Source organism: Streptomyces sp. BBFR2 (genome assembly GCF_044497305.1).
GTDB lineage: Bacteria > Actinomycetota > Actinomycetes > Streptomycetales > Streptomycetaceae > Streptomyces.
On the sequence record NZ_CP172415.1, the window covers coordinates 6,387,501 to 6,445,171 of the forward strand.

Consider the following 57,671-nt stretch of genomic DNA (forward strand, 5'->3'; position numbering starts at 1 on the left):
GGCCATTGCTGGTGATCGGATTTTCTCCGTGAGCTGGTGGTGGCCGCAGAGACCAGCGAGAAGCGACTGTTTACTAAAAACACAGGTCCGTGCGAAGCCGTAAGGCGATGTATACGGACTGACGCCTGCCCGGTGCTGGAACGTTAAGGGGACCGGTTAGTCATGATTCGTCATGGCGAAGCTGAGAACTTAAGCGCCAGTAAACGGCGGTGGTAACTATAACCATCCTAAGGTAGCGAAATTCCTTGTCGGGTAAGTTCCGACCTGCACGAATGGCGTAACGACTTCTCGACTGTCTCAACCATAGGCCCGGTGAAATTGCACTACGAGTAAAGATGCTCGTTTCGCGCAGCAGGACGGAAAGACCCCGGGACCTTTACTATAGCTTGATATTGGTGTTCGGTTCGGCTTGTGTAGGATAGGTGGGAGACTGTGAAGCGGCCACGCCAGTGGTTGTGGAGTCGTTGTTGAAATACCACTCTGGTCGTGCTGGATGTCTAACCTGGGTCCGTGATCCGGATCAGGGACAGTGTCTGGTGGGTAGTTTAACTGGGGCGGTTGCCTCCTAAAGGGTAACGGAGGCGCCCAAAGGTTCCCTCAGCCTGGTTGGCAATCAGGTGTTGAGTGTAAGTGCACAAGGGAGCTTGACTGTGAGACTGACGGGTCGAGCAGGTACGAAAGTAGGGACTAGTGATCCGGCGGTGGCTTGTGGAAGCGCCGTCGCTCAACGGATAAAAGGTACCCCGGGGATAACAGGCTGATCTTCCCCAAGAGTCCATATCGACGGGATGGTTTGGCACCTCGATGTCGGCTCGTCGCATCCTGGGGCTGGAGTCGGTCCCAAGGGTTGGGCTGTTCGCCCATTAAAGCGGTACGCGAGCTGGGTTTAGAACGTCGTGAGACAGTTCGGTCCCTATCCGCTGTGCGCGTAGGAGTCTTGAGAAGGGCTGTCCCTAGTACGAGAGGACCGGGACGGACGAACCTCTGGTGTGCCAGTTGTTCTGCCAAGGGCATGGCTGGTTGGCTACGTTCGGAAAGGATAACCGCTGAAAGCATCTAAGCGGGAAGCCTGCTTCGAGATGAGGGCTCCCTCCCACTTGATGGGGTAAGGCTCCCAGTAGACGACTGGGTTGATAGGCCAGATATGGAAGACCGGTAACGGTTGGAGTTGACTGGTACTAATAGGCCGAGGGCTTGTCCTCAGTTGCTCGCGTCCACTGTGTAGGTTCTGAAGTAACGACCTGTGTTGTGCCGGGTTGGTTAACTTCATAGTGTTTCGGTGGTCATTGCGTTAGGGAAACGCCCGGTTACATTCCGAACCCGGAAGCTAAGCCTTTCAGCGCCGATGGTACTGCAGAGGGGACTCTGTGGGAGAGTAGGACGCCGCCGAACAATTTTTAGCTCCGGTCTCCGCAACCAGTACAGGTTGCGGAGACCGGAGCATTTTTGCGTTTCGGGGGAGATGCGGAGCCCCAGGGCACGGCGCGCTCGGGCCGGCAGGTAGGGTCAGGGGGCATTGTCCGCACATTTCCCACAGGAGGCCCCCGCGTGGAGGTCCAGGAGACGCGGGTCCAGACGGATCGCGTCCTCACCATCCCCAATATTCTGAGCATGGCGCGCCTGGTCGGCGTGCCGGTGTTCCTGTGGTTGATTCTGTGGCCGGAATTCGGCGGGCCCAAGGCCGATGGCTGGGCACTGCTCGTCCTGGCCCTGAGCGGAGTCAGCGACTATCTCGACGGCAAACTCGCCCGTCGCTGGAACCAGATCAGCAGCCTGGGGCGCATCCTCGATCCGGCCGCGGACCGTTTGTACATCCTTTCCACTCTCGTGGGACTGACGTGGCGGGAGATCCTGCCGCTGTGGCTCACCGTGGCGTTGGTGGCGCGGGAACTCATGCTGCTGATCGCCGTCGGATTCCTGGGCCGGCACGGATACGGTCCGCCCCAGGTGAACTTCCTCGGCAAGGCGGCGACGTTCAACCTCATGTACGCCTTCCCGCTGCTCCTTCTCAGTGACGGGCACGGCTGGCTCCATACCCTCGCTGCTGTTTTCGGATGGGCTTTCGCCGGATGGGGTACGGCGCTCTACTGGTGGGCAGGAATCCTCTACGTGGTTCAGGTCCGCAGGATCATCAGGGCGGACGCCACAGCCGACTGAGCTCGCCGAACAGGTAATACCAGTGCCACCTGGCGCCCGTACGTGAGAACAGTGGGCGATCCAGACGGGTGAAGTCGGCAAGACCGTCGTCTCTTAGAGGAGGACGCTTCCGACATGAAGGCCGTTGTGATGGCCGGCGGCGAAGGCACACGCCTTCGCCCCATGACGTCCAGCATGCCCAAACCCCTGCTCCCCGTGGCCAATAGGCCGATCATGGAGCATGTACTGCGGCTGCTGAAACGGCACGGTCTCACCGAGACCGTGGTAACCGTGCAATTCCTCGCCTCACTCGTCCGGAACTACTTCGGCGACGGCGAAGAGCTCGGCATGGAACTCACCTATGCCAATGAGGAAAAACCCCTCGGCACCGCGGGCAGCGTGAAGAACGCGGAAGAAGCCCTGCGGGACGACGCCTTCCTCGTGATTTCCGGTGACGCCCTCACCGACTTCGACCTCACCGACCTCATCCGCTTTCACAAGGAGAAGGGTGCCCTCGTCACCGTCTGTCTGACGAGGGTTCCCAACCCCCTCGAGTTCGGCATCACCATCGTCGATGAGGCCGGCAAGGTCGAACGGTTCCTGGAAAAGCCCACCTGGGGCCAGGTCTTCTCGGACACCGTCAACACGGGCATCTACGTCATGGAGCCCGAGGTCTTCGACTACGTCCAGTCCGATGTCTCCGTCGACTGGTCGGGTGACGTCTTCCCTCAACTGATGAAGGAAGGCAAGCCGATCTACGGCTATGTCGCGGAGGGCTACTGGGAGGACGTCGGCACCCACGAAAGCTATGTGAAGGCCCAGGCCGATGTCCTGGACGGCAAGGTCGATGTCGAGATCGACGGCTTCGAGATCTCGCCAGGTGTCTGGGTGGCCGAAGGCGCCGATGTCCATCCCGACGCCGTACTGCGCGGTCCGCTGTACATCGGGGACTACGCCAAGGTCGAGGCGGATGTGGAGATCCGCGAGCACACGGTCATCGGCTCCAACGTCGTGGTGAAGAGCGGTGCGTTCCTCCATAAGGCGGTCGTGCACGACAACGTCTTCATCGGCCCCCGGACCAATCTCCGGGGCTGTGTGGTCGGGAAGAACACCGACATCATGAGCGCCGCCCGGATCGAGGACGGCGCGGTCATCGGCGATGAATGTCTGGTCGGTGAGGAATCGATCGTCCAGGGCAATGTGCGGGTCTACCCGTTCAAGACGGTCGAGGCCGGCGCCTTCGTCAACACGTCGGTGATCTGGGAGTCGAAGGGGCAGGCACATCTTTTCGGCGCCCGCGGGGTCTCCGGAATCCTCAACGTCGAAATCACGCCGGAACTGGCCGTGCGGCTCGCCGGCGCGTATGCGACCACCCTCAAGAAAGGCGCCACGGTCACCACGGCACGCGACCATTCCCGGGGCGCCCGCGCGCTCAAACGCGCTGTGATCTCCGCGCTCCAGGCCAGCGCCATAGACGTACGGGACCTGGAGAATGTGCCGCTGCCGGTTGCCCGGCAGCAGACCGCGCGGGGCAGCGCCGGCGGCATCATGGTCCGCACCACGCCGGGCGTTCCCGACTCCGTCGACATCATGTTCTTCGACGCGCGCGGAGCCGACCTCTCCCAGGCCGGGCAGCGCAAACTCGACCGTGTCTACGCCCGCCAGGAATACCGCCGTGCCTTTCCCGGGGAAATCGGTGATCTGCGTTTCCCGTCCAGCGTCTTCGATTCGTACACCGGGTCCTTGCTGCGGGCCGTGGACACCGAAGGGCTCGCGGAATCCGGGCTGAAGGTCGTCGTCGACGCGTCCAACGGCAGTGCCGGACTGGTCCTGCCGAGCCTGCTGGGCCGCCTCGGTGTGGACGCCCTCACCGTCAATCCCGGCCTGAACGAAGCGCGGCCGACCGAGACGGGCGATGCCCGGCGCAAGGGACTCGTCCGCCTCGGCGAGATCGTCGCGTCGTCGCGGGCGGCGTTCGGTGTGCGCTTCGACCCGGTCGGCGAGCGGTTGTCGCTGGTGGACGAGCGGGGCCGGATCATCGAGGACGACCGTGCGCTGCTGGTGATGCTGGATCTGATCGCCGCGGAGCGCCGCAGCGGGCGGGTGGCGCTGCCGGTGACGACGACCCGTATCGCCGAACAGGTCGCGGCGTACCACGGCACGCAGGTCGAGTGGACGACGACGTCACCGGATGATCTGACGCGGGTCGGGCGGGAGGACGGCACGGTCTTCGGTGGTGACGGGCGCGGCGGCTTCATCATCCCGGAGTTCAGCAGCGTCTTCGACGGCTCCGCCGCGTTCGTACGGCTGCTCGGGCTGATCGCGCGGTCGCAGATCACGCTCAGCCAGATCGACGCACGGATCCCTCGGGCCCATGTGCGGCGCCGGGACGTCGCGACGCCGTGGGCGGTCAAGGGCCTGGTCATGCGGAACGTCGTCGAGGCCGCCGGGGACCGGTCCGTGGACACCACCGATGGCGTCCGGGTGGTGGAGGCGGACGGGCGGTGGGTGCTCGTGCTCCCCGACCCCGCGGAGGCGGTCACGCACCTGTGGGCGGAAGGCCCCGACGAGGCGTCCGCGGACCGACTGCTGGACGAGTGGTCAACGGTGGTTGACGGCGCGGGCCGCTGACCTGGTGCCCACCGGCGCGCCGCGATTCGGCGCGCCGGTGGGGCCATTGGGAGACCGCGCGGGCGACGTGCGACGATGTGCGGCATGTCGCAGCAGCGCCCCGATCGGAGCAGCCCCCGGAGACCGGCCGCGCGCCCCGACGCGTCCATGTCGCTGCTGACCAACGTGATGGATCACAGCCTCGACGACGGCTACGCGGAGGCCGCCGAACGGAAGGCCGCCGCGGGCGTCGGCGGAGGGCTGCCGCGGACGCTGCGTGCGAAGTTGGGGCTCGCCGCCGGTCTGGTGCTCGCCGCGGTGGTGGTGACGGTGGGCGCCGCGCAGGCGCGGATATCCGCACCGACGCTGGCGAAAGAGCGCGAAGAGCTGATCAACCGCATCCAGAAGGGCACCGACCAGGCCGACGCGCGGCAGCACCGGGTCGACGCCCTGCGCGACTCCGTGGACGCCATGCAGCGCGAAGCCCTGCGGCGCCACGGCGGGGACAAGGCCGAGCTGCTGGCGCTGCTGGCCGGTTCGACGCAGGTCACCGGCCCCGGCGTGAAGCTCGTCGTCGATGACGCCAAGGACGCGGCGTCCGGGAACGGGGGTGGCCCCAGGGAGAGCAACGGTTTCTCCGACACCGGACGGGTACGCGACCGGGACATGCAGCGTGTGGTCAACGGCCTGTGGCAGGCGGGAGCGGAGGCGATCTCCGTCAACGGGCAGCGGCTGACGTCCCTCTCGGCGATCAGGGCGGCGGGAGACGCCATACTGGTCGACAACAAACCGCTGGTGCCGCCGTACACGGTGCTGGCGGTGGGGGACGGGCAGCGGCTCAGCACCGCGTTCCAGGACAGCGTCGACGGCCGGTATCTGCACGTGCTGCAGGAGAACTACGGCGTGCGCACCCGGATTTCCGCGGAGGGTGAGGTCACCCTGCCGCCCGCGCCCAGTTTGATCGTACGCACCGCAAAGCCGCAGACGGGCGCCGCGAAGGCGGACGGCGCCGACATAGGGAAGGGCACATCGTGATCGCCGTATTGGGGCTCATCGTGGGGGTCGTGGTCGGGCTCGTGGTCCGGCCCGTGGTGCCGACGGTGGTCGAGCCCTACCTCCCCATCGCTGTGGTCGCCGCGCTGGACGCCGTGTTCGGCGGTCTGCGCGCGATGCTGGACGGCATCTTCGACGACAAGGTCTTCGTCGTGTCGTTCCTGTCGAACGTGGTGGTCGCCGCCCTGATCGTGTTCCTCGGGGACAAGCTCGGCGTCGGCGCCCAGCTCTCCACGGGCGTGGTCGTGGTGCTCGGCATCCGGATCTTCTCCAACGCCGCCGCGATCCGCCGGCACATCTTCAGGGCGTGAGGCCGATGGCGAACGACGAGACACCCGAGCCGGAACGCACGGCGGGTGACACCTCCGCCGACGGGGCGCGGCGTTCGGAGGAGGACACGTTCACGGAGGGCGCACCGGCACCGGAGCGGAAGCGGGGCGGAGAGATCGCACGCCGTCCGCGGCCCGAGGCTCCGGTGCGCCGCCCGGAGGCGGAGCTCCCGGCGCGCCGCCCGCAGGCCGAGGCTCCGGCACGCCGTGAGCTTCCCGACGCCGACGAGGTTTCCGTACGTCGCGAGCTTCCGGAGGCCGACGAGGCTCCCGTACGTCGCGAGCTTCCGGAGGCCGAGGGCGAGGACCGGGCGGCCGGGCGGTCGGCGGCGGACCGGCGGCCGATGCCGCCCGAGAACCGGGCGCGGCCGGATGCCGGAGCGGGACGCGCAGGTCGGGACGGTGAGACCGGCACCCACGATCCGGCTGACGGAAGTACCGCGTCCGGGGGCTCCTCGGGCGGCGGTGACGGTGCCGGTGGGCGGCCGGACGGAGCCGCGACGGGCGGCGACGGCGGGGGCTCGCCGCTGACCGGGCGCCAGCGGCTGCGCGCCGCCCTGTGGCCGCCGCAGCTGACCCGCGCTCAACTGATCGTCGCGGTCCTGCTGTTCATTCTCGGCCTCGGCCTGGCGATTCAGGTACGTTCCACCAGTGACAGCAGCGCGCTACGGGGCGCGCGCCAGGAGGACCTGGTGCGCATCCTGGACGAACTGGACAACCGCTCGCAGCGGTTGACGGACGAACAGCGGCGCCTGGAGGGGCAGAAGACCGAGCTGGAGAACAGCTCGGACCAGGCCGAGGAGGCGCGTAAGCAGACCGTGGAGAAGGAACAGCAGCTAGGTGTGCTGGCCGGGACCGTCGCGGCCCAGGGGCCCGGCATCAACCTGACCATCGACGACCCGACGCACTCCGTGGAGGCGGACAAGCTGCTCGACACGATCCAGGAACTGCGCGCCGCGGGAGCCGAGGCGATCCAGGTGAACGACGTCCGTATCGTTGCGAACAGTTACCTCTCGGACGTCCGCGGCGGGGTGGAGATCGACGGCAGGAGGGTCGTGCAGCCGTACCGTTTCAAGGTCATCGGGAAGCCGCAGGATCTGGAGCCGGCGCTCAACATCCCCGGTGGCGTGGTGCAGACTCTGGAAAAGGAGCAGGCCACGGTGGGTGTCACGGATGAGCAGAAGATCATTGTGGACGCCTTGCGAGAGGCGAAGCGGCCTGACTACGCTCGGTCGTCATCGCAGTGAGAGAGACGCGTATGGGGATGGCCCGGGAAGGGCATGAGGTAGCGGGGGGTCGACGCACCGTGTATGGGGCGTGTGAGGGAAACTGTCTGAAGGCCGCGGACGTTCACAGGATGTCCGGATCGGCCGGTGTGTGCATCGAGGGTTCGTCCTGCCCCACGGGCGGGTCTGTTTCGTACAAGGGGAATCGCCCGTGAAGTTGTTTGGAAAGCTGTTCGGCAAGAGTGCACGTCAGGAGGACGGCAGCGGCACGGCGCGGCACCGCGCCCCGAGCCGGCCCGAGGAGAGCGACGCCGACCGTCCGCTCTTCCGCGACGAGGTCGCGGGTGCTCCCGGGGCGGGTGCCGGTGATCCGTCCGGTGCCGGTCGCATAGGCGCCCAGGGCGCGGCGGCCTTGGCCTGTCCGCGGTGCGGCCACCGGAACGCCGAGGCGGGCAAGTTCTGTTCGCAGTGCGGAGCGCCGCTGCGTGGCGGACAGCCCGAGCGTCCGTCCGAGACGACGTCGACGATCTCGATCTCGGGTATCGAGGCGTACGACGGGGAGACCACGGGGCAGAACCTCAGCCCCGCCCTGTCGCCCGAGGCGCAGGCGGCGGTCGACGCCCTGCCGCTGGGCTCCGCGCTGCTGATCGTCCGCCGGGGGCCCAACTCCGGCAGCCGCTTCCTGCTGGACGGGGAGCTGACGACGGCCGGCCGTCATCCGCAGAGCGACATCTTCCTCGACGATGTGACGGTCTCCCGCAGCCATGTGGAGTTCCGCCGAGGTCAGGACGGTGTCTTCACGGTCGCCGACGTCGGCAGCCTCAACGGCACCTACGTCAACCGCGAGCGGATCGACTCCGTCGCCCTCGCCGGTGGCGACGAGGTGCAGATCGGTAAGTACCGCCTGGTCTTCTACCCGAGCCAGCGGGGCGCGGGGATCTGACCGGCCAGGGAAGGCATATGCGTCATACACCGACAGGTGGTGCCGGTACGTCCGGCACCACCTCCTCGGACGGCAAGCCGGTGAGCATCGGTGCGGTGCTCGGCCTGCTGCGCGAGGAATTCCCCGAGGTCACGATCTCCAAGATCCGCTTCTTGGAGGCCGAGGGACTCGTCGAGCCGACGCGTACGCCTTCCGGGTACCGCAAATTCACCACCGCCGACGTCCAGCGGCTCGCGAGCGTGCTCCGGATGCAGCGGGACCACTACCTTCCGTTGAAGGTCATCCGCGAGCACCTCGACGCCCAGGAGCGCGGCGAGGAGCCGCCGCTGCCCGTCCCGGCGCCCTCCCGTGACCTGCTGGAGGGCGCCCCCGAGCTGGACGAGGAGCGGCCCGCTACGGCCCGCATCGGCCGCGCCGAGCTGCTCGCCGCCGCCGAGGTGGACGAGGCGGAGCTGGCCGAGTGGGAGTCGTACGGCCTGCTCACGCCCGATGCGGACGGCGGCTACGGTGGCGACGCCGTCGGGATCGCCCGGCTCGTCGCGGAGCTCGGCCGTTTCGGGCTCGAACCGCGCCATCTGCGCGCCGTGAAGGCGGCCGCGGAGCGCGAGGCCGGCCTGGTGGAACAGGTCGTGGCGCCGCTGCGGCGGCACCGTAATCCGCAGACCAGGGCGCATGCGGAGGCCACGGCCAGGGAGCTGGCCACGCTTTCCGTGCGGTTGCACGCCGCGCTCGTTCAGAGCGCGCTGCGGACCCCTCTCCCATGAGCAAATATCTGCCCGACTACCCAAACCTGCCGGGCACGTCCTAGGGTTGCTGTGTGAACGAGCTCGACGTCGTGGGTGTCCGGGTGGAAATGCCTTCCAGCCAACCGATCGTGCTCCTGCGGGAGGTGGGAGGCGATCGTTACCTGCCCATTTGGATCGGGCCGGGGGAGGCCACCGCCATCGCCTTCGCCCAGCAGGGCATGGTCCCTGCCAGGCCGCTGACGCACGACCTTTTCAAGGACGTGCTGGAAGCGGTGGGCCAGGAGCTGACGCAGGTCCGCATCACGGACCTGCGCGAGGGGGTGTTCTACGCCGAATTGGTCTTCGCCAGCGGGGTGGAGGTCAGCGCACGGCCGTCCGACGCCATAGCGCTGGCGCTGCGCACCGGTACGCCGATCTTCGGCACCGACGGTGTGCTGGACGATGCAGGTATCGCCATCCCGGACGAGCAGGAGGACGAGGTGGAGAAGTTCCGCGAGTTCCTCGATCAGATCTCGCCCGAGGACTTCGGCACCAACAGTCAGTGACAGCGGCCGGTGGCGGTGGCTCGCGGCGTTCCGCGAGAACCGGCCACCGGCTGACGCTTTTCGGTCAACCAGCCAGGTCTTCCCCGTCCAAGGTCGCGGGAAACCACTCGTGGGGTGATTATCACTCGGCGTGGCGAGCGCGGCGATCGTTGACGCACCCCGAGTGACTGCATACCGTCGATATGGCAGGTCCCGTCCGGGACGTGGAGGACGGAGGGCGGCGTGGCAATCACCGGCGACGGTACGGCGGAAGGGGCGCTGCCGCTCCCCTCGAACGTGACGGCGGACCGCACCCCGGTACAGGCCACCGCGGTCCCGGCGGAGCGGGGAACGGCGACCGTCGGCTACCGCGGTCCGACCGCGTGCGCGGCCGCGGGCATCACCTATCGGCAGCTCGACTACTGGGCCCGTACGGGGCTGGTCGAGCCGAGCGTCCGCCCGGCGTACGGCTCGGGCACCCAGCGGCTCTACAGCTTCCGGGATGTCGTCGTCCTGAAGATCGTCAAGCGGCTGCTGGACACCGGCGTGTCGCTCCAGAACATCCGCACCGCGGTGCAGCACCTGCGTTCCCGGCAGCCGGCCGATCTGACGCGTATGACGCTGATGAGCGACGGCGCGACGGTCTACGAGTGCACCTCTCCGGATCAGGTGGTCGATCTGCTGCAGGGCGGGCAGGGCGTCTTCGGCATCGCCATCGGTGTGGTGTGGCGGGACGTGGAGAGCGCGCTGTCCCAGTTGCACGGTGAGCGGGTGGACACGGGGGAGACCCTGGCGGGGCAGAACCCGCACGACGAGCTGGCCCGGCGGCGCAACCGCGCGGGCTGAGCCCCGGCCGTTCCCGGCGGTCCTTCGCCGGACGCTCCGGCCCTGCTCGGGGCCGATTGTCAGTGGTATGCGGCAGCATCGGTCGTGTGAGACGTGCGCCGACGATTCTGCATCTCGACATGGATGCGTTCTTCGCGGCCGCCGAGCAGGCGGCCAAGCCCAGCCTGCGCGGTAAGCCGGTGGTCGTGGGCGGGATCGGGCCGCGCGGCGTCGTCTCGACCGCGTCGTACGAGGCGCGGGTCTTCGGGGTGCGATCGGCGATGCCGACGGCCCAGGCCCGCCGGCTGTGCCCCAACGCGGCGTATCTCAGTCCGCGCTTCTCCGTCTACCGCCGGGTCAGCGACAGTGTGATGGAGCTGCTGCACGCGCTGTCGCCGCTGGTCGAGCCGTTGAGTCTGGACGAGGCGTTCGTCGATCTGGAGGCGGGCGGTGTCGCGGACGACTCCGGGTCGGCCCGCGCGGTCGGTGAGCGGCTGCGGCGCGACATCCGGGAGGTCACGGGGCTGACGGGTTCGGTGGGGCTGGCCGGGGCCAAGATGCTGGCCAAGATCGCGTCGGAGGCGGCCAAGCCTGACGGCTTGCGGATCATCGAGCCGGGTACCGAACGGGAGCTGCTGGGGCCGATGACCGTCCGTACCCTGCCGGGCGTCGGACCGGCGACGGCCGAGGCGTTGCGCCGGGCGGGGATCACGACCGTCGCGGAGACCGCCGAGGCGGGGGAGGCGGAGCTGGTGCGGCTGCTGGGCAGGGCGCACGGGACGGGGCTGTACGCGATGGCGCTGGGCCGGGACGACCGGCCGGTCGTCGCGGAGCGGGACGCGAAGTCGGTGTCGGTGGAGGACACCTTCGAGGTCGATCTCACCGACCGCACCCGGGTGCGCAACGAACTGGTGCGGCTGGCGGAGCGGTGTGTGGAGCGGTTGCGGGCCGCCGGCCGTTCCGGTCGTACGGTCGTGATCAAGGTGCGGAACTACGACTTCTCGACCCTGACGCGGTCGGAGACGCTGCGCGGGCCCACCGATGACCCCGCGGTGGTGCGGGAGGCGGCCGTCCGCCTGCTGGACCTGGTCGACACCACGGGCGGGGTGCGGCTGCTGGGCGTGGGCGTGAGCGGGCTGGCCGACTTCACCCAGGAGGATCTCTTCGCCCAGCTCGCCACGGAGCGGGAGGCCGTCGAAGCGGCGCAGCAGGCCCTGGAAGCGGCGGAGAGCGGGGCGGCGAGGGGCGAGGCGGAACCGCAGGAGGAGCGGCCGCGCCGCTGGCATCCCGGGCTGGACGTCGTCCATGACGACTACGGCGCGGGGTGGGTGCAAGGCAGCGGGGTGGGGCGGGTGACGGTGCGGTTCGAGCAGCCGTGGTCGGCGCCGGGGCGGGTGAAGACCTTCGCCGTGGACGATCCGGCGCTACGGCCCGGGGAGCCGCTGCCGCTGGTGGGCGGCGCGCCGACGCCGGACCCGGGGCGGGGCGGGACGGGCGCGGGAGCGGTGCCGGTCAGGAGCGGAGGAGGCGGGCCGGAGGGAATGTCCGGCCGCTCGATATCCGGTCGGCCGGTGCTAGGGCCGGAGCCGGAGCTAGTGTCCGAGCCCGAGCCGAAGCTAGTGCCGGAGCCAGCGGCAGAGCCGAAGCCCGAGCTGGAGCTGGAGCCAGCACCAGCGGCAGAGGCGGAGGCGGAGTCGGAGTGGGCGGCAGAGCCGGAGCCGGAGTCGGCGCCAGGGTCTGCACCAGCGCCCGGGGATCGAGGCTCGGATCGTCGGTGAGCGGGCCGGTCGTCCGCTCCCGTGGGTCAGTCGTCCGCTCCCGCGATGTTGCCGAAGTTCTTGTCGGCGGGGGGCCGCTCGATGTCCGCGGGGGAGGTGATGTCCAGTCGGTAGTGGTGGTAAAGCTGGAGTTCCTGCTCGGGGGAGAGGTGGCGGCCGACGCCGAAGTCCGGGGCGCCCTTGATCAGCTTGCGGTCGTAAGGGATGTGCAGGGCGTCGTCGACCAGGCGGCTCGGCTCCAGGGGGACGAAGGCGTCGCGGCTGAAAAGTCCGGTGCGCACTGCCGCCCATTCGGGTTCGCCGGTGGCGTCGTCGAGGTAGACCTCGTCCACGGTGCCGATCTTGGCGCCTTGGCGGTCGTATGCCTTGCGGCCGATCAGGCTCCGCGGGTCGATATCGGTTTGCACGGCCCCTCCAACTGGTCGCAACTGCCTGGTCACACCTACCAAACGGCACATTTCCCATGTCGGCCACTCGAAGGATCCCCCGGATGACGCGCTGGTAGGCTGGCAAATGGCCGCTGACCCCGTGCGGGAGAGTCCACGTCGTTCGCGGCGCGGACGCCGAAGGAGCAAATCCTCCCCGGAAACTCTCAGGCACACGTACCGCTCGGACGAGGTCACTCTGGAAAGCAGGGCGGGCCACGGACGACGCAGCGCCGGAACCCCTCCTCACCGACGGTGAAAGCCGGGCCGCGGTCGCGGGCCGGTGAAGCTCTCAGGTTGAGATGACAGAGGGGGAGGCCGTCCGGGCACCAGCGCCGTGGTGCCCCTCGTAGGTCGTTGAGACCAGGAGGCCCCCGCAGATGACCACCAATCGCATCCCCCTGACCGAGCTGGAGCGCGGTACGCCCTTCGAGCACCGGCATATCGGTCCGGACCACGAGGCGCAGGCGAAGATGCTCGCGCAGGTCGGATTCGGTTCGCTGGACGAGCTGACCGCCACCGCGGTGCCCGACGTGATCAAGAGCGCTGAGGCGCTGGGGCTGCCGCAGGGCCGTTCGGAGGCGGAGGTCCTCGCCGAGCTGCGCGGACTCGCCCAGCGCAACCAGGTCCTGTCCTCGATGATCGGCCTCGGCTACCACGGCACGTTCACCCCGCCGGTGATCCTGCGCAACGTCATGGAGAACCCCGCCTGGTACACGGCGTACACCCCCTACCAGCCGGAGATCTCGCAGGGGCGGCTGGAGGCGCTGCTGAACTTCCAGACGATGGTCGCCGACCTCACCGGCCTGCCGACCTCCGGCGCGTCGCTCCTGGACGAGGGCACCGCCGCCGCCGAGGCCATGGCGCTCTCCCGGCGGGTCGGCAAGGTCAAGCAGGGCGTCTTCCTCGTCGACGCCGACTGCCTGCCGCAGACCGTCGCCGTCATCCGGACGCGCGCCGAACCCACCGGCGTCGAGGTCGTCGTCGCCGACCTGAGTGACGGCATCCCCGCCGAGATCGCCGAGCGGGGCGTCTTCGGTGTGCTGCTGCAGTACCCGGGGGCGTCCGGCGCGGTCCGCGACCCCCGTGCCGTCATCGCGCAGGCCCAGGAGCTGGGCGCGGTCGTCACCGTCGCCGCCGACCTGCTGGCCCTGACCCTCCTCACCTCTCCGGGCGAGCTGGGCGCCGACATCGCGGTGGGCACCACCCAGCGTTTCGGTGTGCCGATGGGCTTCGGCGGTCCGCACGCCGGCTTCATGGCCGTACGGGAGAAGTTCGCCCGGAGCCTGCCCGGCCGCCTGGTGGGCGTCTCCGTCGACGCCGACGGGACCAAGGCGTACCGCCTCGCCCTGCAGACCCGTGAGCAGCACATCCGCCGTGAGAAGGCGACCAGCAACATCTGTACCGCGCAGGTGCTGCTCGCCGTCATGGCCGGGATGTACGCGGTCTACCACGGCCCGGACGGGCTGGCCGCCATCGCCCGCCGCACCCACCGCTACGCCACGGTCCTCGCCGAGGGGCTGAAGGCCGGTGGCGTGGAGCTGGTGCACGGCGCGTACTTCGACACCCTCACCGCCCGGGTGCCGGGACGGGCCGCCGACGTCGTCGCGGCTGCCCGGGAGGCCGGTGTCAACCTCCGCCTGACCGACGCGGACCACGTCGGCATCGCCTGTGACGAGACCACCGGCCGGACGCAGCTCGCCGCCGTCTGGCGCGCTTTCGGCGTCTGCGGTGACGTCGAGCAACTGGACGCGGCGGCCGCCGACGCGCTGCCCGAGAGCCTGCTGCGTACCGACGGCTACCTCACCCATCCCGTCTTCCACCAGCACCGTTCCGAGACCGCGATGCTGCGCTACCTGCGCCGGCTGTCCGACAAGGACTACGCGCTCGACCGCGGCATGATCCCGCTCGGCTCCTGCACGATGAAGCTGAACGCGACGACGGAGATGGAGCCGGTCACCTGGCCGGAGTTCGGGCAACTGCACCCCTTCGCCCCCGCCGAGCAGGCGCAGGGCTACCTCACCCTCATCCAGGAGCTGGAGGAGCGGCTGGCCGCCGTCACCGGCTACGACAAGGTCTCCATCCAGCCGAACGCCGGCTCCCAGGGTGAGCTGGCCGGTCTGCTGGCGGTGCGCGCGTACCACCGCGCCAACGGTGACGAGCAGCGCACCGTCTGCCTCATCCCGTCCTCGGCGCACGGCACCAACGCCGCGAGCGCCGTGATGGCCGGGATGAAGGTCGTCGTCGTCAAGACCGGTGAGGACGGCGAGGTCGACACCGACGACCTCCGCGCCAAGATCGACAAGCACCGCGACGAGCTGGCCGTCCTGATGGTCACCTACCCGTCGACGCACGGCGTCTTCGAGGAGCACATCACCGAGATCTGCGCCGCGGTGCACGACGCGGGCGGCCAGGTCTACGTGGACGGTGCCAACCTGAACGCGCTGGTCGGGCTCGCCGAGCCGGGGAAGTTCGGCGGCGACGTCTCGCACCTGAACCTCCACAAGACCTTCTGCATCCCGCACGGCGGCGGTGGCCCCGGCGTCGGCCCGGTCGGCGTCCGCGCGCACCTCGCGCCGTACCTCCCCAACCACCCGCTCCAGCCCACCGCGGGCCCGGAGACCGGTGTCGGCCCGATCTCCGCCGCTCCCTGGGGTTCGGCCGGCATCCTGCCGATCTCCTGGGCGTACGTCCGTCTCATGGGCGGTGAGGGCCTCAAGCGCGCCACCCAGGTCGCGGTGCTCTCCGCCAACTACATCGCCAAGCGCCTGGAGCCGCACTACCCGGTGCTCTACACCGGGCCCGGCGGGCTGGTCGCGCACGAGTGCATCATCGACGTCCGGCCGCTCACCAAGGCCACGGGCGTGAGCATCGACGACGTCGCCAAGCGCCTCATCGACTACGGCTTCCACGCCCCGACGATGTCGTTCCCGGTGGCCGGCACGCTGATGATCGAGCCGACCGAGAGCGAGGACCTCACCGAGCTGGACCGCTTCTGCGACGCGATGATCGCCATCCGCGCGGAGATCGAGAAGGTCGGCAGCGGCGAGTGGGACAAGGACGACAACCCGCTGCGCAACGCCCCGCACACCGCGGACGCGCTCGGCGGTGAGTGGGCGCACCCGTACACCCGCGAGGAGGCCGTCTTCCCGGCAGGTGTCGTGGCGGCGGAGAAGTACTGGCCGCCGGTCCGCCGTATCGACGGCGCCTTCGGCGACCGCAACCTCGTCTGCTCCTGCCCGCCGCTGACGGAGTACGACGGCTGACGCCCGCGCAGCGATGAGGGCCCTCGGCGATGACGCCGGGGGCCCTTTGACGTGCGACGGGTCAGACGGTGGTGGCGACCCGGGGTGTGCCGTCCGGACGGTGCGGGGCGATGACCTGACCGTCCGGCAGAAGCTCACCGGTGTCCTCGAAGAGGAGAACGCCGTTGCACAACAGGCTCCAGCCCTGCTCCGGGTGGTGCGCCACAGGATGTGCGGCTTCCCGGTCGGTGGAGTCGGCGGTCGGGCAGGGCGGCTGGTGCTGACACATGGGCATTGTCTTTCGCTGCGGATGGGTGAACGTCGTCGTGCGGCTCGATGAACTCGAAGTGGTCATGGCCGCTTCCCCCGTTTCCTTCGGTTGGACTCAAGTGTTGCCCTGCGGACGGATTTCCGCAGGGATTTCGCAGCAGTGGTACGCACTCGGTACGGACGTGTCACCCGTGCGGGCGGTTGCGCCCAAATGCGCGTCGTGCCACAGCGGTTGGAGGAGAGGCGGCGGACGGGTGCACAGGGGTCGTACGGCCGAGCGCCCCGCGGCCTTGGAGGGCTCGCGGGGCGCTCGGTGAGGTGGTGCGTACGCCGTGCGGAACGCGCCGGTCCGGGCGGTCGGTCCCGTCCGCCGGTACGTCCGGACGTCCTCAGGCGGTGGAGCCGAGGAGCGGCGGCGGGGCGAGACGGTCGCTGAGCCGCGGCAGGAGGTCGGCCACCCGCTGCGGGAGGTGTGCGGCGATCCCGGGCGGGGCGGGGGCGAGCGGCACCAGCAGATCGCCCGGCGCCGGCGTCCCCGAGGTGCCGTCGGAGGCGGTGTCGTGGTGCAGCCACAGCGTCAGCATGTACAGCTCCGGTACGGACAGCAGCCGTGGCTGGTACCCGGCGGTGAGCGATTCGGCCTGGTGCAGGGCCTGTTCGGTCGCCGTGACGTACGGGCCGCCGCAGAAGTGGGCGAACGCCCAGCCGTCCGCCGTCAGCCGCGCCTCGGCCGCCGCGACCGGCCGCTCACCGCCGAGGACCAGGAACCGCCACCCGGCCAGGCGGGTGCGGGGCGGGACGCCGGTGCGGCCGATGCCGTCCAGGATGTGGACCGGGAGCGGATGGTCGGCGCTCAGCGGGCCCTGGTACGCGCGGAGTGCGGCGGGGCGGGCCTCACGGACGGCGGTGGGCGAGCCGAGAGCGGTGAGGACGCTGCGCAGGGCGGGCGCGGGGGCAGCGGGTACATGCAGCGGCATGGTGAGTCGCCTCTCACTCGGGAGACACGGTGGTGCGCGGTGGACGCCGACGGCACTGTCAGCGTGCGGGGTCGGAGCCGGCCCCGGCGCGTTTCTCCGCGCGGGAGCGCGCAACGCGACACGGGGCCCAAGTCTCCGCCTCGTGAACGGAGTTTATACGACGTATGTTCCAGCGGTGTTTCCGCTAAACGCGCCCGTAATTTCCGGCAAGGGGCAATCCGGACCGGCTGCGGAGGCGTTTTCTCCTTCTTTGTGAGGAGGGTGGGTAAACCGCCTTGATATTCTGCCGCCGTGCGGTAGGCCGAATCTTTCCGGTGTATTTCCGGGTAATTGCGTGCGGGGGATGTCCGTGCAATATGCCAACGGTACGTGCCGGGCTCCGAGCCACTTCGAGCCTATCGGCAGCCGAACGCCCTTGAGGCGTTATGGATCAGACCGCCGGGGCATCATCGACCGTGACGCGTGCCCCGGTGGTGCCGGGGACGGCCCCGGACGGCCCGTGGCTGCGGGCCGTCCACTGGAGGAAGGACCCTTCGATGGGGGAGAAGGTCGCCGCGGACGGCATCGGCCTGGCGGACCGGGAGCGTTATCGAAGAAAGCTTCAGGAGTGTCTTGAGGGGTTGGCGAGGCTGCTGGGGGAGAAACGGTTCGACCGGCCGAAAAACCTGGTGGGCCTGGAGATCGAACTCAATCTCGCCGGGGCCGACGGACTGCCCCGGATGATGAACTCCCAGGTGCTGGAACGTATCGCGAGCCAGGATTTCCAGACCGAACTCGCCCGTTGCAATCTCGAAGTGAACATCACCCCGCACCGGCTGCACGGCCAGGTCTTCGAGCAGCTCGCCGAGGAACTCCGTACCGCGCTCGCCTATGCCGACCGCAAAGCCCGTGAAGTGGCCGCCCGGGTCATGATGATCGGCATTCTGCCGACGCTGGACACCACCGATCTCACCGCAGCCAGCCTCTCCGAGAACGACCGCTATTTCCTGCTCAACGACGAAATGCGGGCGGCGCGCGGTGAGGATTTCGCGCTCGACATCCAGGGTGTGGAGCGGCTCGTCGCCCGGTCGCCGTCGATCGCCCCGGAGGCCGCGTGCACCTCCGTACAACTGCATCTCCAGGTGACGCCCGGCCGGTTCGCCGCGGTGTGGAACGCGGCCCAGGCGCTCGCCGCCGTCCAGGTGGCCGTCGGCGCCAACTCGCCGTTCTTCTTCGGCCGTGAGCTGTGGCGCGAATCGCGGCCGCCGGTCTTCCAGCAGGCCACCGACACCCGGCCGCCGGAACTCCAGGCCCAAGGGGTGCGCCCGCGTACCTGGTTCGGGGAGCGCTGGATCGATTCGGCGTACGACCTCTTCGAGGAGAACGTGCGGTACTTCCCGCCGTTGCTGCCGCTCTGCGGAGAGCAGCACCCGCTGCGCGTCCTCGACGCGGGCGGTGTACCGGACCTCGCGGAACTGGTGCTGCACAACGGCACCGTCTACCGCTGGAACCGGCCGGTGTACGGGATCGCCGACGGCGTACCGCATCTGCGGGTCGAGAACCGCGTACTCCCGGCGGGTCCGACGGTCGCCGACGTCCTCGCCAACACCGCCTTCTACTACGGGCTGGTGCGCGCGCTCGCGGAGGAGCCGCGTCCGGTGTGGACCCGGCTGCCGTTCGCCGCCGCCGCGGAGAACTTCACCGCCGCCTGCCGTCACGGCATCGACGCCACGCTGCGCTGGCCGCGTCCGGGGCGGGGCGGTGTCGTGGAGACGCCGGTGACGCGGCTGGTCCGGCAGGAGCTGCTGCCGCTGGCCGCCGCCGGGCTGGACGCCTGGGGTGTCGAACCGGCCGACCGGGACCGCTACCTCGGCATCATCGAGGAGCGCTGCGCCCGCCGCACCAACGGCGCCTCCTGGCAGACCGCCGCCTACCACCACGCACGGGAGCAGGGCCTGGACCGCGGGGCCGCGCTGGCCGGGATGACCCGCCGCTACGGCGAACTCATGCGGTCCGGCGAGCCGGTGCACACCTGGCCCGTCGCCTGGCCCGCGGTCCGGCGGGCCGTACCGCCGCCGCGCCGCCCGGGGACAAGCGAATGGCAGAGCCGGGAGGCGGCGGGGCCGGACGGGGGCTGAGACGGCGGGGCGGCGCGCCCGGGCCCCGCAGCGGTGGGCCGCCCGGGAGAGCGTGCCGCCTCACCCGCGCCCCGGCCGGGGGAGGATGCCTCGGCGCCGAGCGGGCGGGAGCCCCGTCGGTGACCCCTCGCGCGAGCGCGCCCTCCGGTTACCCCCGCTCCTCGCTGCCCGTGGTGATGATGGCCTGCCGGATCGCCTCGTCGATCTGTGACGGGTCGTCGACCTCGTGGACGGAGCCGCCGGTCGGGGCGGCCATGCGCTCCAGCGCGGACCGGTCGGCCTCCGGGCCGAGTGCGAGGACGATCAGCGGGATCGGCCGCCCCGGGTCCGTCAGCTTCTTCATCTCGGCCGTCAGACCGTCCAGGCCGACGGTGGCGGTGTCGTCGTCCGCGCCGTCGGTGACCACCACGACCGTGTTGAACTTCCCTTCCGTGTACGACGACCGGGCCTCGCGGTACGCGGCGAGCGTGGTGTCGTACAGGCCGGTGCCGCCACCGGGGACGGGGGTGAGCGCGCTCAGGGCGGCCGCGAGAGCGTCGTGGTGTGTGATGCCGTTGGACTCCCGGTCGCCGAGCCGGGTGGTGGGGGACAGCTCCAGGTGGTCGCGGGAGCCGTCGAGTCCGGTGGCGAACTTCCACAGCCCGATCTCGTCGTCGGGCGTGAACGCCGCCAGCTCCCGCAGCAGCGCGTCCCTGGTCAGCGACATCCGTGACCGGCCGCCGCTGCTCGGCACCGCGAGCCCCATGGACGAGGAGGCGTCGACCACCGTGGTGATCCGGGCGTTCTGCACGGTGATCGTCCAGATCCCGAGCAGCGCCCGGATCTCCTTGGCGGACGGCAGCGCGGCGGCGTCCTGGGTGTACGGCTGGGGCGTACGGCCGCCCGCCGCGCGGGTCACCTTCTCGTCCGCCCTCCCGTGGCCCGCCCGGAAGCCGTGGGCGCGCAGCACCTGCTGGCCCGGGGGCGCGGACAGCAGCGTCATGAAGCGGCCGGCGGCGCGTGAGGTGTCGGCGTCGAGCTGGTTCTCGTCGACGAGGGTGTACGGGTAGTCGAGCTGGGCGATGCCGTCCTGGGGGTAGAAGAGTTCCAGTCCGGGGCCGGTGCCGGCGCGGTTGTGCGTGAACGCGGCCTGTTCGGAGAGGAGTACCGCCGGGTTGCGGTGCTCCTCCGCGGCTCCGGCGCCGGAGGCGTCCCGCGGCAGTGTCGCGGCGAGCTCCTCATCGTCGTCGGCGAGGCGCCGGTGGAGCACCTTGGCGGCGGCCGCCGTACGGGTCCGCGCCGTACCGGCGCCTTCGCCCTTCTCCGCCTTCCGGTAGGCGGCGTCGACGCGGGAGAGAGCGAGGACTCCGGTGGCGCTGCGAGTGGGGTCGGCCATCCCGAGGGGCAGCGTGCCGTCGTCGGCGGCCTTCACCAGCGCGGCCCAGTCGTACGTCTTCTCCGGCCAGCCCAGCTTCTCGGCGGTGGCGGGGACGGCGCCCAGGGCGAGGGGGGAGGCCGCGATCGTTCCGCTGGTGGTCAGGGGTGTGCCGCTGGCCGCGTCCACACGGTCGCTCCAGAGGGGGGAATCCGGTATCCACACCTGGAATTCGGAGTGCGCCGGGCGCTGCGCGAGGGAGTCGGCGACCTCCGCCCCGGAGCGCGCCGTCACCTTGACGTCCAGGCACTTCCCGTCGGTGCGGGTCTCCTCGCGCCGTGCTCGGTCCGCCACGTCGTCGAGTGCGGGGGCGATGTCGGGCGAGGCGACGACGTCGAGCTGAACCACGTCGCCGCCGCACGGTTTGCCGAACGGCAGCAGATCGCTGTGCAGCACCGCCACGGTGCCCGCCGCGAGGGCGAGGGCCAGGACGGTGGCGAGAGTGACGGTGCGGCGGCGGGCTCCGGGCCGGGCCCCCGCGTCCTGCGGTGCGGAGCTGTCGGGCAAGCTGTGACGTCCCATCGCGGTAGCGCCTCTCCTGCGTCTCGGAGCTCGATCGGGACTCGGCGGAGGCGGTCACACCACGTGGACGGCGCCTGCCCCGGCCTGTCGCGCGATCTTCGTACCTGCTGCGGCGACCCTAGCCGGGCAGGCACGGCACGGGTGGCGGTATCGCGGAAGTGGTGGAAGTGATGGATGCGCAGGCGGGGGCGGGAGCGGAGAAAGCGGTGGAAGTGGAGAAAACTGTGGGGTCGGACGTGAATGTCCGCGGTGGGGCCGAGGCATCCGGCGACGGGGAGCCGGGGGAGCACCTGTCCCGGAGGATGCTGCGGAACGAGACGCTGCTGGTGCTGGCGCTGTCGCTGGGGGCCAGCGGGGTGTCCGCGCTGATCAGTTTCCTCGGTGCGGTGACGCGGCCCGGCGGCCTCAAGGACCAGGCGGCGACGCTGAACGGCTCCCACGCCCCCGGCCGTCCGTGGCTGGACCTCGCCTGGCAGCTTTTCGGCATCGCGACGGCGCTGGTGCCGGTCGCCCTGGTGGCGCACCTGTTGCTGAGGGAGCGGGTCGGCGGGCTGCGCGCGCTGGGGTGCGACCGGCGCCGGCCCGGCGCGGACCTGGGACGCGGTACGGCGCTCGCCGCGGTGATCGGGGGCAGCGGGCTGCTGCTCTACCTGGGCGCGCGGGCGGCGGGCTTCAACCTCACGGTGGTGCCCGAGGCGCTGCCGGACGTGTGGTGGAAATTCCCGGTGCTGATCGCCTCCGCGGTGCAGAACGCCGTACTGGAGGAGGTCATCGTCGTCGGCTATCTGCTGCGCCGCCTGGGCCAGTTGGGGTGGACGCCGGTGGCCGCGCTCGCCGCCAGTGCGGTGCTGCGCGGCTCGTACCACCTCTACCAGGGCATCGGGGGCTTCTTCGGCAACATGGTGATGGGCGTGCTCTTCGTCCTCCTCCACCGCAGGTGGGGCCGGGTCGGTCCGCTGATCGCCGCGCACGCCCTGATCGACATCGTGGCCTTCCTGGGATACGCGCTGCTCGCGGGCCGGGTGGACTGGCTGCCGACGCTGTAGGCGCGGGGTACCGGGGTACCGGGGTGCCGCACGAGCCGTTCCCGCCCGCGTGTGCGGAGAGCGGCCCGGCCCGGCTCCTCCGGGGCCGCCGCCGGGCCCGCCTCCGGGGCCGCCGCCGGGCCCGCCTCCGGGTCCGCCGCCGGGCCCGCGGCCGGGCGTCGCCGCGGCGTGGGCCGGGCGGCGGCGGTTGCCCATACCGGGTGAACCGGGCCATGAGCCGTGTGGCGCGGACCCCGGGCCCGCTGCCCGGCCACGATCCTGAAGGCGTCGTCGGCCCGTCCGGCGCGGGCCGGACGGCCGAGACAGGGAAGCGGTGACCGGGGTGAGCAAGCACGACGTGGTGGTCGTCGGTGCGGGATTCGCGGGCCTCAGCGCCGCGCTGGAACTCCACGGGGCGGGCTGTGACGTCCTCGTACTGGAGGCCCGCGGCCGGGTCGGCGGGCGGGCCCTCACCCGCTTCCTGCCCGACGGCACCCAACTCGACCTGGGCGGACAGTGGATCTCCACGGGCCAGCACCGGATCACCGAACTGGCCGACCGCTACGGCATCGCCACCTACCCCACCCCGGAGTACGGCTCGGCGGTGATCGACTACGACGGGGAGCACCGCACCGCGCTCCCCGACGAGGTGACCGCGCTCCTCCGCGAGTTGGACACCCTGTGCGGACAGGTCCCCGTGAAGAGCCCGTGGACCGCCGCCGACGCGGTCCTCTGGGACCGGCAGACCTTCGCCACCTGGCTCGACGGGACCGGCGCCCCGGACGCCGCGAAGCGCTACGTCGGCCGGGTCGTCTCCGGTGGGCTCCTCGCCGGAAGCCCCGCGGAGACCTCGCTGCTCGAAACGCTCTTCTACCTGGCCAGCGGCGGAGGCACCCGGGCACTGCTCGGCTTCCGGGGCGGCGCACAGGAGAGCCGTGTCGTCGGCGGGGCCCAGGAGATCGCCGAGCGGATGGCCGCCGACCTGCCCGACGGCACCGTCCGGCTGTCCGAACCGGTCCTCGGCGTCGCCCAGGACCGCACCGGGGTCCGCGTCACCACGGCACTGGGCGAGCACCACGCCGCGCGCGCCGTGATCGCGCTGCCGCCCGTACTCGCCGGGGCACTCCGCCACGACCCGCCGCTGAGCGCCCTGCGGGCGGGCGTCTTCCAGCGCATGACGGCCGGTACCGCGCTGAAGGTCCACGCCGTGTACGCCGAACCCTTCTGGCGGGACGAGGGGCTGTCGGGGGTGTCGACCTCGGCGGCGGGCGTCCTCACGGAGACCGTCGACAACACGCCCCCGGCGGCCCCGAGGGCGGTGCTGACCGCGTTCGTCTACGGCGATGACGCGGCCCGCCTGCGCACCCGGCCGCCCGGGGAGCGCCGGGAGAGCATCACCCGCCGCCTCGGTGAACTCTTCACCGGGCGGGCGGCGGAACCGCAGGAGTTCGTCGAGTTCGACTGGCCCGCGCAGGAGTGGACCCGGGGCTGCTTCTCCGGGCACTTCACCCCCGGCGGATGGACGGCCTTCGGCAGCGCCCTGCGGCAGCCGGAAGGGGCCCTCCACTGGGCGGGCACGGAGACCGCCGTGCACGGCAACGGCTACTTCGAAGGGGCCGTGGAATCCGGCCGCCGCGCGGCGGGCGAAGCGCTCCACGCCCTCGGCTCCCGCTGACCCGCACTGGGCGGCCCGCGGCCCCGTGCGGCATCTCGGGGGCCTGAGACGCCGGGCATCCGGCGCCGCGGCCGTCCGGTCAGTCCCCGGCGAGGAGCTCCCCGTCGATCACGGTGACCGCGGATCCGGTCAGCAGGGTGCGGCCGCCGCGCAGCCGGGTGCGGACGAGGCCGGTACGGGTGCCCCCTTGCAGGCTGGTGAGGGTGTCCCGGCCGAGCCGGGGCGCCCAGAACGGCGCGAGCGCGGTGTGCGCGCTGCCCGTCACCGGGTCCTCGTCGATACCGACCCGGGGGAAGAAACAGCGGACCCGGACGTCGTGACCGCGGTCCGCCGCGGCGGCGCGCGCGGTGACGATGACGCCCCGGCCGCCGTGCCCGCTCAGTATCCGGAAGTCCGGCTCCAACCGGTCCACGGCCGCTTCGTCGGCCAGCTCGACCAGCAGATCACCGACCTGCGGTCCGGTCTCGTACGCGCCCCGGATCGAGGCGTCGCCCAGCCCGCCGGCCACCGCCGGCGGCACCTCCACCGGGGTGAGCGGAGCGGTCGGGAAGTCCATGGTGAACGTGGCGTCGCCGTGTGCGGTGGTGCTCAGGACACCGCTGCGGGTGGCGAAGCGGACCGTTCCGGTGGCCGTCCCGGTCGTGTGCAGGACGTGCGCGGTGGCGAGGGTGGCGTGCCCGCACAGGGCGACCTCGGTGGCCGGGGTGAACCACCGCAGCGCCCAGTCCGCCTCGGCGCCGGACGGCAGGGGGTGGGCGAACGCGGTCTCCGACTGGTTCGCCTCCCGCGCGACGTCCTGCATCCACCGGTCGGAGGGGAAGTCCCCCGATTCCAGAAGGACGACCCCCGCCGGGTTGCCGGTGAACGGGCCGGTGCTGAACGCGTCGACGATGCGAATCCTCATGCCGAGGACCTTAAGCCTCTGCTCCGCCGCAGGTCAGAGCCAATCTTGAGGAATTGGCCCTTCTCCGGAGGCCGTCGGGACCCGTCGCAGCCTTGCTGAACGAACACTACCGATATATCGTTGACGCATCGCGATCGGTCAACGAAAGAGTTGGCCGACGTTCGGTGATCCATCGGGTCACCGGCTGACGAAAGGAAACCCTCATGCGATCCCACGGACATGGACACGGACACGGACACGGCCAGGAAGGCGGATTCGGCCGCGGCCCCTGGGGCGCCGGACGGCACGGTGTTCCCGGTGGCGGCGGCCCCGGTGAGCCGGGCGGCTTCGCCGGCTTCGGCGACCGGTTCGAGGGCCGCCGCGCCTTCGGCCCCTTCGGGCCGCCCTTCGGCGGGCCGCAATTCGGCGGCGGCCGGGGGCGCGGCGGGCCGCGCGGCCGCGCCCGCCGCGGCGATGTACGCGCCTCGATCCTCGCGCTGCTCAAGGACCGTCCGATGCACGGCTACGAGATGATCCAGGAAATCGCCGAGCGCAGCGGCGGCGCCTGGAAGCCCAGCCCCGGCTCCGTCTACCCGACCCTTCAGCTCCTGGAGGACGAAGGTCTGATCGCCAGCGCCTCCGAAGGGGGGAAGAAACTCTTCTCCCTGACCGAGGACGGGCGCGCGGAAGCCGACGGCGGCCCCGACGCCCCCTGGGAGGAAGCGGGGCGCGGCGTCGACTGGGAGGCCATGAACGAGATCCGCAAGGCCGGCGGCGGTCTCGTCGACGCCTTCCGGCAGGTCTGGGCCACCGGCACCCCTGAGCAGCGGGAGAAGGCGATGGCCGTGGTCAACAAGGCACGGAAGGAGCTGTACCTGATCCTCGCCGAGGAGGACTGAGGGCGGGCGGCGTGTCCCTCCGGCCCCGGCGCGCGCACGACCGCGCCCGGCGCGTGCGGTCGTGCGCGCGCCGGACGCGGTGCGGCAGCCGGTACGGCGGCCCCGTGAGGCGCGCGGTCCGCCCCGTGGCGTGCGTCAGATGACGAGCGCCGCGAGGTCACGCAGCGACGCCTCCAGCGCCGCGCCCGCCGAATCCTTCAGCTTCCCGGCCATCAAGGACACCGCGGCGCCGGTGAACTCGCCGTCGATCCGCACCGTCGTCGCCGCGCCGTCCGGCTCCAGCGCGTACCGCATCGTCAGCGTCACGCCCATCGGGCCCTTGCTCCGGATGTCCAGCAGCCGCTCCGGCCGCAGTTCCCGTACCGTCCAGCGGACCTCGGCGGGGAAGCCCATCAGCTTCATGTTCTCCAGGTACTCCGTGCCCGCCCGCAGGGGATCCGGCCCGCCCTGGGGGAAGCCGGTGTGCGTGGCGTTCCACCGGCCGTAGCCCTCGAAGTCGGTGAGCCGCTCCCAGATCTGTCCGGACGGTGCCCCGATACGCATCTGTGCGGTGACTGCGGCCATAGGCCACCCCTTAGGTGATGACATGCCTGACGGGTCCGCGGAACGTATCCGCACCCACGGCAACCTTCAAGCCTGACGGCCCGTCATTCTTGTCGCCGATGCGGTCCACCCGGGCACCTTGAGGAGCCACAGCCCGCGCGGTGCTCCGCCGGAACGCCGTGGGGGAGCGCCGCTCCAGGCGACGCCTGCGCGAAGGGCGCCCGCGGAAGAAGGATTCCGGGGAGTGGCGGCCGGGGCTGCCCGGTCTAGGGAGAAACCCTGAGTGTTTCGCCCTCACGACGCCCCCTTCTCCTCCGTAAGGAGGAGAAGGGGTGAGCTTCTCCCCAACCGTGGTGGGATGCGCAAATGCTCCCCGTCGGGGATGCCCCGGCCTTCCGTGACTGGTGGGGTGGTAGATGTGCAAAACCGTACTGCGTACAGCGGCGGGGACGTTCCCGCGCGGGTGGATATGGACGCACAGCTCACCGTGGAGCTGGCGTCGGTGATATCCGCTGCCCGCCGACGGGCCACGCGGGACGGTGACCGGCACGTCGACACCGCACACCTCCTGCACGGTCTCCTGGAGTGGGACCCGGCGGTACGGGACGTCTTCGACGGCGGCCAGCCCCAGATCGCCCGGCTCCTCGGCTACCTCGTCCAACGCAGCATCGGATACGGACTGCAGTGGCACGGCACCGTCGAGGATTCCGGCGCGGTCCCCGTGGTGACCGAGGGCGGCGTACCGGGGTGGTCTCCGGCCGCGGCCGCCGCCCTGGACGGTGCGCTGGACCGTGCGCACGCCCGCTACGCCCTCCGGGCCGGATGCCTGGATCTGCTGGCCGCCTTGGTGGACGATCCCGAATCCCGCGCCGTCGAGGTGCTGCGCCGCGCCTCCATCGACACCGTACGGCTCGCCGCCCGGCTGGACGGGGACCCCGCCGACCTGGGGTGATGGCCTTCCGGCGGACCGGAGGACGGGATACCGGTAAGGGGTGACTCTCCAGGTGACGCCTGTCATGATGACCCGATGCATGCGTCTTCGGGGAGCCCTGCCGCTACGAACGCCCGGCCGGGTCAGGGTATTCACGGCGCCGGGGGTTCGTCCGCGCCCCCTCCTGCCCCCGGGACGGAAGGGGCCACGGCCACGTCCGGCCGAGGGGTGAGCCTGGCTCTCGCGCTGCTCTCCGCCGTCGCCTTCGGCGGTTCCGGAGTCGCCGCCAAACCCCTGATCGAGGCGGGGCTGGAGCCTCTGCACGTCACCTGGCTCCGTGTCGCGGGCGCCACCTTGGTGATGCTGCCTGTGGCCTGGCGCCATCGCTCCCTGGTGCGGCGACGGCCGGCACTGCTCGCCGGATTCGGACTGCTCGCTGTCGCGGGCGTCCAGGCGTGCTACTTCGCCGCACTCTCCCGTATCCCGGTCGGCGTCGCGCTCCTCATCGAGTACCTGGCGCCTGCCCTGGTGCTCGGCTGGGTCCGCTTCGTCCAGAAACGGCCGGTCACCCGCGCCGCCGCGATCGGCGTGGTACTCGCCGTCGGCGGCCTGGCCTGTGTCGTCGAGGTGTGGTCCGGACTCAGCGTCGACGTGCTCGGGCTCGCCCTCGCCCTCGGCGCGGCCTGCTGCCAGGTCGGTTACTTCGTCCTCTCGGACCACGGCACCGACGGCGAGGACACCGTCGATCCGCTCGGCGTCGTCGCCTACGGACTGCTGGCCGGCACCGTCGTCCTCACCGTGATCGCCCGCCCCTGGGGCATGGACTGGCCGGTGCTCGCCGGGACGGCCACGATGAACGGCATCCGCGTCCCCGCCGCTCTGCTGCTCGTCTGGATCGTGCTGGTCGCGACCGTTCTCGCCTACCTCACCGGCGTGGTGTCGATCCGCCGGCTGTCCCCCCAGGTGGCCGGTGTCGTGGCCTGCCTGGAAGCGGTGATCGCGACGGTCCTGGCCTGGGTCCTGCTCGGCGAACACCTCTCGCCACCGCAGATCATCGGGGGTGTCGTGGTCCTGGTCGGCGCCTTCATCGCCCAATCGTCCACCCCGGCGTCCGGCGGCAAGGAGGAGACCACCGTGGTCGCCGGGTCGCCCGGAGCCGCCGTGATCACCGGAGGGACGGATGCGACGGGCGAGCTCGGAGGCGGGGAGCAACTGCCTGAGGGAGGGGGCGCGGGGGAGCGGCGGAGGTAGGGGCCGAGTGCTCTCCGGAAGCCCGCGCAGCCTGCCGCTTTCACAGGGGAATCGGTACGGCTTTCGATGAACCGCCGTGCCCGAGCCGGCTTCTGCTGGAGCGCCGGGGCTGAAAGGCGAGGCGCATGATCAGTTCTGACGGCGCTCTCGATTGTGGTGGCGCGCCCGACCACCCGGAACCGGCAGACCGGTGAACCGGGTCCGGCACGTTCACCTGCCGTGCCGGACCCAGCAGGGTCAGCCATTCATGGCCGCCCAGAACTCCTCGAAGGACATCTTGCGGTCGCCGTCGGTGTCGAGGGAGTCGATCAGGTCCTGGGCCTGCGCCTCGGTGATCTCGGAGCCCTCCAACTCCGCGATGACCTTCCGGTATTCCTCCGCGGTGACCTGGCCGTCCTTGTCGATGTCGTAGCGCTCGAAGACCTTCCGCGCCGCCGTCTCCATGATGTCTGCCATGTGTTCCGCCTTTCTGTGATCTTTGCCGACGGGCCCAGGCTATCGGCCGGCCGGATGCCACCCGGACGCGCCCACCGCCCGCCCGCCGCGTGCCTGCCCGGCCCCGGACTCCCGCCTCCGCGGGTGACGAGTCCTCCCTGAACGCCGGGACACCGCCGCTGAATTGGGCAGGGACCGTGGTGTGACAGTTCGATGCCGCCACGGCACTGCCGCTACGAGCGAGCACGAAGCCGGGCCTGTTCTGACCTTCGCCGACACCACGGGCATCTCGGCATGCGGCCGCCGTATCGGCGCCGAGCGCATCCCCTACCATCCCGATCATGTGCAACTTCTCCTGAGCGGGACGTGACGCTCCACAGGCATCCGCCCGGCAGGTGCCGGGCTCCGTCAGCGTGCCCGCACGCCCACCTCAGGAGACTCGACCACTATGTCCGTTCACTCCGTCTGTTCCGCCCTGGACGAGCGCATCGCACGTCTGCGACGGCTCGCCCACGCCGACACCCGCCTGGAAGGCGTACTGCTCTACGGTTCGTGGACGGTCGGGGAGGCCGACGCCCATTCGGATATCGAGGCGTACCTCTACATCCAGGACGACCGCCTCTCCGACTTCGACGGCCCCGCCTTCCTGGCGCAGCTCGCACCCCTCCAACTCGCCTACACCAACATGTACGGCGTCCTCACCGTCGTCTTCGACGACCTCATGCGCGGCGAGTTCCATCTCACGCCGGCCGGTGCCGGCATCGACGAAGTCCCCACTTGGCAAGGGATGGTGCATCTGCCCCGCCCCGACCGGGCCGTGCTGCTCGACCGCACCGGCCGGCTCACCCGGGCCGCCCGGCAACTGGCGACCTTCCAGCCGCCCGAGCCGCCGACCACCGCCCAGCAGCTCACCGACGAGCTGACGAACTGGACGCTCATGCTCGCCCACGTCCTGGCCCGCGGCGAAATCGCCCGCGCCCACGCCCTGTTGCACACCGTCATCGCGCCACAGCAGCTCCAGCTCTGCCGCCTGCTACGGGACACCACGGCCCACTGGCTCACCCCCAGCCGCGCCCTCGAAGAGGACCTGCCCGCCGCCGACCGCCACCGCTACGTCGCGACCACGGCCCCCGCCCGTGACCAGGACGTGCGCACGGCCGCACGCAACAGTTGGCGCTGGAGCCGTGACCTTGCCGCCGAGGCAGCCGCTCGCTGGAGCACCCGCCTGCCGCACGCACTCCACGAACAGATCACCGGCCTCCTCGGCGCCCCGCGCTGACCTGTCGGACCTGTCGGACCTGTCGGGCTGGGGCCACCGGACTCATACGGTGGCCTGGTGGCCTGGTGGCCTCAGCCCGTCGGCCCGGTCCTGTGTATCGCTGAAGGGGAACCGCCTCCTCCCAGCGGGTGGAGCGACTGCCCTGCGCGCAGGGCCCCTTCACGGAAGGTGCCCTCCCCGATGAGACCCCCTGCCTCCACTTCGTGCTCGACCCCGACGAAGAGATTGCCAACTCCGGCTTCATCGACTGGTTTACGCTGCAGCACCATGACTGACCCGATGGGAAGTACGCCCCGCCGATCGCGGTGGCGGACGGCGAAACACCCGTCGATGATCCCTTTCGACGCCCTTGAGCTGGAGCGGCGCTACGGGCGACGCTCGCCGGGGCAGGTCCTGCTCCTCACATTGATCGTTGTGTCGGCGCTCCTCCTGGTCTGGCGGGTCGTCGTCTTCGGCGCGCTGGAGGCACATTTCGGCAGCGGGTACGACGACCGGCGGTTCGATGTGCTGGAGACGCAGTTCAACCACCGGCAGACGGCCTTCGCCAAGGCCGACGCCCGGATGCGGGAGGTGCTGGCCCCCACCCGCGGGCCGAACGGATCGGCTGGAGCCAGGCGTCGATCTGCGTACGCGAGACCGGGCGGGCCGACTCGTGCAAACCGACGACTCCGCAGGACCGGGCGGTGTACGGGGCTCTGTGGGGCGTCGATGTGATCATGCGGCAGTCGAAGGACGACGGGCGCACCTTCTTCCGCTTCTACGGGGACGACCCGCCGCGCTACACGATCATGCACGCGCCCGACGGCACGGACGCGGCGGCGTACGCGGAGGACCGCGGGTTCCGGAGCACTCGGTCACTGAAGCCGGGGTGGACGGCCCTCGGGCCGATCCCCGACATCGACCGCGAGGATGATCAGTGGGAGTAGGGCTCCGCAAGCCCCTGCGGTGATCCATGGAGGGAGAGGCTGCGCGCCTCTGACCGCTCGCAGTCAGAGACCGGGGGAAGCCCTCCGCTGCCGCTCGACGGTTGCCCCGTCAGCGCGGGGCTGAGCCGCGGACCTCATCCCTGCCACGACCGTCCTCGGTATCGCGTCGGCGTGGGCCGGGGCGCCTAGATATGAATATCCGTACGGAGCCCTCCTCAGCGGGCGGTGAGATACGCCGGCTCGGGAACGCCGGGAGCCTGGGATTCCGACGGTATGGGCGTGCCGTAGACGGAGGTCACGGGCAGGACGCCGGCCCAGTGGGGGAGTGCCAGGTCCTCGGGCTCGTCGTTCGGGCCACCGGTGCGGATCTTCGCCGAGACTTCCCGCAGATCGAGACGGATGACGGCGGTGGCGGCCAGTTCCTTGGCGTTACCCGGCCGGGAGTCGGCGGACCTGCCGGGGAGTACGTGGTCGACGAGGGCGTCCAGGGCCGCGGTCTTCTCCTGCGGGTCGGTGACCGGGTGGGCGGTGCCGTGCACGACCACGCTGCGGTAGTTGATGGAGTGGTGGAACGCGGACTTCGCCAGCACCAGCCCGTCCACATGCGTCACCGTGACGCAGACCGCCAGGCCGGGGTCCGGCTCCCCGGCCGCCCGCAGCGGCCGCGAACCGGTCGAACCGTGCAGGTAGAGGCGGTCACCGACCCTGCCGTAGAGCGTGGGCAGGACGACCGGTGCACCGTCCCGTACGAAACCCAGATGGCAGACGTATCCCTCGTCGAGGATCGCGTGGACCGTTTCCTGGTCATAGACGGCGCGGTTGGCGGAGCGGGTGGGAACGGTCCGCTCGGTCGGCGCGTACTCCTGAGGGGCGCCGTCGGCAAGGGAGGTGTCCGTACCTGGCGAAGGGATCTGGGACCGGTGGCGTGACGAGGTCTGGGACATTGCCGACTCCTTTGAACTAGTGCATAATCAACTTTGTGCTAGAAGAGTATCTGATCGAGGGGCGGCGCGCATCGGAAATTGCCGCCAGTGTTGAGCGGGCCGTCGGCGCAGGTGCGCTCCAGCCAGGCGAAGTCCTGCCCCCGCTGCGGGAGTTGGCCGTCTACTTGAAGGTGAATCCGAATACGGTCGCCGCCGCGTACCGCACGCTGCGGGATCGTGGCGTGATCGAGACGGCCGGGCGGCGGGGCAGCCGTGTGCGCCCGCGGCCCGCGAGCACGGCGCGCGACGCGATCCGGGTCGAGGTGCCGCCGGACGTGCGGAACGCCTCCGCCGGAAACCCCGACACGGCCCTTCTTCCGTCATGGTGGGAAGCGGTGACGGCCGCCGCGGCACGCAGCGCCGGGCGGCCGGTGCTCTACGGTGCGCCGCCGGTCGACAGCGAACTCGAGACGATGGCGCTCGCCGCGCTGGCCCAGGACGGTGTTCCGGCCGGGCCGATAGCGGTGACCAGCGGTTCGCTCGACGCCATCGAGCGGACGCTCGCCGTGCACCTGCGCCCGGGGGACACGGTGGCGGTGGAGGACCCCGGCTGGGGCAGCCTGCTGGATCTGATCCCCGCACTCGGCCTCCGTCCCGCCCCGGTGGCCATCGACGACGAGGGACCGCTGGTGGCGGAGTTGGCGCGGGCGCTCGATCAGGGGGCGCGCGCCGTCGTCGTCACCGACCGGGCGCAGAACCCCACCGGAGCGGCTGTGAGCGGAGCGCGCGCCACCGAGTTGCGGAGCCTGCTGGCGACGCACCCCGGGGTCCTGTTGATCGAGGACGACCACGGCCACGGCATCGTCGATCTCCCTCTCCATCCGCTCGCCGGCGTCACCGACCACTGGATGCTGGTGCGCTCGACGGCGAAGGCGTACGGCCCGGACCTGCGGTTGGCGGTGATGACCGGCGACCCGGAGACCGTGGACCGGGTCCGTGGCAGGCAGCGTCTCGGGCCGGGGTGGGTGAGTCACCTCCTTCAGGACACCGTCGTCCACCTGTGGCGCAGCTCCGCCGCCGACCCGGTGGTGGTGGCCGCCGCGTATGCCGAGCGGCGGGACGCCCTCATACGCGCACTGGCCGCGCGCGGGGTGCCCGCCCGCGGTCGGAGCGGCATGAATGTCTGGGTGCCGGTCCCCGATGAGACGGGGGCGGTCGCCCGCCTGCTGCACGCCGGATGGGCAGTGGCGCCCGGTGCCCGTTTCCGTGTGCAGTCATCGCCCGCGATCCGCATCACGATCTCGGACCTCACCCCCGCCGACATCGAGCCGCTGGCGGAGGCCGTCACGGCGGCCATCGGCTCCGGGGAGGCGCGACGCTACGAATGACCGTGGGGGCCGCCCGAAGGCGGCCCCCGTCAGAAGCGGAGGGAGCGGTCGGGCGAGCGTCAGCCGACCACCGAGTAGCAGGTCACCGCCGGTCCGGCGCCTCGCCTGCCAGGGCCGCGTCGGGGGTGGGTGCGGCCGCCCCGGTATCCGGCACGACGAGAGGAGCGGCGGGGGAGACGTCGGCGCACGAGGCGGATTCGGGCTGTTCCGTGGCGTGCGGGCGTGCTCCGGAGCGGCCCGGGCCCGAGGCCACGACGGACGAGCGGGCCGCGCGGCGCGGGCTGCTCTGGGTGAGGGCGGCGCCGGCGAGCACGATGAGGGCGCCGACCGGTGTGTTCCAGCCGAGCTGCTCGCCCAGCAGCGCCACCCCCGCGGCCGTGGCGATCACGGGAATGAAGTACGTGACCATCTGCGCGGTGGTGGGGCCGATTTCGGCGACCAGCCCGTACTGCAGCAGGAACGCGATACCGGTGCCGAGTGCGCCGAGGGCGATGACGGAGAGTACGGGCCAGAGGGGGAAGGCGGTTGGCGCGCTGGTGAACAAGGGGGTGACGACCGCGAGTTGCGCGGTCGCCAGCAGTAGCTGCGCGCTGGAGACGGAGAGGTGGGAATCCTGGGAGCTGCCCAGTGTGCGGCGTACGTAGATCCAGCCGATCGGGTAGCAGAGGGAGGCGCCGAGCGCCATGGCGGTGCCGGTCAGGTCCGTCCCCGCGAACCCTTGCCAGGCGCCCAGCACGGTCAGAACTCCCAGGAAACCCACACCCAGACCGGCCACCCGGCGGCGCGTGGGGCGGTCCTCGGACAGGGCGACCACCGACAGCGCCATGCCCCACAGCGGTGAGGTGGCGTTGCAGATACCGGCCAGGGTGGACGGAATGGTCAGCTCCGCGAAGGCGAAGAGCGAGAAGGGGAGCGCGTTCAGAAAGAGCGCCGCCACCGCCAGGTGGCCCCAGGTGCGCGCCGAACGCGGGAGCCGCTGACGCTTTACGGCGAGTACGGCCAGCAGTACCGCGGCGCCGCACGCGACCCTGCCGAGCGTCACCTGCAAGGGGGCGAATCCTTCTGTGCCGACCTTGATGAAAAGAAAGCTGAATCCCCAGATCAGGGCCAGTACGGCGAAGCGCAGCCGCCAGCCGGCGGCCGGATGCGGGCCGGGGGAGGAGGTGGCCGGGGAGTGAGGGGCGGCGACGTGTGCCGCGCGGGAGGCGGTGGTGCTCATGGCCACCACGATGAGGCGCCCAACGTCGTAGCACAAGCGAGAATGTATGGGAGGTATCGCTTAGTATTGCTTACATGTTGAACCTTGATCGCCTCCGGACGCTGAACGCGGTGGCACGGCACGGTTCGGTGAGCGCGGCGGCCGACGGACTGCATGTGACGACGTCGGCCGTCTCCCAGCAGATCGCCAAACTGGAGCGGGAGACCGGGCAGCAACTGCTGGCGAAGAACGGCCGGGGAGTCCGCCTCACCGACGCGGGACGCCTCCTCGCCGATCACGCCGCCCGGATCCTCTCCCAGGTAGAGCTGGCGGAGGCCGAATTGGAGGCACGTCGCGGACAGGCGGTCGGGGAGCTTCGGCTCGGTGCCTTCCCGACCGCGGCCCGGGGACTCTTCCCGTCCGCGCTCGTGGAACTCGGCCGCGCCCATCCGCAGCTCCGCTCCCGCCTGACGGAGCTGGAGCCGGACGAGTCGGTACGGGGCGTGGTGCGGGGCGACATCGATCTGGCGGTCGTACTCGACTGGTACAACCGACCGCTCTCGCTGCCCGACGGCCTGGCGAAGGCTCCCCTGCTGGACGATCCGGCGGATGTGGCCATGCCCTCGGACCATGCGCTGGCCCGCCGCCGCACCGTTGAGCTGGAGGATTTCTCCGACGATGCCTGGATCTCCTGGCCGCAGGGGGAGTTCTGCCACGACTGGCTGATGTTCACCCTGCGCAGTAAGGGCATCGAGCCGCGCATCGCGCACATGGCGGAGGAGCACCACACCCAACTCGCCCTCATCGCGGCCGGTCTGGGGGTGGCGGTCGCCCCGCGTCTGGGGCGCGGCCCGGTGCCGGAAGGGGTGAGCGTGGTGCCGGTGGGGCACCCGATGCGACGCCATGTTTACGCGATCTGGCGTGCGGACGCGGACCGCCGCCCCTCCATCCGTGCTGCCGTCGACGCCCTGCGGACGGCCGGCAAGGAGGTGGAAGGCGCGGCGGACAGGGCCTCGGCACCCCGCCGGACCGACGCGGCCGAGTGAACGGCAGGGGCATCGCGTTTCCCGTACGCCGCGTCGCGGCGCGTGGTGCGGCGGGATGTCAGGGAGGAGCTGTCACCCCCCCAGTCGGCGCTTGAGGATCTTTCCCATGTCGTTGCGTGGCAGTGCGTCCAGGAAGTGCACGGTGCGCGGGCGCTTGTGCGGTGCCAACTGGCGGGCGACGTGGTCGGACAGCTCATCGGCGGAGGCGCGCGCGGCCTCGGGAGCCATGACCACCCAGGCGACGATGCGTTCGCCGAGGTCGTCGTCCGGCTCGCCGGTGACGGCCGCCTCGGTCACCGCCGGATGTGCCAGCAGAGCGTTCTCGATCTCACCGGCGCCGATCTTGTATCCGCCGCTCTTGATGAGATCGGTCGCCTTCCGGCCCACGATGCGGTAGTTGCCGTGGGCGTCCCGTACGGCCATGTCGCCCGTACGGAACCACCCGCCGTCGAATGCCTCCGCGGTCGCGTCCGGACGGTTGAGGTACTCGACGAAGAGGTTCGGGCCGCGTACCTGAATCTCGCCCACCGTCTCGCCGTCGTCGCCGTCGAGGGTCTGGCCCGCCTCGTCGACCAGGCGGAGGTACACACCGGGCAGCGGCACGCCGACCGAGCCGGTGGCCGGGGGGCCGTCCGCCCGCACGCTGGTGTTCATCAGTGTTTCCGACATGCCGTACCGCTCGATCACCCGGCGGCCGCACGCCGCGGTGATGCGTTCATGGTCGGTGAGCGGTAGCGCCGCCGACCCGGAGACCAGCAGCCGGGCGCCGCTCAGGGCCGCGGCGAGCGCCGGATCGTCCGCCACGTCCATGGCGAGGCGGTGATACATGGTCGGGACGCCGAAGAGCATCGTCCCGCCGCCGGAGAGGCCGCGGGTCACGCCCTCCGTGGTGAACCGGCCCAGATGGTGGACGCTGCCGCCGCGCCGTAGCGGCCCCAGGATGCCGAGGATGAGGCCGTGGACGTGGAAGAGGGGGAGGGCGTGGACGAGGACGTCGTCAGCCGTCCACTGCCAGGCGTCCTCCAGGGCGTCGAGGGTGTGCGCGAGGGCCCGGCGGGGGAGTACGACGCCTTTGGGTGGCCCTGTGGTGCCGGAGGTGTAGACGATCAGGGCCGGGGCCTCTTCTCCGGGCTCGTGGGGGAGCGACGGCACTTTCGGGGGCGCTGAAACCCCAGATCCTGGAATCCCGTCAGAGGCGCCGGCCGGTCCGCCTCCCGTGGCGTCCTGGCCGACCGCTTCCTGCGCGGGGGTCTGCTCGGCGGGGCCGGTTCTGACATCGAGGCGTGGGAGGGCGGCGAGCGCGTCGGGCAGTACGGCACCCGGTTCGGAGAGGACGAGGTCGGGGGAGCTGTCGGCCACGATGTGCGCCAACTCGCTCGCCCCGATCTTGGGGTTCACCGGGATCGCGGGCACGCCGGCCAGCATCGCCGCGACCACGGCCACCGAGGTCTCCAGGGTCGGAGTGGCCCACACCGCGACGCGGTTCCGGCCGCCGAGACGTTCGGCGAGCGGCACCGTGGCAGTGGCGAGTTGTCGATAACTCAGCGAACGGTCGCCGAAGCGCAGTGCGGGCGCGGACGAACCGTCACGCAGCGCGGGGAAGAACACATTCACGGCAACTCCTCCATCCTCGTCGGCATCCGGCCGCACGGGCCGCAGCCGTCCGCCGACTGCTGACACAGCGCGGACCGGTCCTGTCGAGCTGACCGGACCACTCTCGCAGAGGCCACTGACAACGCACGCGCGAACCGGCGTCCGGACTTTCCGGCGCGGCTCGCCATCCCTGCCTTCTCAGGGACGAGTCCGGGGAATCCCTGAGCCGGATCGGGGATTTCCCTGATCCCGGAAGGCGGCGCACGAACCTAACGTGAAGGCATGGCAGCAGACGAGACGCGATCGACACGCTTGTTCCTGCGGGAGGAAGGGGGTGGAGTGGGCTCGGTGAGATCAGCCCATCGGCATTTTCCGGAAATCCCAGGAGACGACGGAGTCCGGGACGAGACGCAGCCAGGCGTGCCGGCCGTCGTGCGGCATGCTCTCCATGCCGAAGTACTTGGACGCGAACATCCTCTCCGGTGCGTCGAGTTCGGGGCACGGCTGACCGGCGCGCGGCGCCTCTCCGACGGATATGGCCCGGCCGGAAAGCTCGACACCGCGCAGCTCTCCGTACGCCTCGCCGTCGTCGACCACCACCGCGAGCCGTGGGTCGTTCCGCAGTTGTCCCCAGCGCTTGCTGCGGGTGAGCGAATACAGCCAGAGCGCCGTGCCGTCCCAGACGAACCACAGTGCGCCGACGTGCGGAGCGCCGTTTCCGCTCACGGTCGCGACGCGGCAGGTGCGCTGCGAGGCGAGGAAGGCGTCGCGTTCGCCCGCCGTCATCATGATTCGGCGTCCGCGGCGCTGGGTGTCGGTCGCGTCGCCGTCTGTCGTGGTCTCCGTCATGGGGTGAGTCACTTCCGTCGTCGCCGTCGGCTTGAGGTGTGCCGTGTCGTGAAGGGGGATGGTCTGGGCATTTGTGCTCTCCGTGTTCGATCCGGCCCCAGAGCGCGGAGCCGGGCCGGGTGCGGCCGGAAAGCGGACCGAGGGCCTTGAGTCTCTGATCCTTGTCAATTGAAAACTGATGAAGCGTCAGGAATGATGCGGGCGCGTGAGACCGGATGCAAGGCGTGTGGCGGCCTTCCGAATGCCGGTGTGATCGCCGAGACGCATGGGCGACCGCACGGAAGGATGCTCGGCAGTGTGGTGCCGCAGCCCATCCCCGCGGGTCAGCGGATACGGCCGGTCGGGAGCGCCGGTCCGGTGAGTATCGAGTGGGTGGAGGAGGGGGATGGGTGTGGACGCGAGACTCATGGCGCAGGTGGTCCCGGCGACGACGGTGTTGCTCACGGTGGAGTGCCAGCAGGGCGTTGTGGGAGCGGACAGCGCGCTACCGGAACTCGCCGCTGCCGCACGGGAATCGGGAGCGCTGGACAACGTGGCCCGCCTGGTCGGCGCGGCGCACGGGGCCGGAGTCCAGGTGGTGCACGCGCTCGCGGTGCGGCGCCCGGACGGCCGGGGCGCCAGCCGCAACGCCCGACTGTTCCGGGCTGCCGAAAGGTTGCCCGTACAGCAGGTCCTCGGCACACCCGCGGCTCAGGTCGCCGCGCCGATAGCGGTGTCGGAGGACGATCTCGTGGTCCGGCGGCTGCACGGGCTGTCGCCGCTGGCCGGAACGGATGTCGATGCCCTGCTGCGTAACCTCGGCTGCCGCACGGTGGTGATCACCGGGGTGTCGGCGAATGTGGCCATCCCGAATGCCGTGTTCGACGCGGTCAATGCCGGATACGTGGCGGTGGTGCCCGAGGACGCGATCGCGGGCGTGCCCGCCTCGTACGTCCCCGAGGTGGTCCGTCACTCCCTGGCTCTGGTGGCGACGGTGACCCGGACCGATGACGTGGTGGGGTGCTGGGAAGGCGCGGGGCGGCCGACGGAGAACGCACAGGGGTAGATCGCCTGGGCGGTGGCGGCGTGGCAGGCCCTTCGGCGAACTCGTACTGCTTCGAGTGTTGTTCGGACGGTGAGTGGGCGAGAGAACCCGAAGAGGAGAGGGAGCCGCAGGGGAAGCGGGAGGAATGGGGCCGGATTCTTGGCGGGAAGCGGAGTGTCCGGTAGGCGGCTGGGGACTGGCGGGGGCGGGAGAGGGGGAGGGGGAGGGAGAGCCGGTCGGTTGAGAGTGTGACAACCGGCCAACATAGGGGACTTTGCCCTGGCTGGGCACAGGGGGCCAGCACACTGCAGGGACTGTCCGGCAGGCGCTGACCGTGACGCGTCCTGTCCCATCGAACCGGGGAGACCGATGGCTGCACCGGCACGACGGCGTCCCTCGACCCGTAACCGTAGAACCGGAGGTGCCCGTAGGCCTTCCGCCGTGCGACGGGGGCCGGTTACGCGGACCCTGCGGCGTCCTGCGCGGCGGGGGAGACGTGAGGTCACAGTGGGGCAGGTCGCCGTTGGAGCGGGGGCGTTCATCGGTGTGGTCGCGGTGGTTCGGGCCCACCCCGTCGTCTGCGGCTTTCTCGCAGCTCTGGTGCTCGGTGGGGTCGTGGTCGTTCACCGCTTGCGTGGTGGCCGGCCCGGGGGAACGGGGGCGGATGGTGGCGTCCGTGCGGGGTTCACGCACAGCATCGCCGCGTATCAGCACATGAGCGGCAGCCAGTTCGAGCATGCCATCGCGGATCTGGCGCGTCGCGATCCCGGGGTCCGCATGGCCACGGTGTCCGGGGGCGCCAATGATCGGGCGCTCGATGTCCTCGTGCAGCTCACCGATGGTCGTCGGATCGCGATCCAGTGCAAGCGGTTCGCTGCGGGTAACAGGGTCGGTGCGCCTGTCGTTTACGCCGTCAACGGGACCTACCGGGCCTACCACCGCTGCGATACCGCGCTCATCGTCACGACCAGCGATTTCACTCAGGATGCGCGGCGGGCCAATGCGGAACTCGATCAGCCGCTGCGCCTCGTCGACGGTCGGGCGCTGGGCAGGTGGAGCGCCGGCGGGCGTCCTCCCTGGTACCCGTAGGGCGAGGAATACTCCTGCCGCTGTTCTCCGGGGCGGTGACACCACAGGACGGTGGGAGGAGCGTCGGAGGGGCGCCGCTCCCCGGACGGACGGTCGCCGCTGCGGTGCGAGCGCCTTGCACGGCTGTGACGGGGGCAGGCGGGTGGCTCGGGGGAGCCCCGGAGAGTTCTCCTGAGATGCGGGTCGGCCGGGTGGCCCTCAGCCCTGGCATGCACCGTCCCGGCAAAGCCCCCGCCCCAGGGCCCGGTACCTGGCCCGGAGCTGCCGTCCCAGCCCTGACCGTTCCCCGGCCTGGAAACGGGGCCCTCGGCAGCCCGTCCCGCACCCGTCCAGGCCGGTTTCCGTCCAGGCCGGCTTTCATCCCGGCCGGCCACCTTCAGCCTCAGGACCTGCCCCCGGAGTGCCTCGCTCTCGTCCGGTGGCTGTCGTTCGTCACTTGAGGGTGTGGGCCACCACTGAGGCGGCTTCGGCGATGAGCTTGTCCTCGGGGGTGGCGTCGGCCTTGGACTTGCTCGACAGGATGGATACGACGATGGGGGAGGAGTGTTCGGGCCAGAGGACGGCGATGTCGTTGCGGGTTCCGTAGTTGCTGCCCATGCCGGTCTTGTCGCCGACCGTCCAGCTCTTCGGTACGCCGGCCCGGATGAGGGTGTCGCCCGTGGTGTTGGTCCGCAGCCAGGTGGTGAGCTGTTCGCGCTCCCCAGGGCGCAGCGCACCGCCGAGGGTGTAGGCGCGCAGATCCTTGGCCAGGGCCCGGGGCGTGGTCGTGTCGCGGGTGGACTTCGGGTCCCAGGCGCTGAGCAGGGGTTCGGGGCGTTCCATGCGCGTCACGTGGTCGCCCAGCTTCTTCAGCGCCGCGTTGAGGCCCTTGGGTCCGCCGAGCTTGTCGAAGAGCAGGTTCGCGGCGGTGTTGTCGCTGTAGCGGACGGCGGCGTCGCACAGCGCCCGCAGCGTCATACCGGTCCCGACGTGCTTCTTTGTGACGGGGGAGTTGGGGACCAGATCGTCCTTGGAGTAGGTGACCACTTCGTTCAGCCCGCTCAGGGTGCGCTGCTTCAGGATCTCTCCGGCGGCCAGTGCCTTGAACGTGGAGTTGAAGGGGAAACGTTCGCCGTCGCGGTAGGCGACCTCGCGTCCGGTGCCGGTGTCGATGGCGTAGACGCCCAGCCGCGCGGAGAACTTCTGCTCCAGTTGCCGCAGGTCGTCGGCGAACGGACGGGCGGCGGACGCAGTGGCCCGCGGGGACGGTGCCGACGCCTCCGCTTCGGCGCCGGCGGTGCCGCAGGCGACGAGCGGGACGAGGAGAAGCGTGGTGAGCGCGCCGCGAACGGCACCCCGGGCACGGAACGGCTGCATGGTCGGACCTCCTGGCGCCTTGCGGGCAGGGCGCGTCGGGGACGGGCGGGGCCCGTCCCGGTGGGTGATCGGGATGACGCGACCACTCTTGCCGCGGCCCGTCATGCGGTCCAATACGCCGACGCGCGGTTCCATGCGGATCTGGCATAGAGTCCCGGCGTGGATCTGGTGGGGGCGTGCAGTGCGTTTGTCAGTGTCAGCGAGCGCGGGAGCTTCACCGTGGGGGCGGCCGCCGCGCGGATGTCCCAGTCGGTGGCGAGCCGCCGGGTGGCCGCGTTGGAGGAGCACCTCGGGGAGAAGCTGTTCGAGCGCACCGCACGACGGGCCGTACTGACCGCGTTCGGGCGCGAGATGCTTCCCGTCGCCCGGCAGCTCGTCCAGGCCGCCGAGGTGTTGCTGCACGAGGCGGAGTCCGCCCGTCGCCGGCCGTGGCGGCTCGCGGTGCCCGCCGTCTGCCCGACCGCCGACCGGGCGCGCCTGGTCGCCGAGGCGCGTGGGTACGGCGTCACCCTCGACCTGTGCCCCGAGGGCCCGGCGCGGCGCCAGGAACTCCTCCACGCGCATCAGGTGCGTGCCGGAGTGGTCGCCGTACCGCCGGACGGCGCGCGCTGGACGGTACCGCTCGGTCTCGCCGCCGCCGACGATTCCGGCCCGCGCCGCGTCCACCTCGAAACGCTGCGGGTGGGCCGCGCCGTCACCGGTCCGGCCCGGCGCGTCTGGGTCCAGCCGGAGGATGACGTCCCGCACATCCGTGATCCGCTCACCCGGTTGCGGGACGCGGTGGGGCTGCGGCCCACCCAGCTCGTCACCGCGACCGACCTGACGACCGCGGCCGCGGAGGTCTTGACCAGCCATGACCTGTTGCTCTGTTCCCCGGCGCAGGCCGCCGAACTGGCCCTGCACTGGCGGCCGCTCGGCGGGATCACGCTCGCCCGCGGCTACGCGCTCGCCGCCGCGGAGGGCACCGGCCGGCACATGGAGGAACGCTTGGGCGACGCGCTCGCCCGTTGCCTCGGCGCCGATCACGTCAAAGACGCAGGTCGCGCAGGTCGTGCAACTCACACCGGTGTCACCGGTCCCACCGGCGCCGAGACGGACGAGACGGACCGGGCGGGTAAGTCAGGCGGGCCGTCCGGGACGCCCACCATGCCCAGGACACACAGGCCCGACGGCACGGCCCTATGAGGACCGGCCCGCGAACGTCGTACCGCGTACCGCGGACCGCAGACCGCGGACCGCAGTCAGCAGAGCAGTCGAGCGCCCCTCGCTCCGCCGAGACCGCTACCGCACCGCCCACACACCGATCGGGAGCAAGCCGCCGCCGGGCCGCCGGCCACGGCATCACCGGCCACCGCACCGCTCCCACCGCCCCGACGGAACATGACCACCCACCAGCCGCCCGACGCCGCCCGCCCGCTGCGACACCGCCCGGGGCCTCGCCCCTCAACCCGCTTACCGGAGCGCCCTGCCTCGCCTCGTACCGGAGCGCCTGGCGGGCCCCCGCACCGCCTCAGCCCTTTCCGTCCCTCGCCGCCCCGGAGCCGTCCATGAGTACCGAAGCGTTGCTGCGTGAACTCCGCCGTGATCTGCGGGACGGCGGATTGCACGGCTGTCTTCTCGTCCGTGATCTGCGTACGGGGGAGGAGCTGGGGATCGAGCCGGATGCCCAGTTGCCCGTGGCCTCCCTGGTCAAGGTGCCGTTGGCGCTGGCGACGGTCGAGCGCATCCGGCGGGGTGAACTCGACGGTGCGGCGATGCTGGAGGTGGCGCCGGGCCAGATCACCACGCCCGGGCCGACCGGACTGAGCCGCTTCCGGCATCCCGTACGGATCGCCCTCGACGATCTGCTCTATCTGAGTACGTGTGTGAGCGACGGGACGGCCGCCGACGCGTTGTTCGGCCTGACGCCGCCCGCGGAGGTCGCCGCGATCCTTGAAGAGTTCGGCCTCGTCGGGATCACCGTCCGGCACGGGATGCGGGAGCTGTCCGAGACGCCCGAGGAGCGGTTCGACGCCGGGCAGGCCCATCTGGCGCACGCCCTCGCCATCGACGCGGGCACCAGCGGCCGCGGTCACCGCGTACCGCAGCTCGACACGACCCGCGCCAACACCGGAAGCGCCCGCGCCTACGTCGATCTGCTCCAGGCGCTGTGGACGCCCTCCGTGATTCCGGCGGAGGTCGCCGGGCGGGTCCGGGAGCTGATGAGCCACCATCTGCTCCGCCACCGCCTCGCCCCGGACTTCAGCTCCGACGCGACCACCTGGTCCTCCAAGACCGGTACGTTGCTCAACCTGCGGCACGAGGCGGGTGTGGTGGAGCACGCCGATGGCCAGATGTTCGCGGTCGCGGTGCTCACCGAGTCGCTGGTCCCGGCGAGTGCCCAGCCCGGGGCCGAAGCCCTCATGGGTCAGGTGGCCCGCCGGCTCCGCGACCACCTGCGGCAGTTCTGAGCCGGTCAGCCGGTGCGGGTCAGCCGGTGGTGACGGGGCCGCCCGCCAGGTCGCCGAGGAACTGCCAGGTGCGGCGGCGATCGGCGTCCCCGGCGCTGTCCGTACCGGAGAAGACCACCTCCGTGGCGCCCGCGTCGCGGTAGCGCCGGATCTCCTCGGCGACCGTGCGTTCGTCACCGACCACCGCGACATCGGCGGCCCGGCGGCCGCCCGAGAGCCCGATGACGCGGGCGTACGACGGGATCTGCTCGTAGAACGCGAGGCTCTCCGTGAGCTTCGCGCGGACGGCATCGGCGTCGTCGGTCACCACGCCGTGCACCAGGGCCACGATCCGTGGTGCGGGGCGTCCGGCCGCCTCCGCCGCGGCGGTCACCGCCGGAACGATGTGCTCCGCCAGGGCCCGGGGGCCGGCCAGGTAGGGCAGGATGCCGTCCGCCAGTTCGCCGCTGACCCGGAGGGCCCGCGGCCCCATCGCCGCGACCAGCAGCGGAACGCCCGCCTCGGCGCCCGGCACCCGCGCCGGGACGGGGGTGCTCGCGGTCAGCAGTTCGCCGTGGAAGTCGGCCCTCCCGGTGCCGGTCAGCTCGCGGAGGGCGGTGAGGAACTCCCGCAACCGGGCGACGGGCCGCTCGAAGGGGATCCCGAAACCGCCCTCGGTCAGGAGCTTGGTGCCGAGGGCGAGACCGAGGTGGTACCGGCCGTGGGTGGCCGCCTGCGCGGTCTGGGCCTGGCTGGAGACGGTCAGGGGGTGGCGTCCGAAGACGGGGATCGCGGACGTCCCCACCTGGAGCCCGGGCACCTCGCGGCCGACGATCGCCGCGAGCTGGGGGGAGTCGGCTCCGAAGGTCTGGCCGAACCACGCGGACCGCAGGCCGGCGGCGGCGGCCTCGGCGGCGAGCCGTACGGTCGCGTCGATCTGGTGGGCGTGGCCGCTTGCGTCGAGTGCTACTCCAAGGGTCATATCCCGCCGAACACAAGGGAGTTGCGCGTCATTCCGTGGCGTATGGCAGGGGTGTGACAGTTCTGTTGCGGCCTGGCGCGAGCGGCCCGCCGGGACGGGGCCCGCAGCCCGCCCGGCCCGCGGCACGCGCCCTCGCCCGGACCCGCGGCCCTCCCTCGGCCCCCGCCGCTGCCGCCGTCGCGGGCCTGTCCGGACCTGACGCCTCGCCCGGGCCCGCGGCTCTTTGCCGGGACGGAACGCTCGGCCCCCGGTGCCCCTCACCCGTCCCGCCGTCGCCGCCCCGACCTGCGGTCCTCCGCCGGGTCGTACCGTCACGCGCTTCGTCGACAACCGTCGGCGGGCCACTCCGCCGGCCCTCGCGTACCCCCTGTGAGCTGCGCGGATGGACGGCAGCAAAGCATCAGCGCCACGTCAGCGGAACGGCAGAGGCTGCCCTCAAGCTGGTGTTGACCAGGTGCCCGCACCTGGCGTCAAGACCATGAAAACGGGAGTCCCACATGCGTACCATCAGCCGTCGCCCCGCAGCCCTCGCCGCGGCCGCCGTCGCCGCCCTCAGCCTGACCCTCACCGCTTGCGGTGGCGACGGCGCGAAGGACAAGGCGGACGCCGCGTCCGCTCCGGCCTCGCAGACCACCGGCAAGACGCAGAAGGCGGACGCTGCCGACTCCCCGGTCACGGACGCCGACTCGCAGGCCCCGTCCGCCCGGACCGAGGCCAAGAAGCCGACCGAGGCCAAGAAGTCCACCGGGGCGGAGAAGCCGTCCGCCGGCAAGGCGCCCGCCTGCACCTTCGAGGACATGAAGGTCACCGCCGAGAAGCAGGAGGGCGTGCCCACCACGCACCTCACGCTGACCGCCACCAACACCTCGGGCCACGCCTGCACGCTGGTCAAGTACCCGCTGATCGCCTTCGGTGACATCCACACCGCCAAGGACGTCCCGGCCGTGGCCAAGAGCAAGCCGGCCGTCCCCGTCGTCCTGAACGCCGGTGAGCCCGCCTACGCGGCCGTGCGGATCAACAACGGCGGCACCCACGAGGAGAACCACTCGGTCACCTCCTTCAACGTGAACTTCTTCGCCGCCGACGGCCCCGCCGAGGGCTCCAAGGTCGTCAAGGCGCCCCAGGGCGGCATCGCCGTCGACGACGCGGTCGCGAAGACCGGCTACTGGACCAAGGAGCTCCGCAACGGCGCCGACGAGTTCTGAGCACCGCACCGTACGGCTCTCCACCGCAGGCCCCGGCTCCGGCCGGGGCCTGCGCCATGGCGGCACCCGGCGCGCCCGCGCGTACGGACCGGGCCTCCGGAGGGGCCGGGGTGTCCGCCGTGCGGGCGCGTACCTGGTCCGGCTCGGGGGAACTCCCCCGAGCCCTCGGTATGCCGCTTTCACGGCTTTTCCGCGCGCGCAGTAGGTTACCCACCGTCATCGGTCGCGTACCGCCCCAGCTCACCCGCCCCGCGCAGGAAGGCCGACGCCCATGGAGACGGAGCACCACCCCCTCGCGTACCCCTTCGAACCGGGGGCCGGGCTCACGCTCCATCCCCGCTACGCGGAACTGCGCGAACGGCCCCTCACGCGGGTGCGGATGCCCTACGGGGACGACGCCTGGCTGGCCACCCGGTACGCCGATGTGAAGACGGTGCTGTCGGATCCGCGGTTCAGCCTCGCCGCGACCGGGGGCCGGGACTACCCGCGGGTGGAGCCGGTGGCCGGGCCGCACGGCGGGCTGATGTCCCTGGATCCGCCCGAGCACACGAGGCTGCGCTCCGTGCTGGCCAAGGAGTTCGCCGCACGCCGGATCGAGGGACTGCGGCCGCGGGCGCGGGAGCTGGCAGGGGAGACGCTGGACCGGATCGTCGCGTCGGGACCGGCCGCCGATCTCGTCGAAGATTTCGCCGTGCCCTTTCCCTCGGAGCTGAACTGCGAACTGCTCGGGCTGCCCCGCGAGTACGCCGGGTTCTGGAAATGGGTGGAAGACCTCCAGTCCGGCATCAGGGAGACAGGCGACGCCGAGGAGGGGATCGCCCGGTTCACCTCCCGCCTCGGCGAAGTGGTCGCACGGCGCCGGGAGCAACCGGGCGACGCGCTGCTCGACGTCCTCCTGCGCGCCTGCGACGCGGACGGCCGGATCACCGAGAGCGAGCTGTACGCGGTGGTCGGGGACCTGCTCATCGCGGGATTCGCCCCGGTCTGCGGTCAGATCGCGGTCTCCTTGCACCATGTGCTGACCCGCCCGCGGGCGCTGGAGCGGCTGCGCGCACACCCGGAAGACGTTCCCGCCGCGGCCGGAGAGCTGCTGCGCCATGTCCAGCTCATCGAATTCACGGTTCCGCGCTACGCCGTGGAGGACGTCACGCTGGGCGGTGTCCGGGTCCGCGCCGGGGAGCCCGTGCTCGCCGCGCCGGCGGCGGCCAACAGGGACCCGGCGGCCTTCCCCGACCCCGACGCCCTCGCCCTCGACCGGGCCGGCGCCGCCTCCCTCGCCTTCGGGCACGGCCCGCACCACTGCCTCGGGGCGCATCTGGCGCGGCTGGAGCTGGAGGTGGCCCTGGAAGCCGTGGCGCACCGGCTGCCCGGACTGCGGCTCGCCGTCCCCGAGCGGTCGCTGCGCTGGAAGACGGGCGGCATCGTCAACGGGCTGCGCGCGCTGCCCGTCATCTTCGACGCCGCGGCGGCAGGGCGCGCGACATCCCGCACGGCGGCGGAAGGGACGGCCGCCGCCGCGCCGGACCGGGTGGGCTCCGCAGCGCAGCCCCGGTGCCCGTCGGCCACCTGAACGCCCTGGTCCGGCGCCCGTACGGCTCAGTCAGGCGGCGGCCACACAGCTCAGTCAGGCGGCGCCACCCGGCGGCCCGAGCCCGCCTCGAAGACGGTGATCGCCTCCACGGGGCACATCGCGGCGGCCTCGGCCAGGGCCCCGGGGGAGTGGCCGGTGGCGCGCCGGGGCCGGGCCCGCCCCGCGCCGTCGACCTCGAACTCCTCGGGCGCGACCCCGGCGCACATCCCCGCCCCCACGCACCGCAGGCGGTCCACCCGGATCAGGAAGCCCCCGCCGGGCCGGCCGGCGCTCACCACACCACCGGCAGCCGCTGCGGGCTGCGCGTGGTGGAGCCCCGGCGCCAGACCACGGCCTCCACCGGCTCGGCCAGCCGCAGGTGGGGGAAGCGGGCGGCGAGCCGGTGCAGCGCGAGCTGCATCATGAGGCGGACCAGCGGCGCCCCCAGGCAGTAGTGCGGCCCGGCGCCGAAGGTCAGGCTGGGGGCCTCCAGCGGGGCGAAGAGCGCGAACGGCTCGTCCGGTACGGTCCGGAAGACGGCGGGGTCGTGGCCGCCGCCGATGGCCACGACCGCCCCGGCGGGCACGGGCACACCGCCGATCTCCGCGTCCCGGAGCGCATACCGGGTGACCACCTCGCCGTCGCCCAGCGGGATGTGGTGGATCAGCCGCTCGGTCGCCAGCGCGGCGTCCTCGGCCGAGGCACCCAACCGGGGCCAGTCGTCCCGTCGTTCGTCCAGCAGGTGGACCAGGCTGTTGCCGAGGGCGCTGGCCGTACTGTCGGCGGCGGCCGTGGGAAGGCTGCCGACCAGATGGACCAGTTGCGCCTCGGGGATGTCCCCGATCCGGTCCGCGGCCCCGACCAGCGCGCTCACCACGTCGTCACCGGGCCGGCGCCGCCGCTCGGCGATCAGGGCGGCCATCACCTCCCCGTACTCCGTCCGGGCCCGCCCCACCTCCTCGGCGGGCACCGACTCGTCGGCCAGCATGTACCGCGCGATACGGGCGAGACCGTGCCGGTCGAGGACCCCGTCCAGCCGCATGACCCGGCAGATCACCTCGGCGGGCAGCGCGTGGACGAAGGGGGCGATCAGATCGGCCGGTGGTCCGGATTCCGCCAGACCGTCGAGCAACTCCTCGGTGAGCTCCGCGATCCAGGGCCGCCACCGTGCCACCGCGCGCGGGGCGAAGGTCTCCTGCACGACGCGGCGCAGCCGCTGATGGCCCGGCCCGTCCTGGTTGACGATCGCGTCCGGGTCGTTGACGGCGTTGCGCTCGTTGCCGGGCCGCGGGGCGCCCGCGGCGGACCGCCGCGCACCGCTGAAGCGGGGGTCGGTGAGCACCTGCCGTACGTCGTGGTAGCGCGCCACCAGCCACCCGGAGGTGCCGTCCGGCAGGGTGGTGAAGCACGGCGGGCCCACGGGGAGGAGCGTGCGGCGGTACGGGGGCGGGAGCGGCCGGTCGAGGACCGCCGGGGGGCCGGATTCGGACGACATCACATCTCCTGTTCCGCCGCCGCGGCGGCCGGGGAGCCATTCCTTCCCCCGGCACTTTAGGCAACCCCCGGCAGCCTTATGCGTGTTGACCCGCCGCATTCACTCTCTTCCCCTTTCGGGCTCTTTTCCCTATCGGATCACCGGTGGAAATTCTTCGCCCACGTCATGTCGCGTGATCGTGTGGACGCATTCTTGGCTAGCATGCGATCTCTGTTCACGACATCCCAGGTCGGAGCGGTTCCGAGGCGGAGGTCGAGGGTGTGCGACGGGGGGTGAGATGAGGAAATTCCCGGCCGCGTGCGCACTCCGGCCCGCCGCGGAAGACACGGCCGCGGAGATGCCCGGGACAACGCATGTCATATTCCGGCCTCTTCACCCCGGCGGGATGCCGAAGCGCTCCTCTCCGCTCCGGCCCGGCGATTCCCCCGGCCCCTTTCCGCCATAGGGATTCCGCCCGCCCCCGGGCACCGCATTTCCGTACGCGCCGCCCGCACGGCGCACACCGGCCGCGCCCGCAGGTCCGCGCCGCCCCCGTAGTGATCGCGTCCCGCCCCCTCCCCGCACGGATTGGACCATGACGGACTCCCGCCACCCCGCCTCCGCCGACCGGATCGCCCTCATCGGCATGGGCTGCCGCCTGCCCGGTGGCGCCTGCGACCCCCGGACCTTCTGGCGCAATCTGACCGAGGGCCGCGACTGCCTGGTCCCGACCCCTCCCGACCGGTACGACGTCACGACCCTGGGCAGCCGGGACCCGGCCAAACCGGGCCGGCTGACCGGCACCCGGGGCGGTTACATCGACGGCTTCGACGAGTTCGACCCGGAGTTCTTCGGCATCAGCCCCCGCGAGGCGGCGCACATGGACCCCCAGCAGCGCAAACTGCTGGAGGTGGTCTGGGAGGCGCTGGAGGACGGCGGGCAGGACCCCGCGAAGCTGGCGGGCGGCCAGGTCGGCGTCTACATCGGCGCGTTCACCCTGGACTACAAGATCCTGCAATTCGCCGACCTCGGCTTCGGCACCCTCGCCGCGCACACCCCCACCGGCACCATGATGACGATGGTGTCGAACCGCATCTCGCACTGTTTCGACTTCCGCGGCCCCAGCGTCTCGCTCGACACGGCGTGCAGCTCCTCGCTGGTGGCGCTGCACCTGGCCCGGCAGAGCCTGCTCCGCGGCGAGAGCGATCTGGCGCTGGCCGGCGGCACCCTGCTGCACATGGCGCCCCAGTACACCGTCTCCGAGACCAAGGGCGGCTTCCTCTCCGCCGGCGGCACCTCGCGGGCGTTCGACGCGTCGGCCGACGGCTACGTCCGGTCCGAGGGCGTCGCGGTCGTCGCGCTCAAACGCCTCGACGACGCGCTGCGCGACGGCGACCCCGTCCACGCGGTGGTGCTCGGCAGCGGCGTCAACCAGGACGGCCGGACCAACGGCATCACCGTGCCCAGCCAGGAGGCGCAGGTCTCCCTCGTCCGGCAGGTGTGCGCCGAGGCGGGCGTCACACCCGGCAGCCTCCAGTACGTCGAGGCGCACGGCACCTCCACGCCGGTCGGCGACCCCGTCGAGGCACAGGCGCTCGGCCGGGTGCTGGCGGAGGGCCGCCGGCCGGGCGACGCCTGCTACGTCGGCTCGGTCAAGACCAACATCGGGCACACCGAGGCCGCCGCGGGCCTCGCCGGGCTGATCAAGACCGTGCTGTGCCTGAAACACCGGCGCATCCCGCCGCACCTCAACCTGGAACGGCTCAACCCGGCGATCGACGCGTCCGCGCTGCCGTACACCATCCCGACCCGGACGGTGGACTGGCCCGCGCACACCGGCCCCGCGCGGGCGGGCGTCAACTCCTTCGGCTTCGGCGGCACCAACGCCCACGTCGTGCTGGAGGAGGCGCCGGCCGCCCCGGCCGCCGGGCGGGCGAAGCGGCGGCCGGAGTACGCCGTACTGCCGCTCAGCGCCCGCGCCCCGGAGGCGCTGACCGAGGTCGCGGCCGGGATCCGCCAGGAGCTGGCCGGCGCCCACGGCGAACCGGTGGCACCCGACGACCTCGGCCACACCCTGGCCCACCGGCGCCACCACCACGAACACCGGCTGGCGGTGGTGTACGCCACGCACGACGCGCGGCGGTCGCTGACGGGGGCGCTGGCCGCGCACGAACGGGGCGAGCCGCACCCCCGGGTGCTGACCGGCCGGGCGCGCGAGCGCGGGCAGCGGCGGCTGGCCTGGGTGTTCACCGGTATGGGCCCGCAGTGGTGGGCCATGGGCCGGCAGCTCTTCGCCGCCGAACCGGTCTACCGCGAGGCGGTCGAACGCTGCCACGAGGAGATCCGCCGCCTCGCGGGCTGGTCACTCATCGACGAACTCCACGCCGACGAGGGCGCGTCGAGGATGGCGCAGACCTGGCTCGCCCAGCCCGCCAACTTCGCCGTGCAGACCGGCCTGGCCGCGCTCTGGCGCAGCTACGGCGTCCGGCCGGACATGATCGTCGGGCACAGCACCGGTGAGGCGGCGGCCTTCCACGAGGCCGGGGTCTACAGCCTCCAGGACGCGGTGGCGGTCGTGGTGCACCGCAGCCGGCTGCAACAACGCCTCGCCGGCACCGGCACGATGCTCGCGGTCGGCCTGCCGGAGGCGGAGGCGGAGCGGCGCATCCGCCCGCTGCGGGGCCGGGTCGGTGTCGCCGCGGCCAACAGCCCGACGTCGACCACCCTCGCCGGGGACACGGCGGCGCTGCGGCAACTCGCCGACGCGCTGCGCGCGGAGGACGTCTTCTGCAGGCCGCTCGCCGTCGAGGTTCCGTACCACAGCGACCGGATGGCGCCCATCCGGGACGAACTCCTCGCCTCCCTCGCGGGCCTCAAGCCGGGCCGGGCCCAGGTGCCGCTCCACCTCACGGCCCGGGAGGGAGCGGCCGTCGGCACCGAACTGGACGCCGACTACTGGTGGGAGAACGTCCGGCGGCCGGTCCGCTTCCGCGCCGCCGTCGAGCGGCTGGCCGAGGACGGCGCCTCGGTCTTCCTGGAGATCGGCCCGCACCCCGTCCTCGGCCACGCCATCCGTGAGTGCCTGGCCGGTACGGGGACGGAAGCGGTGACACTGCCCTCGCTCCGGCGCGAGGAGGACGAACCGGAAGGCATCGCGCGGACCCTGGCGGCGCTGCACACCCTCGGCACCGAGGTGGCCTGGGACGTCCTCCAGCCCGCCGGGCGCCCGGTGCCGCTGCCGCGCTACCCGTGGCGCCGCGACCGGTACTGGACCGAGCCCGAGCCGGTCGCCCGCGTACGGCTGGGCCGGCTCGACCACCCGCTGCTGGGCCGCCGCACCGCCACCACCCAGCCCACCTGGGAGAACCGGATCGACACCGAACGGCTGCCGTACCTGGCCGACCACCGCATCCAGGACCACACGGTCTTCCCGGCGGCCGGCTACCTGGAGATGGCGGCACAGGCGGTACGCGCCCTGACCGGCGGCACCGACGTCGTCCTGTCCGGCGTGGAGTTCCCGAAGGCGCTGTTCCTGAACGAGGCCGTACCGAGCCCGGTGGAGCTGGCCTTCACCCCCGGCGACGCCCGCTTCACCATCGCGACGGCGGGCCCGGACGGCGCCGTGCACGCCACCGGCACCGTACGCTCCGGCCAGCCGCTCCGCGCCGGAGCCGCACTCGACCCCGCCGCGGTCCGCGCCCGCACCCCGCACCGGCTCGGCCACGACAGTTGCTACGCGGCCCTCGCCGCACTCGGCTACCACTACGGTCCGGCGTTCCAGGGCATCGAGGAGGTCTGGACCGGACCCGGTGAGGCGCTGGCCCGGATCCGCCCGCCCGCCGGCGGCACGGACGCCGACCACGCCCACCCCACCGTCCTCGACGCCTGCTTCCAGACCCTGCTGACCACGCTGCTGCCGGCCGGCCGGGAAGGCGGCGGCATCCGGCTGCCCCTGGCGGCCGGTGAGGTACGGCTGGCGCCGCTCGGGAACGGCCCGCTCTGGGCCCACGCCACGGTCACCCGGCAACGCGACGGCGAGCTGACCGGCGACCTCGCCCTCCACGCGGACGACGGCACCCCGCTCGGCCGGATCACCGGCTTCCGCGCGGCGGACATCGAGGCGGCCCCCGCCTCCGTCGCCCTGTCGACCCTCGACGGCTGGCTGGCCGAACCGGTCTGGACCGACGGCCCGCCGCTCCCGGCCGCGGAGGGAACCCCGCCCGACCTGCTGATCCTCACCGACGCCGGGGGAGTCGGCGAGGAACTGGCCGCCCTGGCACGCGCCCGCGGCGGACGGTGCCGCCTCGTCCGGCCGGGCGGGGCCTACCGCTACGACGGCGACACCGCCACCGTCCGGCCGGACTCCGCCGCGGATCTGGCCCGGCTGCTCGCCGAACCGGACGCCCCGGCAGGCGCCGTCGTCCACCTGTGGAACCTCGACCTGCCCGCCGTCGACGACGCCGAGGGCGACGACCTCGACCATCTCGCCGGACTCGGCTCCTACTCCCTCGTGGGGCTCGCCCAGGCGCTGCCCGGCGCCCGCCCGGCGGCGCGGCTCTTCATCGTCACGCGCGCCACCCAGGCGGTCCGCCCCGGCGACCCGGTGGAACCGCTGGGCGCTCCTGCCTGGGGCATCGGCCGCGTCCTGTGGCAGCAGGAACTCACCGCACACCGCGGCCGGTTGATCGACCTCGGGCCGGGCGGCGGAGCGGACGCGGCGGGCCGCCGGGCCGAGGCCGGGGCGCTGCTGGCCGAGGTGGTGGCCGCCACCGCGGACCCGGACGGCGGCGAGGACGAGGTCGCCCGGCGCGGCGACCGGCGCTGCGTCAGCCGGCTGCGGACGGCCACCGGGCTGACCCGGCCGCTGCCGCTGCGGCTGCGCGCCGACGGCAGCTACCTGGTGACCGGCGCGTTCGGCGCCCTCGGCCGGCTGCTCTGCCGCACCCTGGTGCGCCGGGGCGCCCGCCGCCTGATCCTCGCCGGCCGCACCCGGCTCCCCGAGCGCGAGCGGTGGGCGTCGACCGATCCGGCCTCACCGGCCGGCTCCTGCGTGGCGTTCCTGCGGGAGCTGGAGGCGCTCGGTGCCCAGGTGGAACCCGTACCGCTGGACGTCACCGACGAAGCGGCGCTGACCGCCTGGCTCGCCGGGCACCGCCGCCGCGGACTGCCGCCGCTGCGCGGGGTGTTCCACCTCGCCGGCAGCGTCCGCGACACGCTCGTCCCGGAGATGGACCGGACGGCGTTCGACGCCGGATACCGGCCGAAGGCGATCGGCGCCCAACTGCTCCACCGCCACCTGCGCGACGAGCCGCTGGACCACTTCGTCCTCTTCGCCTCCATCGCCTCCGTCCTGACCACCGCCGGCCAGACCAACTACGCCGCGGGCAACGCCTTCCTCGACGCCCTCGCCCACCACCGGCGGGCGGCCGGACTCCCGGCGCTGAGCCTCGACTGGGGCCCCTGGGCCACCGGAATGATCGAGGAGCTGGGCCTGATCGAGCACTACCGGCACGCCCGCGGGATGACCTCGCTCCGCCCGGACACCGGCATGGCCGTCCTGGAGCGGGCGATCGGGCAGGACCGCGCGCAACTCCTGGTCGCCACCGTGGCCGACTGGCCGCTCTTCCGGTCCTGGTACCCCGTACCGCCCCCGCTGCTGGCGGAACTGCCGGCCACCGCCGAGACGCCGCCGCCCGCCACCGGCGGCCTGCTGGAGACGTTCCGCGCCGCCGGTGAGGAGGACCGCCGCGCGCTGGTCACCGAGCACTTCACGGCGCTGGTCGCCGGGGTCCTCGGCGTACGCCCCGAACGGATCGGCGCCGACGCCGACCTCGGCGCCCTCGGGCTCGACTCGCTGCTGGCCATGGAGGTGCGCGCCCGGATCCACACCGAGCTCGGGGTGGCGCTCCCGGTGGTGGCGCTGCTGAGCGGCCGCCCCGCCGGGGAACTGGCCGGTCAGGTGCACGACGCCCTGACCGAACTGGCCGCGGGCGGCGACACCGGAGCGGACACCGCGGTCGAACTCCACACCGACGAGCGGCGGTACCCGCTCACCCACAACCAGCAGGCCCTGTGGTTCCTGCGCCAGCTCCACCCGGACGCCTACGCGTACAACATCGGCGGCGCGGTCGAGGTGCGCACCGAACTCGACCCGGAGCTGATGTTCACCGCCTTCCGCACCCTCCTCGAACGCCACCCAGGGCTGCGCACCAACTTCGTCCTTCAGGACGGACGGGCCGTCCAGGTGGTCGCGGACGACCCGGCGCCGGACACCGGGCTCTTCGACGTCGAGGGCCGGGAGTGGCCCGAGATCCACCGGATGATCGTCGAGGAGTACCGCAAGCCCTACGACCTGGCGCACGACCCGCTGGTACGGCTGCGGCTGTTCCGGCGCGGACCGGACCGCTGGGTACTGATGAAGGCCGTCCACCACATCGTCTCCGACGCGATCTCCACCTTCACCTTCATCGAGGAGCTGTTCGCCCTCTACGAGGCGCTGCGCCACGGCCGGCCCGCCGACCTGCCGCCGCTGACCGCCCGGTACCTGGATTTCCTCAACCGGCAGAACACCTTCCTCGCCGGTCCCGACGCCCGGCGGATGCTGGAGTACTGGCGCGAACGGCTCCCCGCCGACCTGCCGGTCCTCGCCCTGCCCACCGACCGGCCGCGCCCGGCCGTGCTGACCCACAACGGCGCGTCCGAGTTCTTCGTCCTGGACGCCGAACTCTCCGCCCGCGTCCGCGAACTGGCCCGCACGCACCACGTCACCGTGTTCATGGTCCTGCTGAGCGCCTACCACCTGCTGCTGCACCGCTACTCGGGCCAGGACGACATCGTCGTCGGCAGCCCGGTCAGCGGCCGCACCGAGGAGGACTTCGCCGGGGTATACGGCTACTTCGTCAACCCGCTGCCGCTGCGCGTCGGCTTCGACGGCGACCCGTCGGTCGCCGAACTGCTGGACCGGGTCCGTACGGCGGTGCTCGGCGGACTGGACAACCAGGAGTACCCCTTCGGCCTGCTGGTCGAGAAGCTGGGCCTGGAGCACGACCCGAGCCGCTCGGCCGTCTTCCAGGCGATGTTCGTCCTGCTCCACCACAAGGTGGCCACGGAACGGTACGGCTACCGCCTGGAGTACATCGAACTCCCCGAGGAGGAGGGCCAGTTCGACCTGGCGCTCTCCGCGTACGAGGAGCGGGCCGACGGCTGCTTCCACTGCGTGGTGAAGTACAACACCGACCTCTTCCGCCCGGACACCGTCCGGCGGATGGCCGGGCACTACCGCAACCTCCTCGACTCCCTGACCCGGGCGCCCGCCGACGCACCCGCCGACGGGCTGGAGATGCTCGGCGCCGGGGAACGCGCCCGCATCCTGGGGGAGTGGAGCGGAGCCGACCGGCAGGCGCCGCCCCCCGACCTGCCGGTCCACGAACTCTTCGCCCGGGTGGCCGCCGCGCACCCCGAGACGGTGGCGGTCGTGGACCCCGCGGGCGACCGGCTCACCTACGCCGCACTCGACCGCCGCTCCCGGGCGGTGGCCGCACGGCTGCGGGAGCTGGGCGTCGGCGAGGGCACCGTCGTCGCGCTCCACCTGGACAAGACGCCCGAGCTGATCGCCGTCCTCCTCGGCGTGCTCCGCGCCGGCGGCGCCTACCTCCCGCTCGACCCCGCCCACCCGGCCGACCGGCTCGCCGATCTGACGGCCCGAGCCGGGGCCGCCCTCCTCGTCACCGACCGTGACCGCCCCGACCTGGCCCGCCTGGCACCCCGGACGGTCCGCGCGGCCGAGCTGGACGGCGACCCGGCGGCGCCCCCGGCATCCGTCGGGCTCGACGCGCCCGCGTACGTCCTCGGCACCTCCGGCTCCACCGGCCGCCCCAAGGCCGTCGAGGTCAGCCACCGCAACCTCGCCTCGGCGTACGCCGCCTGGCAGCGGGAATACCGCCTCGGCCGGGACGTCCGCGTCCACCTCCAGATGGCGTCACCGGCGTTCGACGTCTTCACCGGCGACCTGGTGCGGGCCCTGTGCTCCGGCGGCACCCTCGTCCTCGCCGACCGCGAGCTGCTGTTCGACACGGCGGGCCTGTACCGGACGATGACGGCGGAGCGGGTCGACTGCGCGGAGTTCGTCCCCGCCGTCGTCCGCGGTCTGCTGAGCCACTGCGAGCGGACCGGTCTGCGTCTGGACTTCCTGCGCCTGCTGATCGTCGGCTCGGACGTCTGGAAGGCGGCGGAACACCGCCGGCTGGCGGCCCTCTGCGGCCCCGCCACCCGGCTGGTCAACTCCTACGGCCTGACCGAGGCGACCATCGACAGCGCCTGCTACGACGGACCGGTGGACGGCCTGGAGCCGGGCCGGACGGTCCCGATCGGCCGCCCGCTCCCCAACACGACCCTCCACCTCCTCGACCGGTACGGCGCGCCGGTGCCGCCCGGCGTCACGGGCGAGCTGTGGGTCGGCGGCGCGGGCGTCGCCCGCGGCTACCTCAACGACCCCGAACAGACCGCGCGGTCCTTCACCACCCGCCACCTGGGCGGCGCGCCCGTCCGCCTCTACCGCA

Annotated in this window: 43 protein-coding genes, 2 rRNA genes, 1 pseudogene and 1 riboswitch (2 of these 47 cut by a window edge); of the genes and pseudogenes, 31 read left to right on the forward strand and 15 right to left on the reverse strand. The window is 71.8% G+C overall.

All coding sequences use genetic code 11. The features are described from left to right. From ACGH2B_RS26315 to ACGH2B_RS26370, 12 genes are all read left to right on the forward strand, one after another. Positions 1–1,202: ribosomal RNA gene (locus tag ACGH2B_RS26315) — 23S ribosomal RNA — on the forward strand; it begins 1,919 nt to the left of the window's first position. Between the two features lie 73 nt (positions 1,203–1,275). Further along, positions 1,276–1,392: ribosomal RNA gene (rrf, locus tag ACGH2B_RS26320) — 5S ribosomal RNA — on the forward strand. 156 nt (positions 1,393–1,548) lie between these two features. Further along, positions 1,549–2,157 (forward strand): CDP-alcohol phosphatidyltransferase family protein, encoded by a 609-nt coding sequence (locus tag ACGH2B_RS26325; protein WP_399094817.1) that lies wholly within the window; start codon positions 1,549–1,551, stop codon positions 2,155–2,157. Positions 2,158–2,271: 114 nt separating this feature from the next. Further along, the gene (locus ACGH2B_RS26330) at positions 2,272–4,767 is read left to right on the forward strand and encodes a sugar phosphate nucleotidyltransferase (protein WP_399094820.1); all 2,496 of its coding nucleotides are present in this window, start codon (positions 2,272–2,274) and stop codon (positions 4,765–4,767) included. A gap of 75 nt (positions 4,768–4,842) precedes the next feature. Continuing rightward, the gene (locus tag ACGH2B_RS26335; protein ID WP_399094823.1) at positions 4,843–5,781 is read left to right on the forward strand and encodes a DUF881 domain-containing protein; all 939 of its coding nucleotides are present in this window, start codon (positions 4,843–4,845) and stop codon (positions 5,779–5,781) included. After that, positions 5,778–6,110, forward strand: coding sequence for a small basic family protein (locus tag ACGH2B_RS26340; protein ID WP_030282870.1), 333 nt, complete (start codon positions 5,778–5,780; stop codon positions 6,108–6,110). Before ACGH2B_RS26335 ends, ACGH2B_RS26340 begins: the two co-directional genes overlap by 4 nt. A 362-nt stretch (positions 6,111–6,472) precedes the next feature. Continuing rightward, positions 6,473–7,375, forward strand: coding sequence for a DUF881 domain-containing protein (locus ACGH2B_RS26345; RefSeq protein WP_399097349.1), 903 nt, complete (start codon positions 6,473–6,475; stop codon positions 7,373–7,375). Positions 7,376–7,505: 130 nt separating this feature from the next. Next, on the forward strand, positions 7,506–8,297 hold the full coding sequence (locus ACGH2B_RS26350; protein ID WP_399094826.1) for an FHA domain-containing protein: 792 nt from the start codon (positions 7,506–7,508) through the stop codon (positions 8,295–8,297). 17 nt (positions 8,298–8,314) lie between these two features. Continuing rightward, entirely contained in the window at positions 8,315–9,061 is a 747-nt protein-coding gene (locus tag ACGH2B_RS26355) for a MerR family transcriptional regulator (RefSeq protein ID WP_399094829.1), read from the forward strand. Positions 9,062–9,114: 53 nt separating this feature from the next. After that, a complete protein-coding gene (locus ACGH2B_RS26360; protein ID WP_006606439.1) occupies positions 9,115–9,588 on the forward strand; it encodes a bifunctional nuclease family protein in 474 nt (157 codons plus the stop codon). A 222-nt stretch (positions 9,589–9,810) separates the two neighbouring features. Further along, positions 9,811–10,413, forward strand: a complete 603-nt coding sequence (locus ACGH2B_RS26365; protein ID WP_399094831.1) for a MerR family transcriptional regulator — start codon at positions 9,811–9,813, stop codon at positions 10,411–10,413. 86 nt (positions 10,414–10,499) lie between these two features. Next, a complete protein-coding gene (locus tag ACGH2B_RS26370) occupies positions 10,500–12,170 on the forward strand; it encodes a DNA polymerase IV (protein WP_399094834.1) in 1,671 nt (556 codons plus the stop codon). Between the two features lie 26 nt (positions 12,171–12,196). Here ACGH2B_RS26370 and ACGH2B_RS26375 read toward each other — a convergent pair whose 3' ends face one another. Beyond that, the gene (locus ACGH2B_RS26375; protein WP_399094837.1) at positions 12,197–12,628 is read right to left on the reverse strand and encodes a PRC-barrel domain-containing protein; all 432 of its coding nucleotides are present in this window, start codon (positions 12,626–12,628) and stop codon (positions 12,197–12,199) included. 63 nt (positions 12,629–12,691) lie between these two features. Further along, positions 12,692–12,788, forward strand: a riboswitch (glycine riboswitch). 187 nt (positions 12,789–12,975) lie between these two features. Here ACGH2B_RS26375 and gcvP point away from each other — a divergent pair. Beyond that, on the forward strand, positions 12,976–15,861 hold the full coding sequence (gene gcvP, locus ACGH2B_RS26380) for an aminomethyl-transferring glycine dehydrogenase (RefSeq protein WP_399094840.1): 2,886 nt from the start codon (positions 12,976–12,978) through the stop codon (positions 15,859–15,861). 61 nt (positions 15,862–15,922) lie between these two features. On the opposite strand, the gene ACGH2B_RS26385 is transcribed toward gcvP, so the two are convergent. Then, positions 15,923–16,129 (reverse strand): DUF5999 family protein, encoded by a 207-nt coding sequence (locus ACGH2B_RS26385; protein WP_399094843.1) that lies wholly within the window; start codon positions 16,127–16,129, stop codon positions 15,923–15,925. A 370-nt stretch (positions 16,130–16,499) separates the two neighbouring features. Next, positions 16,500–17,087 (reverse strand): hypothetical protein, encoded by a 588-nt coding sequence (locus ACGH2B_RS26390; RefSeq protein ID WP_399094846.1) that lies wholly within the window; start codon positions 17,085–17,087, stop codon positions 16,500–16,502. 536 nt (positions 17,088–17,623) lie between these two features. On the opposite strand from ACGH2B_RS26390, the gene ACGH2B_RS26395 reads away from it, so the two are divergent. After that, complete coding sequence (locus ACGH2B_RS26395; protein WP_399094849.1) at positions 17,624–19,204, forward strand: glutamate-cysteine ligase family protein; 1,581 nt, start codon at positions 17,624–17,626, stop codon at positions 19,202–19,204. A 148-nt stretch (positions 19,205–19,352) separates the two neighbouring features. On the opposite strand, the gene ACGH2B_RS26400 is transcribed toward ACGH2B_RS26395, so the two are convergent. Next, complete coding sequence (locus ACGH2B_RS26400) at positions 19,353–21,140, reverse strand: substrate-binding and VWA domain-containing protein (RefSeq protein ID WP_399094852.1); 1,788 nt, start codon at positions 21,138–21,140, stop codon at positions 19,353–19,355. Positions 21,141–21,442: 302 nt separating this feature from the next. Between ACGH2B_RS26400 and ACGH2B_RS26405 the strand changes: the two genes are divergently transcribed. Both ACGH2B_RS26405 and ACGH2B_RS26410 read left to right on the forward strand, forming a co-directional pair. Continuing rightward, positions 21,443–22,186 carry a CPBP family intramembrane glutamic endopeptidase gene (locus ACGH2B_RS26405; protein WP_399097352.1) on the forward strand — a complete coding sequence of 248 codons (744 nt, stop codon included), beginning with the start codon at positions 21,443–21,445 and terminating at the stop codon, positions 22,184–22,186. Positions 22,187–22,508: 322 nt separating this feature from the next. Beyond that, positions 22,509–23,840, forward strand: a complete 1,332-nt coding sequence (locus tag ACGH2B_RS26410) for a flavin monoamine oxidase family protein (RefSeq protein WP_399094855.1) — start codon at positions 22,509–22,511, stop codon at positions 23,838–23,840. A 79-nt stretch (positions 23,841–23,919) separates the two neighbouring features. Here the strand turns inward: ACGH2B_RS26410 and ACGH2B_RS26415 are convergent, their stop codons facing one another. Beyond that, positions 23,920–24,744, reverse strand: a complete 825-nt coding sequence (locus ACGH2B_RS26415) for a PhzF family phenazine biosynthesis protein (protein WP_399094858.1) — start codon at positions 24,742–24,744, stop codon at positions 23,920–23,922. Between the two features lie 203 nt (positions 24,745–24,947). On the opposite strand from ACGH2B_RS26415, the gene ACGH2B_RS26420 reads away from it, so the two are divergent. Next, positions 24,948–25,622: a PadR family transcriptional regulator gene (locus tag ACGH2B_RS26420; protein ID WP_399094861.1), complete on the forward strand. Its 675-nt coding sequence runs from the start codon at positions 24,948–24,950 to the stop codon at positions 25,620–25,622. 135 nt (positions 25,623–25,757) lie between these two features. Here ACGH2B_RS26420 and ACGH2B_RS26425 read toward each other — a convergent pair whose 3' ends face one another. Further along, positions 25,758–26,186 carry an SRPBCC family protein gene (locus ACGH2B_RS26425; protein WP_399094864.1) on the reverse strand — a complete coding sequence of 143 codons (429 nt, stop codon included), beginning with the start codon at positions 26,184–26,186 and terminating at the stop codon, positions 25,758–25,760. A 397-nt stretch (positions 26,187–26,583) separates the two neighbouring features. Between ACGH2B_RS26425 and ACGH2B_RS26430 the strand changes: the two genes are divergently transcribed. Then, complete coding sequence (locus ACGH2B_RS26430; RefSeq protein WP_399094867.1) at positions 26,584–27,117, forward strand: Clp protease N-terminal domain-containing protein; 534 nt, start codon at positions 26,584–26,586, stop codon at positions 27,115–27,117. Positions 27,118–27,192: 75 nt separating this feature from the next. Beyond that, complete coding sequence (locus ACGH2B_RS26435) at positions 27,193–28,347, forward strand: EamA family transporter (protein WP_399094870.1); 1,155 nt, start codon at positions 27,193–27,195, stop codon at positions 28,345–28,347. Between the two features lie 237 nt (positions 28,348–28,584). On the opposite strand, the pseudogene ACGH2B_RS26440 reads toward ACGH2B_RS26435, so the two are convergent. Next, a pseudogene (locus ACGH2B_RS26440) lies at positions 28,585–28,809 on the reverse strand (EF-hand domain-containing protein); the annotation flags it as partial. A gap of 421 nt (positions 28,810–29,230) precedes the next feature. On the opposite strand from ACGH2B_RS26440, the gene ACGH2B_RS26445 reads away from it, so the two are divergent. The 3 genes from ACGH2B_RS26445 to ACGH2B_RS26455 all read left to right on the forward strand — a co-directional run bounded on the left by ACGH2B_RS26445 (position 29,231) and on the right by ACGH2B_RS26455 (position 30,987). Next, a complete protein-coding gene (locus ACGH2B_RS26445; protein WP_399094871.1) occupies positions 29,231–30,061 on the forward strand; it encodes a nucleotidyltransferase domain-containing protein in 831 nt (276 codons plus the stop codon). Positions 30,062–30,391: 330 nt separating this feature from the next. Beyond that, positions 30,392–30,775: a hypothetical protein gene (locus tag ACGH2B_RS26450; RefSeq protein ID WP_399094874.1), complete on the forward strand. Its 384-nt coding sequence runs from the start codon at positions 30,392–30,394 to the stop codon at positions 30,773–30,775. Between the two features lie 2 nt (positions 30,776–30,777). Beyond that, positions 30,778–30,987 (forward strand): hypothetical protein, encoded by a 210-nt coding sequence (locus tag ACGH2B_RS26455; protein WP_399094877.1) that lies wholly within the window; start codon positions 30,778–30,780, stop codon positions 30,985–30,987. Between the two features lie 215 nt (positions 30,988–31,202). On the opposite strand, the gene ACGH2B_RS26460 is transcribed toward ACGH2B_RS26455, so the two are convergent. Further along, a complete protein-coding gene (locus tag ACGH2B_RS26460; RefSeq protein ID WP_399094880.1) occupies positions 31,203–31,931 on the reverse strand; it encodes a pyridoxamine 5'-phosphate oxidase family protein in 729 nt (242 codons plus the stop codon). A 35-nt stretch (positions 31,932–31,966) separates the two neighbouring features. Here ACGH2B_RS26460 and ACGH2B_RS26465 point away from each other — a divergent pair, with 35 nt between their 5' ends. After that, positions 31,967–33,298: an aminotransferase class I/II-fold pyridoxal phosphate-dependent enzyme gene (locus ACGH2B_RS26465; RefSeq protein ID WP_399094883.1), complete on the forward strand. Its 1,332-nt coding sequence runs from the start codon at positions 31,967–31,969 to the stop codon at positions 33,296–33,298. Positions 33,299–33,380: 82 nt separating this feature from the next. On the opposite strand, the gene ACGH2B_RS26470 is transcribed toward ACGH2B_RS26465, so the two are convergent. Continuing rightward, complete coding sequence (locus tag ACGH2B_RS26470; RefSeq protein WP_399094886.1) at positions 33,381–34,517, reverse strand: DMT family transporter; 1,137 nt, start codon at positions 34,515–34,517, stop codon at positions 33,381–33,383. A 74-nt stretch (positions 34,518–34,591) separates the two neighbouring features. On the opposite strand from ACGH2B_RS26470, the gene ACGH2B_RS26475 reads away from it, so the two are divergent. After that, positions 34,592–35,542, forward strand: coding sequence for a LysR family transcriptional regulator (locus ACGH2B_RS26475; RefSeq protein WP_399094889.1), 951 nt, complete (start codon positions 34,592–34,594; stop codon positions 35,540–35,542). A 72-nt stretch (positions 35,543–35,614) separates the two neighbouring features. Here the strand turns inward: ACGH2B_RS26475 and ACGH2B_RS26480 are convergent, their stop codons facing one another. Together ACGH2B_RS26480 and ACGH2B_RS26485 are read right to left on the reverse strand one after the other, a co-directional pair. Then, positions 35,615–37,156 (reverse strand): acyl-CoA synthetase, encoded by a 1,542-nt coding sequence (locus ACGH2B_RS26480; protein ID WP_399094892.1) that lies wholly within the window; start codon positions 37,154–37,156, stop codon positions 35,615–35,617. Positions 37,157–37,489: 333 nt separating this feature from the next. Continuing rightward, the gene (locus tag ACGH2B_RS26485) at positions 37,490–37,984 is read right to left on the reverse strand and encodes a pyridoxamine 5'-phosphate oxidase family protein (RefSeq protein ID WP_399094895.1); all 495 of its coding nucleotides are present in this window, start codon (positions 37,982–37,984) and stop codon (positions 37,490–37,492) included. 385 nt (positions 37,985–38,369) lie between these two features. Here ACGH2B_RS26485 and ACGH2B_RS26490 point away from each other — a divergent pair, with 385 nt between their 5' ends. Both ACGH2B_RS26490 and ACGH2B_RS26495 read left to right on the forward strand, forming a co-directional pair. Further along, the gene (locus ACGH2B_RS26490) at positions 38,370–39,029 is read left to right on the forward strand and encodes a cysteine hydrolase family protein (RefSeq protein ID WP_399094898.1); all 660 of its coding nucleotides are present in this window, start codon (positions 38,370–38,372) and stop codon (positions 39,027–39,029) included. A 486-nt stretch (positions 39,030–39,515) separates the two neighbouring features. Beyond that, positions 39,516–40,097: a restriction endonuclease gene (locus ACGH2B_RS26495; protein ID WP_399094901.1), complete on the forward strand. Its 582-nt coding sequence runs from the start codon at positions 39,516–39,518 to the stop codon at positions 40,095–40,097. Positions 40,098–40,529: 432 nt separating this feature from the next. Here the strand turns inward: ACGH2B_RS26495 and bla are convergent, their stop codons facing one another. Beyond that, positions 40,530–41,453 (reverse strand): class A beta-lactamase, encoded by a 924-nt coding sequence (gene bla, locus ACGH2B_RS26500; RefSeq protein WP_399094903.1) that lies wholly within the window; start codon positions 41,451–41,453, stop codon positions 40,530–40,532. Positions 41,454–41,612: 159 nt separating this feature from the next. Here bla and ACGH2B_RS26505 point away from each other — a divergent pair, with 159 nt between their 5' ends. Together ACGH2B_RS26505 and ACGH2B_RS26510 are read left to right on the forward strand one after the other, a co-directional pair. Then, positions 41,613–42,638, forward strand: a complete 1,026-nt coding sequence (locus ACGH2B_RS26505; protein WP_399094905.1) for a LysR family transcriptional regulator — start codon at positions 41,613–41,615, stop codon at positions 42,636–42,638. A gap of 362 nt (positions 42,639–43,000) precedes the next feature. Next, complete coding sequence (locus ACGH2B_RS26510; RefSeq protein ID WP_399094908.1) at positions 43,001–43,903, forward strand: serine hydrolase; 903 nt, start codon at positions 43,001–43,003, stop codon at positions 43,901–43,903. 19 nt (positions 43,904–43,922) lie between these two features. Here ACGH2B_RS26510 and ACGH2B_RS26515 read toward each other — a convergent pair whose 3' ends face one another. After that, on the reverse strand, positions 43,923–44,864 hold the full coding sequence (locus tag ACGH2B_RS26515; RefSeq protein WP_399094911.1) for an LLM class F420-dependent oxidoreductase: 942 nt from the start codon (positions 44,862–44,864) through the stop codon (positions 43,923–43,925). A gap of 497 nt (positions 44,865–45,361) precedes the next feature. On the opposite strand from ACGH2B_RS26515, the gene ACGH2B_RS26520 reads away from it, so the two are divergent. Continuing rightward, a complete protein-coding gene (locus ACGH2B_RS26520) occupies positions 45,362–46,069 on the forward strand; it encodes a DUF4232 domain-containing protein (RefSeq protein ID WP_399094914.1) in 708 nt (235 codons plus the stop codon). A 271-nt stretch (positions 46,070–46,340) separates the two neighbouring features. Beyond that, positions 46,341–47,639 (forward strand): cytochrome P450, encoded by a 1,299-nt coding sequence (locus ACGH2B_RS26525; RefSeq protein ID WP_399094917.1) that lies wholly within the window; start codon positions 46,341–46,343, stop codon positions 47,637–47,639. 50 nt (positions 47,640–47,689) lie between these two features. Here the strand turns inward: ACGH2B_RS26525 and ACGH2B_RS26530 are convergent, their stop codons facing one another. Both ACGH2B_RS26530 and ACGH2B_RS26535 read right to left on the reverse strand, forming a co-directional pair. Further along, a complete protein-coding gene (locus tag ACGH2B_RS26530; RefSeq protein WP_399094919.1) occupies positions 47,690–47,935 on the reverse strand; it encodes a ferredoxin in 246 nt (81 codons plus the stop codon). Further along, positions 47,932–49,134, reverse strand: coding sequence for a cytochrome P450 (locus tag ACGH2B_RS26535; RefSeq protein WP_399094922.1), 1,203 nt, complete (start codon positions 49,132–49,134; stop codon positions 47,932–47,934). Before ACGH2B_RS26535 ends, ACGH2B_RS26530 begins: the two co-directional genes overlap by 4 nt. Before the next feature lie 574 nt (positions 49,135–49,708). Here ACGH2B_RS26535 and ACGH2B_RS26540 point away from each other — a divergent pair. Then, a protein-coding gene (locus ACGH2B_RS26540) for an amino acid adenylation domain-containing protein (protein WP_399094925.1) crosses the window boundary here: on the forward strand, positions 49,709–57,671 show its 5' portion. The gene runs 1,325 nt beyond the window's last position; only the first 7,963 of its 9,288 coding nucleotides appear in the window; the start codon lies at positions 49,709–49,711; its stop codon lies off the right edge, out of view.

Bases quoted from the DNA above. Each gene is read 5' to 3' on its own strand.
- ACGH2B_RS26405 (WP_399097352.1), top strand. From the start codon at position 21,443: ATGCTGCGGAACGAGACGCTGCTGGTGCTGGCGCTGTCGCTGGGGGCC.
- ACGH2B_RS26425 (WP_399094864.1), bottom strand. From the start codon at position 26,186: ATGGCCGCAGTCACCGCACAGATGCGTATCGGGGCACCGTCCGGACAG.
- ACGH2B_RS26490 (WP_399094898.1), top strand. From the start codon at position 38,370: ATGGGTGTGGACGCGAGACTCATGGCGCAGGTGGTCCCGGCGACGACG.
- ACGH2B_RS26450 (WP_399094874.1), top strand. From the start codon at position 30,392: ATGATCCCTTTCGACGCCCTTGAGCTGGAGCGGCGCTACGGGCGACGC.
- ACGH2B_RS26335 (WP_399094823.1), top strand. From the start codon at position 4,843: ATGTGCGGCATGTCGCAGCAGCGCCCCGATCGGAGCAGCCCCCGGAGA.
- ACGH2B_RS26475 (WP_399094889.1), top strand. From the start codon at position 34,592: ATGTTGAACCTTGATCGCCTCCGGACGCTGAACGCGGTGGCACGGCAC.
- ACGH2B_RS26395 (WP_399094849.1), top strand. From the start codon at position 17,624: ATGGGGGAGAAGGTCGCCGCGGACGGCATCGGCCTGGCGGACCGGGAG.
- ACGH2B_RS26470 (WP_399094886.1), bottom strand. From the start codon at position 34,517: ATGAGCACCACCGCCTCCCGCGCGGCACACGTCGCCGCCCCTCACTCC.
- ACGH2B_RS26515 (WP_399094911.1), bottom strand. From the start codon at position 44,864: ATGACCCTTGGAGTAGCACTCGACGCAAGCGGCCACGCCCACCAGATC.
- bla (WP_399094903.1), bottom strand. From the start codon at position 41,453: ATGCAGCCGTTCCGTGCCCGGGGTGCCGTTCGCGGCGCGCTCACCACG.
- ACGH2B_RS26420 (WP_399094861.1), top strand. From the start codon at position 24,948: ATGCGATCCCACGGACATGGACACGGACACGGACACGGCCAGGAAGGC.
- ACGH2B_RS26355 (WP_399094829.1), top strand. From the start codon at position 8,315: ATGCGTCATACACCGACAGGTGGTGCCGGTACGTCCGGCACCACCTCC.
- ACGH2B_RS26390 (WP_399094846.1), bottom strand. From the start codon at position 17,087: ATGCCGCTGCATGTACCCGCTGCCCCCGCGCCCGCCCTGCGCAGCGTC.
- ACGH2B_RS26445 (WP_399094871.1), top strand. From the start codon at position 29,231: ATGTCCGTTCACTCCGTCTGTTCCGCCCTGGACGAGCGCATCGCACGT.
- ACGH2B_RS26485 (WP_399094895.1), bottom strand. From the start codon at position 37,984: ATGACGGAGACCACGACAGACGGCGACGCGACCGACACCCAGCGCCGC.
- ACGH2B_RS26510 (WP_399094908.1), top strand. From the start codon at position 43,001: ATGAGTACCGAAGCGTTGCTGCGTGAACTCCGCCGTGATCTGCGGGAC.
- ACGH2B_RS26435 (WP_399094870.1), top strand. From the start codon at position 27,193: ATGCATGCGTCTTCGGGGAGCCCTGCCGCTACGAACGCCCGGCCGGGT.
- ACGH2B_RS26460 (WP_399094880.1), bottom strand. From the start codon at position 31,931: ATGTCCCAGACCTCGTCACGCCACCGGTCCCAGATCCCTTCGCCAGGT.
- ACGH2B_RS26385 (WP_399094843.1), bottom strand. From the start codon at position 16,129: ATGTGTCAGCACCAGCCGCCCTGCCCGACCGCCGACTCCACCGACCGG.
- ACGH2B_RS26330 (WP_399094820.1), top strand. From the start codon at position 2,272: ATGAAGGCCGTTGTGATGGCCGGCGGCGAAGGCACACGCCTTCGCCCC.
- ACGH2B_RS26415 (WP_399094858.1), bottom strand. From the start codon at position 24,744: ATGAGGATTCGCATCGTCGACGCGTTCAGCACCGGCCCGTTCACCGGC.
- ACGH2B_RS26525 (WP_399094917.1), top strand. From the start codon at position 46,341: ATGGAGACGGAGCACCACCCCCTCGCGTACCCCTTCGAACCGGGGGCC.
- ACGH2B_RS26400 (WP_399094852.1), bottom strand. From the start codon at position 21,140: ATGGGACGTCACAGCTTGCCCGACAGCTCCGCACCGCAGGACGCGGGG.
- ACGH2B_RS26520 (WP_399094914.1), top strand. From the start codon at position 45,362: ATGCGTACCATCAGCCGTCGCCCCGCAGCCCTCGCCGCGGCCGCCGTC.
- ACGH2B_RS26535 (WP_399094922.1), bottom strand. From the start codon at position 49,134: ATGTCGTCCGAATCCGGCCCCCCGGCGGTCCTCGACCGGCCGCTCCCG.
- ACGH2B_RS26345 (WP_399097349.1), top strand. From the start codon at position 6,473: ATGCCGCCCGAGAACCGGGCGCGGCCGGATGCCGGAGCGGGACGCGCA.
- gcvP (WP_399094840.1), top strand. From the start codon at position 12,976: ATGACCACCAATCGCATCCCCCTGACCGAGCTGGAGCGCGGTACGCCC.
- ACGH2B_RS26455 (WP_399094877.1), top strand. From the start codon at position 30,778: ATGCGGCAGTCGAAGGACGACGGGCGCACCTTCTTCCGCTTCTACGGG.
- ACGH2B_RS26375 (WP_399094837.1), bottom strand. From the start codon at position 12,628: ATGTGCCGTTTGGTAGGTGTGACCAGGCAGTTGCGACCAGTTGGAGGG.